The 53,232-nt window shown below is 67.9% G+C and carries 58 protein-coding genes and 2 pseudogenes; 21 read left to right on the top strand and 39 right to left on the bottom strand.

What is annotated here, in order from left to right:
• Positions 1-247 (top strand): annotated as a pseudogene (locus DM816_RS07525) (hypothetical protein); the annotation flags it as partial.
• On the opposite strand, the gene DM816_RS07520 reads toward DM816_RS07525, so the two are convergent.
• From DM816_RS07520 to selD, 7 genes are all read right to left on the bottom strand, one after another.
• Entirely contained in the window at positions 234-1,016 is a 783-nt protein-coding gene (locus tag DM816_RS07520) for a slipin family protein (RefSeq protein WP_117209418.1), read from the bottom strand. The pseudogene DM816_RS07525 and the gene DM816_RS07520 sit on opposite strands and share 14 nt — an antisense overlap.
• Positions 1,009-2,316 (bottom strand): NfeD family protein, encoded by a 1,308-nt coding sequence (locus DM816_RS07515; RefSeq protein WP_117209417.1) that lies wholly within the window; start codon positions 2,314-2,316, stop codon positions 1,009-1,011. Before DM816_RS07515 ends, DM816_RS07520 begins: the two co-directional genes overlap by 8 nt.
• A 55-nt stretch (positions 2,317-2,371) precedes the next feature.
• Complete coding sequence (locus DM816_RS07510; RefSeq protein ID WP_117209416.1) at positions 2,372-2,893, bottom strand: hypothetical protein; 522 nt, start codon at positions 2,891-2,893, stop codon at positions 2,372-2,374.
• 173 nt (positions 2,894-3,066) lie between these two features.
• Positions 3,067-3,630, bottom strand: a complete 564-nt coding sequence (locus DM816_RS07505; protein WP_117209415.1) for a hypothetical protein — start codon at positions 3,628-3,630, stop codon at positions 3,067-3,069.
• Positions 3,627-4,085, bottom strand: coding sequence for a hypothetical protein (locus DM816_RS07500; RefSeq protein ID WP_117209414.1), 459 nt, complete (start codon positions 4,083-4,085; stop codon positions 3,627-3,629). Before DM816_RS07500 ends, DM816_RS07505 begins: the two co-directional genes overlap by 4 nt.
• A gap of 4 nt (positions 4,086-4,089) precedes the next feature.
• A complete protein-coding gene (locus DM816_RS07495) occupies positions 4,090-4,815 on the bottom strand; it encodes a hypothetical protein (protein WP_117209413.1) in 726 nt (241 codons plus the stop codon).
• Positions 4,816-4,903: 88 nt separating this feature from the next.
• A complete protein-coding gene (gene selD, locus DM816_RS07490) occupies positions 4,904-5,869 on the bottom strand; it encodes a selenide, water dikinase SelD (RefSeq protein WP_117209412.1) in 966 nt (321 codons plus the stop codon).
• A 33-nt stretch (positions 5,870-5,902) separates the two neighbouring features.
• Between selD and selA the strand changes: the two genes are divergently transcribed.
• The gene (selA, locus tag DM816_RS07485; protein ID WP_117209411.1) at positions 5,903-7,183 is read left to right on the top strand and encodes an L-seryl-tRNA(Sec) selenium transferase; all 1,281 of its coding nucleotides are present in this window, start codon (positions 5,903-5,905) and stop codon (positions 7,181-7,183) included.
• On the opposite strand, the gene DM816_RS07480 is transcribed toward selA, so the two are convergent.
• Positions 7,158-9,146, bottom strand: coding sequence for a protein meaA (locus DM816_RS07480; RefSeq protein WP_117209425.1), 1,989 nt, complete (start codon positions 9,144-9,146; stop codon positions 7,158-7,160). The two genes, selA and DM816_RS07480, sit on opposite strands and share 26 nt — an antisense overlap.
• Before the next feature lie 123 nt (positions 9,147-9,269).
• Between DM816_RS07480 and DM816_RS07475 the strand changes: the two genes are divergently transcribed.
• The 5 genes from DM816_RS07475 to DM816_RS07455 all read left to right on the top strand — a co-directional run bounded on the left by DM816_RS07475 (position 9,270) and on the right by DM816_RS07455 (position 12,851).
• Positions 9,270-10,100 carry an ABC transporter ATP-binding protein gene (locus tag DM816_RS07475; RefSeq protein WP_117209410.1) on the top strand — a complete coding sequence of 277 codons (831 nt, stop codon included), beginning with the start codon at positions 9,270-9,272 and terminating at the stop codon, positions 10,098-10,100.
• Entirely contained in the window at positions 10,100-10,885 is a 786-nt protein-coding gene (locus tag DM816_RS07470) for an ABC transporter permease (RefSeq protein WP_117209409.1), read from the top strand. The genes DM816_RS07475 and DM816_RS07470 overlap by 1 nt, the downstream gene beginning before the upstream one ends.
• Before the next feature lie 111 nt (positions 10,886-10,996).
• On the top strand, positions 10,997-12,097 hold the full coding sequence (locus tag DM816_RS07465; protein ID WP_117209408.1) for an LCP family protein: 1,101 nt from the start codon (positions 10,997-10,999) through the stop codon (positions 12,095-12,097).
• Between the two features lie 44 nt (positions 12,098-12,141).
• A complete protein-coding gene (locus DM816_RS07460) occupies positions 12,142-12,420 on the top strand; it encodes a F0F1 ATP synthase subunit epsilon (RefSeq protein ID WP_117209407.1) in 279 nt (92 codons plus the stop codon).
• An 11-nt stretch (positions 12,421-12,431) separates the two neighbouring features.
• The gene (locus tag DM816_RS07455; RefSeq protein ID WP_117209406.1) at positions 12,432-12,851 is read left to right on the top strand and encodes a DUF2550 domain-containing protein; all 420 of its coding nucleotides are present in this window, start codon (positions 12,432-12,434) and stop codon (positions 12,849-12,851) included.
• Between the two features lie 11 nt (positions 12,852-12,862).
• Here the strand turns inward: DM816_RS07455 and DM816_RS07450 are convergent, their stop codons facing one another.
• From DM816_RS07450 to DM816_RS07440, 3 genes are all read right to left on the bottom strand, one after another.
• Entirely contained in the window at positions 12,863-13,660 is a 798-nt protein-coding gene (locus DM816_RS07450; protein ID WP_211588581.1) for an ABC transporter permease, read from the bottom strand.
• The gene (locus DM816_RS07445) at positions 13,657-14,580 is read right to left on the bottom strand and encodes an ATP-binding cassette domain-containing protein (RefSeq protein ID WP_246001674.1); all 924 of its coding nucleotides are present in this window, start codon (positions 14,578-14,580) and stop codon (positions 13,657-13,659) included. Before DM816_RS07445 ends, DM816_RS07450 begins: the two co-directional genes overlap by 4 nt.
• Positions 14,581-14,781: 201 nt before the next feature.
• Positions 14,782-15,360 (bottom strand): cob(I)yrinic acid a,c-diamide adenosyltransferase, encoded by a 579-nt coding sequence (locus DM816_RS07440; protein WP_117209404.1) that lies wholly within the window; start codon positions 15,358-15,360, stop codon positions 14,782-14,784.
• Here DM816_RS07440 and murA point away from each other — a divergent pair.
• Entirely contained in the window at positions 15,359-16,690 is a 1,332-nt protein-coding gene (gene murA, locus DM816_RS07435; RefSeq protein ID WP_117209403.1) for a UDP-N-acetylglucosamine 1-carboxyvinyltransferase, read from the top strand. The two genes, DM816_RS07440 and murA, sit on opposite strands and share 2 nt — an antisense overlap.
• Before the next feature lie 26 nt (positions 16,691-16,716).
• On the opposite strand, the gene DM816_RS07430 is transcribed toward murA, so the two are convergent.
• A complete protein-coding gene (locus DM816_RS07430) occupies positions 16,717-17,049 on the bottom strand; it encodes an acylphosphatase (protein ID WP_117209402.1) in 333 nt (110 codons plus the stop codon).
• A gap of 83 nt (positions 17,050-17,132) precedes the next feature.
• Here DM816_RS07430 and DM816_RS07425 point away from each other — a divergent pair, with 83 nt between their 5' ends.
• Positions 17,133-17,984, top strand: a complete 852-nt coding sequence (locus tag DM816_RS07425; RefSeq protein ID WP_117209401.1) for a 3-hydroxyacyl-CoA dehydrogenase family protein — start codon at positions 17,133-17,135, stop codon at positions 17,982-17,984.
• Here the strand turns inward: DM816_RS07425 and DM816_RS45680 are convergent.
• A pseudogene (locus tag DM816_RS45680) lies at positions 17,969-18,873 on the bottom strand (AraC family transcriptional regulator). The gene DM816_RS07425 and the pseudogene DM816_RS45680 overlap by 16 nt on opposite strands.
• A 96-nt stretch (positions 18,874-18,969) precedes the next feature.
• Between DM816_RS45680 and DM816_RS07415 the strand changes: the two are divergent.
• Positions 18,970-19,881 carry an NAD-dependent epimerase/dehydratase family protein gene (locus DM816_RS07415; RefSeq protein WP_117209400.1) on the top strand — a complete coding sequence of 304 codons (912 nt, stop codon included), beginning with the start codon at positions 18,970-18,972 and terminating at the stop codon, positions 19,879-19,881.
• On the opposite strand, the gene DM816_RS07410 is transcribed toward DM816_RS07415, so the two are convergent.
• The gene (locus tag DM816_RS07410; protein WP_117209399.1) at positions 19,871-20,647 is read right to left on the bottom strand and encodes an AraC family transcriptional regulator; all 777 of its coding nucleotides are present in this window, start codon (positions 20,645-20,647) and stop codon (positions 19,871-19,873) included. The genes DM816_RS07415 and DM816_RS07410 overlap by 11 nt on opposite strands.
• Before the next feature lie 56 nt (positions 20,648-20,703).
• Here DM816_RS07410 and DM816_RS07405 point away from each other — a divergent pair, with 56 nt between their 5' ends.
• Together DM816_RS07405 and DM816_RS07400 are read left to right on the top strand one after the other, a co-directional pair.
• Positions 20,704-21,267: a class I SAM-dependent methyltransferase gene (locus tag DM816_RS07405; RefSeq protein ID WP_117209398.1), complete on the top strand. Its 564-nt coding sequence runs from the start codon at positions 20,704-20,706 to the stop codon at positions 21,265-21,267.
• A gap of 35 nt (positions 21,268-21,302) precedes the next feature.
• Positions 21,303-21,602 carry a hypothetical protein gene (locus DM816_RS07400; RefSeq protein ID WP_117209397.1) on the top strand — a complete coding sequence of 100 codons (300 nt, stop codon included), beginning with the start codon at positions 21,303-21,305 and terminating at the stop codon, positions 21,600-21,602.
• A 49-nt stretch (positions 21,603-21,651) separates the two neighbouring features.
• On the opposite strand, the gene atpD is transcribed toward DM816_RS07400, so the two are convergent.
• Genes atpD through DM816_RS07360 form a run of 8 tightly spaced genes read right to left on the bottom strand, consistent with a single transcriptional unit; the run spans position 21,652 to position 28,322 of the window.
• A complete protein-coding gene (gene atpD / locus DM816_RS07395) occupies positions 21,652-23,085 on the bottom strand; it encodes a F0F1 ATP synthase subunit beta (protein WP_117209396.1) in 1,434 nt (477 codons plus the stop codon).
• Between the two features lie 3 nt (positions 23,086-23,088).
• Complete coding sequence (locus DM816_RS07390) at positions 23,089-24,012, bottom strand: F0F1 ATP synthase subunit gamma (protein WP_117209395.1); 924 nt, start codon at positions 24,010-24,012, stop codon at positions 23,089-23,091.
• A gap of 2 nt (positions 24,013-24,014) precedes the next feature.
• Positions 24,015-25,652 (bottom strand): F0F1 ATP synthase subunit alpha, encoded by a 1,638-nt coding sequence (atpA, locus tag DM816_RS07385; RefSeq protein WP_117209423.1) that lies wholly within the window; start codon positions 25,650-25,652, stop codon positions 24,015-24,017.
• Positions 25,653-25,669: 17 nt separating this feature from the next.
• On the bottom strand, positions 25,670-26,473 hold the full coding sequence (locus tag DM816_RS07380; RefSeq protein WP_117209394.1) for a F0F1 ATP synthase subunit delta: 804 nt from the start codon (positions 26,471-26,473) through the stop codon (positions 25,670-25,672).
• Complete coding sequence (locus DM816_RS07375) at positions 26,473-27,012, bottom strand: F0F1 ATP synthase subunit B (protein ID WP_117209393.1); 540 nt, start codon at positions 27,010-27,012, stop codon at positions 26,473-26,475. The genes DM816_RS07380 and DM816_RS07375 overlap by 1 nt, the downstream gene beginning before the upstream one ends.
• Before the next feature lie 33 nt (positions 27,013-27,045).
• The gene (gene atpE, locus DM816_RS07370; protein ID WP_117209392.1) at positions 27,046-27,270 is read right to left on the bottom strand and encodes an ATP synthase F0 subunit C; all 225 of its coding nucleotides are present in this window, start codon (positions 27,268-27,270) and stop codon (positions 27,046-27,048) included.
• Between the two features lie 21 nt (positions 27,271-27,291).
• On the bottom strand, positions 27,292-28,086 hold the full coding sequence (gene atpB / locus DM816_RS07365) for a F0F1 ATP synthase subunit A (RefSeq protein ID WP_246001672.1): 795 nt from the start codon (positions 28,084-28,086) through the stop codon (positions 27,292-27,294).
• 20 nt (positions 28,087-28,106) lie between these two features.
• The gene (locus tag DM816_RS07360) at positions 28,107-28,322 is read right to left on the bottom strand and encodes an AtpZ/AtpI family protein (RefSeq protein ID WP_117209390.1); all 216 of its coding nucleotides are present in this window, start codon (positions 28,320-28,322) and stop codon (positions 28,107-28,109) included.
• 217 nt (positions 28,323-28,539) lie between these two features.
• On the opposite strand from DM816_RS07360, the gene DM816_RS07355 reads away from it, so the two are divergent.
• Entirely contained in the window at positions 28,540-28,884 is a 345-nt protein-coding gene (locus DM816_RS07355) for a hypothetical protein (protein ID WP_162907207.1), read from the top strand.
• A 34-nt stretch (positions 28,885-28,918) separates the two neighbouring features.
• Here DM816_RS07355 and DM816_RS07350 read toward each other — a convergent pair whose 3' ends face one another.
• The 4 genes from DM816_RS07350 to prmC are packed head-to-tail and all read right to left on the bottom strand — an operon-like array spanning position 28,919 to position 31,330.
• A complete protein-coding gene (locus DM816_RS07350; protein ID WP_117209388.1) occupies positions 28,919-29,290 on the bottom strand; it encodes a hypothetical protein in 372 nt (123 codons plus the stop codon).
• 2 nt (positions 29,291-29,292) lie between these two features.
• Positions 29,293-29,865 (bottom strand): arsenate reductase/protein-tyrosine-phosphatase family protein, encoded by a 573-nt coding sequence (locus DM816_RS07345; RefSeq protein ID WP_246001671.1) that lies wholly within the window; start codon positions 29,863-29,865, stop codon positions 29,293-29,295.
• On the bottom strand, positions 29,862-30,518 hold the full coding sequence (locus DM816_RS07340; RefSeq protein WP_117209387.1) for an L-threonylcarbamoyladenylate synthase: 657 nt from the start codon (positions 30,516-30,518) through the stop codon (positions 29,862-29,864). The genes DM816_RS07345 and DM816_RS07340 overlap by 4 nt, the downstream gene beginning before the upstream one ends.
• The gene (gene prmC, locus DM816_RS07335) at positions 30,515-31,330 is read right to left on the bottom strand and encodes a peptide chain release factor N(5)-glutamine methyltransferase (protein WP_117209386.1); all 816 of its coding nucleotides are present in this window, start codon (positions 31,328-31,330) and stop codon (positions 30,515-30,517) included. The genes DM816_RS07340 and prmC overlap by 4 nt, the downstream gene beginning before the upstream one ends.
• 87 nt (positions 31,331-31,417) lie before the next feature.
• On the opposite strand from prmC, the gene DM816_RS07330 reads away from it, so the two are divergent.
• The 5 genes from DM816_RS07330 (at position 31,418) to DM816_RS07310 (ending at position 35,799) form a co-directional block, all read left to right on the top strand.
• Positions 31,418-32,725, top strand: a complete 1,308-nt coding sequence (locus tag DM816_RS07330) for a fibronectin type III domain-containing protein (protein ID WP_117209385.1) — start codon at positions 31,418-31,420, stop codon at positions 32,723-32,725.
• 95 nt (positions 32,726-32,820) lie between these two features.
• Complete coding sequence (locus tag DM816_RS07325) at positions 32,821-33,813, top strand: ABC transporter ATP-binding protein (RefSeq protein WP_117209384.1); 993 nt, start codon at positions 32,821-32,823, stop codon at positions 33,811-33,813.
• The gene (locus DM816_RS07320; RefSeq protein ID WP_117209383.1) at positions 33,810-34,589 is read left to right on the top strand and encodes an ABC transporter permease; all 780 of its coding nucleotides are present in this window, start codon (positions 33,810-33,812) and stop codon (positions 34,587-34,589) included. Before DM816_RS07325 ends, DM816_RS07320 begins: the two co-directional genes overlap by 4 nt.
• Before the next feature lie 3 nt (positions 34,590-34,592).
• Positions 34,593-35,381 carry an ABC transporter permease gene (locus DM816_RS07315; RefSeq protein WP_117209382.1) on the top strand — a complete coding sequence of 263 codons (789 nt, stop codon included), beginning with the start codon at positions 34,593-34,595 and terminating at the stop codon, positions 35,379-35,381.
• A 28-nt stretch (positions 35,382-35,409) separates the two neighbouring features.
• On the top strand, positions 35,410-35,799 hold the full coding sequence (locus tag DM816_RS07310; protein ID WP_117209381.1) for a hypothetical protein: 390 nt from the start codon (positions 35,410-35,412) through the stop codon (positions 35,797-35,799).
• On the opposite strand, the gene DM816_RS07305 is transcribed toward DM816_RS07310, so the two are convergent.
• The 4 genes from DM816_RS07305 to rpmE all read right to left on the bottom strand — a co-directional run bounded on the left by DM816_RS07305 (position 35,776) and on the right by rpmE (position 38,590).
• Positions 35,776-36,543, bottom strand: a complete 768-nt coding sequence (locus DM816_RS07305) for a maleylpyruvate isomerase family mycothiol-dependent enzyme (RefSeq protein ID WP_211588580.1) — start codon at positions 36,541-36,543, stop codon at positions 35,776-35,778. The genes DM816_RS07310 and DM816_RS07305 overlap by 24 nt on opposite strands.
• Complete coding sequence (locus DM816_RS07300; RefSeq protein ID WP_117209380.1) at positions 36,540-37,163, bottom strand: TetR/AcrR family transcriptional regulator; 624 nt, start codon at positions 37,161-37,163, stop codon at positions 36,540-36,542. Before DM816_RS07300 ends, DM816_RS07305 begins: the two co-directional genes overlap by 4 nt.
• Before the next feature lie 43 nt (positions 37,164-37,206).
• On the bottom strand, positions 37,207-38,295 hold the full coding sequence (prfA, locus tag DM816_RS07295) for a peptide chain release factor 1 (RefSeq protein WP_117209379.1): 1,089 nt from the start codon (positions 38,293-38,295) through the stop codon (positions 37,207-37,209).
• Positions 38,296-38,356: 61 nt separating this feature from the next.
• Entirely contained in the window at positions 38,357-38,590 is a 234-nt protein-coding gene (rpmE, locus tag DM816_RS07290; protein ID WP_117209378.1) for a 50S ribosomal protein L31, read from the bottom strand.
• Positions 38,591-38,690: 100 nt separating this feature from the next.
• Between rpmE and DM816_RS07285 the strand changes: the two genes are divergently transcribed.
• Positions 38,691-39,575: a phosphatase domain-containing protein gene (locus DM816_RS07285; protein WP_117209377.1), complete on the top strand. Its 885-nt coding sequence runs from the start codon at positions 38,691-38,693 to the stop codon at positions 39,573-39,575.
• A gap of 190 nt (positions 39,576-39,765) precedes the next feature.
• On the opposite strand, the gene rho is transcribed toward DM816_RS07285, so the two are convergent.
• On the bottom strand, positions 39,766-41,535 hold the full coding sequence (gene rho / locus DM816_RS07280; RefSeq protein WP_117209376.1) for a transcription termination factor Rho: 1,770 nt from the start codon (positions 41,533-41,535) through the stop codon (positions 39,766-39,768).
• Between the two features lie 293 nt (positions 41,536-41,828).
• The gene (gene thrB, locus DM816_RS07275) at positions 41,829-42,716 is read right to left on the bottom strand and encodes a homoserine kinase (protein WP_117209375.1); all 888 of its coding nucleotides are present in this window, start codon (positions 42,714-42,716) and stop codon (positions 41,829-41,831) included.
• A 46-nt stretch (positions 42,717-42,762) separates the two neighbouring features.
• On the opposite strand from thrB, the gene DM816_RS42280 reads away from it, so the two are divergent.
• Entirely contained in the window at positions 42,763-43,086 is a 324-nt protein-coding gene (locus tag DM816_RS42280) for a hypothetical protein (protein WP_162907206.1), read from the top strand.
• A 123-nt stretch (positions 43,087-43,209) separates the two neighbouring features.
• On the opposite strand, the gene DM816_RS07265 is transcribed toward DM816_RS42280, so the two are convergent.
• Positions 43,210-44,064, bottom strand: coding sequence for an SPFH domain-containing protein (locus DM816_RS07265; protein ID WP_117209373.1), 855 nt, complete (start codon positions 44,062-44,064; stop codon positions 43,210-43,212).
• Positions 44,065-44,390: 326 nt separating this feature from the next.
• Between DM816_RS07265 and DM816_RS07260 the strand changes: the two genes are divergently transcribed.
• On the top strand, positions 44,391-44,873 hold the full coding sequence (locus DM816_RS07260) for an anti-sigma factor (RefSeq protein WP_117209372.1): 483 nt from the start codon (positions 44,391-44,393) through the stop codon (positions 44,871-44,873).
• 251 nt (positions 44,874-45,124) lie between these two features.
• On the opposite strand, the gene DM816_RS07255 is transcribed toward DM816_RS07260, so the two are convergent.
• The 6 genes from DM816_RS07255 to argS form a co-directional block, all read right to left on the bottom strand.
• Complete coding sequence (locus tag DM816_RS07255) at positions 45,125-46,336, bottom strand: MFS transporter (protein ID WP_117209371.1); 1,212 nt, start codon at positions 46,334-46,336, stop codon at positions 45,125-45,127.
• 9 nt (positions 46,337-46,345) lie between these two features.
• Positions 46,346-47,779: a hypothetical protein gene (locus tag DM816_RS07250; RefSeq protein WP_117209370.1), complete on the bottom strand. Its 1,434-nt coding sequence runs from the start codon at positions 47,777-47,779 to the stop codon at positions 46,346-46,348.
• Positions 47,779-48,813: a threonine synthase gene (thrC, locus tag DM816_RS07245; protein ID WP_117209369.1), complete on the bottom strand. Its 1,035-nt coding sequence runs from the start codon at positions 48,811-48,813 to the stop codon at positions 47,779-47,781. The genes DM816_RS07250 and thrC overlap by 1 nt, the downstream gene beginning before the upstream one ends.
• Before the next feature lie 143 nt (positions 48,814-48,956).
• On the bottom strand, positions 48,957-50,222 hold the full coding sequence (locus tag DM816_RS07240) for a homoserine dehydrogenase (protein WP_170318792.1): 1,266 nt from the start codon (positions 50,220-50,222) through the stop codon (positions 48,957-48,959).
• A 20-nt stretch (positions 50,223-50,242) separates the two neighbouring features.
• Positions 50,243-51,637, bottom strand: a complete 1,395-nt coding sequence (lysA, locus tag DM816_RS07235; protein ID WP_117209367.1) for a diaminopimelate decarboxylase — start codon at positions 51,635-51,637, stop codon at positions 50,243-50,245.
• A 9-nt stretch (positions 51,638-51,646) separates the two neighbouring features.
• The coding region (gene argS, locus DM816_RS07230) for an arginine--tRNA ligase (protein ID WP_211588579.1) at positions 51,647-53,232 on the bottom strand (1,586 nt) is incomplete at its 5' end.

Here is a 53,232-nt window from a genome sequence, read left to right as displayed (position 1 = left end):
CGGGCCGCTGCCGGGACGCGTGCTGCCACTGCTGTTCGTGCTGGGCGCGGCCACCGCGGCCGCGATAACCGCCGTGGCCGCGCTTGTCGCATGGCCGCTCTTGGGAGCCGCACCGCTGGCGGGCCTGCCGCTGGCCCGCCGCTGGGTGGACCACCGCTACGAGTCCCGCCTGGACCCCGGCGCGATCGGCATCACGATCCTGGGCGCCACCGTAGCCACGGCAGCCACCTGGGTCACTCTGCGGTAGTCCGACCGCGCAATTCAGCGGGCAGGGCGTCGATGAGGCGCATGACCTCGACCGGCAACGGGAAGATGAGCGTCGAGTTCCGCTCGGTGGCGACCTCCGACATGGTGGACAGCACGCGCAGCTGGATGGCCGCGGGATGGGCTTCCAGCACAGCGGCCGCGTCCTTGAGCGCCTCTGCCGCTTGCAGTTCCCCCTGCGCGTGGATGACTTTGGCCCGCCGCTCGCGTTCCGCCTCCGCCTGCTTGGCGATGGCGCGGCGCATGGTTTCGGGCAACTCGACCTCCTTGACCTCCACCAAGGTGACCTTCACGCCCCACGGGCTGGTGACCTCGTCCACGACGTGCTGCAGCCGCTGGTTGATGTCGTCGCGCCGGGTGAGCAGGTCGTCCAGATCGACCTGCCCCACGACACTGCGCAGTGTCGTCTGTGCGATCTGCGAGGTACCGGCATTGAAATCCTCAATGGCCACAACGGACAGCACCGCGTCCACCACATTGAAGTAGGTCACCGCGTTCACGTTGACGGTAACGTTGTCCCGGGTGATGACGTCCTGCTTCGGGATCTCTCGGGTCACGGTCCGAAGCGACACGCGCACCATCCGGTCGACCACCGGGATGAGGAAGAACAGGCCCGGTCCCTTGGCGCCGATCACCCGGCCGAGCCGGAACACCACACCACGCTCGTATTCGCGCAACACCCGCACCGACGCCGCGAACAGCGCCAGCACCACGATGGCCGCGAGGATGAAGCCGATGGCTGTGCTACTCATGGGCCGCCTCCTGAACCGGCTCGACGATCAGGTCGAGCCCTTGCATGTCAACGACTCGCACGGTCTGCCCCACGCTCAGCTCGTGTCCGGGGCTGCGGGTGTTCCACCATGCGCCTTCCAGCAACACGCGACCCAGTTCCCCATCCACCCGCCTGACCACCGCCTCGCGCCCGACGAGCAGACTCTGCCCGGTGATCGGCGGCCGGCCCCGTGCCTTCCACACCAGGCGCCCCGCAAGCACCGACCCCGCTGCCACGACCAGAACCATGGGCAGCAGCATCGCGAGGCTCACCCGCAACGGGCCCTGGAACAGCAGCAGCCCACCGACGAGCACGCATATCGCACCCGTCACGGCGAAGACCGCCGTCCCGGGCGCATACAACTCGGCCACGAAAAGCGCCATGCCCAGCAGGACAAGCGCGATGCCCGCGATGTTGATCGGCAGCACGCTCAGGCTCACGAAGCTCAGCGTCAGCAGGATGACGCCCACGATCCCGCTGACCATGTGGCCCGGATTGGCCAGCTCATAGATGAGCGCCAACGTGCCAAGCGACATGAACAGCAGGGCCAGATTCGGGTCGGCCAGCAACTGCAGCAGCCACCGGAACGGGCCCAGCTCGTGGTCGACGATCGCGGCGTCGCGCGTATGCAGGGTGACCCGCGACCCGTCCGCGAGGGTCACGTCGCGCCCGTCCAGCGCCGCCAGCAGGGCCGCACGATCACCCGCAACGAGGTCGATCGCCTGGAGTTGCAACGCTTCCTCGGCCGTGGCGGCCCGGCCCGAGCGCACGGTCTGCTCGGCGAAGTCCACGTTTCGGCCGCGCTCGCTCGCCACCGACCGCGCGAACGCCGCCGCGTCGTTGATCACCTTGTCGCTGATCTCGCCGCCCTGCAGGTCGACCGGCGTGGCCGCGCCGATCGTCGTGCCCGGCGCCATCGCCGCGACGTGGGCGGACAGGGTGATCAACGCACCCGCGGAGGCGCCCCGCGCGCCGGGCGGGGTTATGTGTACGACGACCGGTACCCGGCTGGCGAGGAACGCCTGAATGATCTTGCGCATGGACGCGTCGAGCCCACCGGGCGTGTCCAGCTCCACGAGGTACGCCCGATAGCCCTGCGCGGCCTGCACGCCCGCCGTGAGGTGGTCGGCGATGACCGGCGTGATGGGCCCGGCGACCCGTGTGACCAGGACGGCGTTGCCGGGCGGCGGCGCAGCACCGAGCGCGGGAAGCCCGGCGGTTGTCACAATCGCCCAGAAGAGAACAAACGCCGCCGCCATCGCGCGGCCTCGCCGGGACATCACCTCTCCCGAGTCGTCGGATGCGCTCCTTCCACCATCATGAACCTCGATCCCGCTAGAACACCAGCGCTACCGCCGTGCTCACCGCGAAACCCGCGACCAGCAGGGCCCGGATCAGGCGCTCGTGCTCGATGAAGGCCAGATCCCAGGTGTTGTCGTCGCTGTAGAGCAGGTTGCCCGTGGTCATCGCCGACCGCCCGAGCCCGAAGCCCACACCCGCCAACACCGCCGCCAGCGGGCCCGCCCACAGCGCGATCATGAGCGCGGCCGCGTGCGGGAGCGCACTCGGGGTGTAGGTGCGCAGGCTGGTCCCCATCTCGAAGCCGAATTGGAGCGGACCGAACACGCGCCCATGCCGGTGCACGTGCTCCGGCACGAGCCGCTTGTTTTGCGGCAGCCAGAACCGCAGCACTCCAAACTCCCGCAGCACCAGCAAAACCATGGCACCCACGAGCACCCACCGCCACACGGCGGGCGGTGCGGCAAGCCGGATCAGCGATCCGGCCAACAACAATCCCATCGCGGTGGTCAACGCGCCGAGCAGCAGCCCGCCGCAGAAGGACCATCGCGCACCCACGCCTCGCCAGACCGGCGAGTTCAGTATGACAGCCGAGTTGCGGCTTCAAACCGAACCGCTGGTGGCGAAACCGGCCGTCGCGCCAAGGAAAAACCATGGCAGCGGTACCAGAAGGGAAAGCGCGGCAAGGCACCCGGCGATCGTCACCGGGTGCCAGACGCGCGTCGCGAGCCTCATACCTTGGCCCGGCAGATGGTCAGATACGGCCCGAAGCACTTGTTGTCCGAAACCCGGAAAACCAGGCTGTTGCCGTCCGAACACCGCCATGTCTTGCCGTCACTGGTCGTCCAGCGCCACGCGTTGCGCGACGGACTGCCGCACACGTCCGAGCGCGGCGTCATGTGCCAGCACCACTTGTTGTCGGCCGACCTGGCCCACGTGCTGCGGTGCCATCCGGCCGAGGAGCACCAGTTCCACCCGCGATAAGACCCGCCGTAGCAAGCGGGCTGCGCCGAGACGTAGATGCCGTGCGTGTCGGACTGTGGCGTGTAGTTGATGCCGCCGCAGCCGTCGTGGCCCTTGAGCCCGCCCGGCCCGGTCTCGGCCCACGCGACCTTCGTCTTGCCCGCGAACGGAAGCGCGAGCGCCGTCGCGCCGAGCGTCAGCCCGGCGTAGCCGACCGCCTTCAAGAACGAGCGCCGGTGCCGCGGCGCCGCGATCTCCGACAGCACGCTTGTCGGTTGTGGATTCGCGGGCGCCCGATCGGCGTCCACGATGTCGTCGAGTCTCAGCTTCATCCCAAACGCTCCAATACAGGCGTGCCCCATGACTGCAGTGCCTTGGCGACGTCACCGGGGTTGGTGGGCAGCGCGATGTCGGTCACCTGCCCATCGGCGTCGACCGCCATCAGCACGGGCGGTGACAGGTGGGCGAGACTGCGCCACGCCTCCGTGTCCACCCGCACGCGCAAATCCGTACCATCCCAAGGCTCGTAAGAAAGCAATGTGGACGATGGCGCCAGCGAGGCGAGCTCCCCCACCGCCACATGGCAAGCGTCGCAGGAAGCGTCCGCCGCGAGCACGACCCCGGAATATCCGGGGAGCCGCAGCCGGACTCCCCCGCGACCGGACGCCCGCAGCGACGCCAGCTCCGCTTGCAACTGGTTGACCCGGCGCAGCGTCGCCGCCAGTCCTAAGTAGACAATGATGAGCGCGACCCACGTGATGATGGTCGTGGCGATCCAGGGCGACATCGGATCACCTTTCCCAGCGCGGGTTGAGCTCATAGAGCCAGTCCAGCAGCTCCTCATCGGTCACGCGCGGGTGCGGGGTCTCGTGATACTCGGACGTGTCCGGGAAGATGACCTCCGCGATCGCCTGCGTCGTGCCGAGGATGTAAACGAACGTGTTGGCGCCCCGGCCCTCGCGGTCGGGCAGCTGCCCTTCGCTGCGCCAGACCTCACCGTACCGCGTAGGCGTCCCCTTGAACGGCGGGCGCATTTCCCACCCGTTCGCGTTGGAGGGCACCGTAACCGTGCCCCGACCGTCCACATAGACCGCCACGCCCTCCGAGGCCAGCGCCAGGTCGCCGCGCGGCAGGATGGTCATGCCCTCGGGCGAGTCCTCGAAGCTGAACTGCTCGAACAGCGAGATGACCTCCTCGCGCCGGGGCGGCGGGCCACCGTAGATGGTCACCACCTCGTGATAGCGATCGATGAGCGCCACGGAGGCGTTGACCCCCTGCTCGCCCGTCGCCACCCTGACCTCGCGCCCGTCCACCACGAACCGGTCGGTGATCCGGGCCGGCATCAGGCTCTCGTTGCCGGCCTGCTGGAATCCGAGCGGGCCGACCTGCAGGCCGCGCGCGAACTCCTTGCTCACAAACCGCGCCACCGTGGTGTAGCTGGACACCCGCGGTTCGTCGGGCAGCCCGAGGGCGAGGACGGTGCCGCTAGAGGCGCGCAGGAACACTTCCTGTGCCATAGCACATCCCCCTTCGTCGATTTGCGCCGAAGCGTAGCGGCGCGAGCCGTCGCCGAAGAAGGGCCGGTGACCGTCGGAAAGGAGTCGTTCAGTGGACCTGGACAGCCACCCCGGTATGTGCTTGCAGGTGTCCAATCACGACGCCACCGGGCACCTCACCTGCGACAAGCAGCCCGCCGGAGGTCTGCGCGTCGGCCAGCAGCAGCGCATCGAGCTCGTCAACCTTGTCGAGCTGCGCGTTGGGCCGGACCCAGTCGAGGTTTCGCCTGGTGCCACCGCTGATGTAGCCCGCCTCGGCCGCCTCCCGCGCACCGTCCACATAGGGCACATCAGCCGAGTTGATGACCACTGTCAATTTACTGGCACGAGCGAGCTTGTAGGCGTGCCCGAGGAGGCCGAACCCGGTGACGTCGGTCGCGCAGCGGATGCCCCGCTGCACCGCCGCCAGCGCCGCGTCGCGGTTGAGCGTCGTCATCACGTCGATCGCCTGCGGAAAGACCTCGCCGGTCGCCTTGTGCCGGCTGTTGAGCACGCCGATGCCCAGCGGCTTGGTCAGCGACAGCGGCGTGCCGGGCTCGCCCGCGTCCAGCGACATGATCTGCGCCGGGTTGACCAGGCCGGTCACGGCCATGCCGTATTTCGGCTCACCGTCGTCGATGCTGTGCCCGCCCGCGACCAGGCAGCCGGCTTCTTTGGCGACGTCGAGCCCGCCGCGCAGCACCTGCGCCGCGACCACCATGTCGATGACGCCGCGCGGCCACGCCAGCAGGTTGAGCGCGACCAGCGGCCGGCCACCCATCGCGTACACATCGGACAGTGCGTTGCACGCGGCGATCCGGCCCCAGTCGTAGGGATCGTCCACCACCGGGGTGAAGAAGTCGGTGGTCGCCACGATCGCGGTCGAATCGTCGAGCCGCACGACCGCCGCGTCGTCGCCGTTGGCCAGGCCCACGAGCAGGTCGGGCGAGTCGGCGCCGAGGCCGACGAGCACTGCCTCCAGCTCACCGGGCGGTAGTTTGCACGCGCATCCGCCACCCCGGGCAAACTGCGTCATTCGGATCGAGTCCACCCACCTAACATAGGCAGAATGGACGATCCCCGGCGAGCCATCCCCCGCGTGAATTCCATTTTGGACGATCCACGCTTCGCTGAGCCGCAGGGACGCCTCGGCCGTGCGCTGGTCCGGGCCCACGTCGGGGCCGTGCTGCAGCGCGTGCGCGGCGGCGAGCTACCTGTGGACAAGGCCCTGGAGACCGCCCTGGACACGCTGCCGAAGACTGCCGCGTCGCTGCGCAGGGTCATCAACGCGACCGGTGTCATCGTGCACACCAACCTCGGCCGGGCCCCGCTGTCGGAGGCCGCCAAGGCCGCGATGGTGGAGGCCGCCGGGCACACCGATGTCGAGTTTGACCTGACGACCGGGCAGCGCGCCGCCCGTGGCACCGCCGCCCTGGCCGCATTGGCCGAGCGGGTCCCCGAAGCCGAGGCCGTGCACGTCGTCAACAACAACGCGGCCGCGCTCGTCCTCGTGGCGCTCGCCCTCGCCCCCGGACGCGAGATCCTCATCTCCCGTGGCGAGTTCATCGAAATCGGCGCGGGCTTTCGCATCCCCGACCTCCTCGCGGCGGCCGGAGCGCGCATCCGCGAGGTCGGCATGACCAACCGCACCCGAACCGAAGACTACGCCGACGCCATCACCCCCGAAACCGCACTGATCCTCAAACTGCACCCCTCCAACTACTTCATCAAAGGCTTTTTCGAGGGTGTACCGGTTGAGCCCCTCGCGAAGCTGAACGTGCCGGTGGTGTACGACATCGGCTCCGGCCTGCTGGAACCGCATCCGCTCCTGCCGGACGAGCCCGACGCCCGCAGCGCACTGCGCGCCGGGGCCGCGCTCGTCACGGCCAGCGGCGACAAGCTGCTCGGCGGCCCGCAGGCGGGGATCGTGCTCGGCCGCGCCGAGCTGGTGGCGAAGCTGCGCAAACACCCGCTGGCAAGGGCGATGCGAGTCGACAAGACCACACTGGCCGCGCTGGAGGCCACGCTGCGCGGGCCACTCCCGCCCGTGCACGCCTGCCTGGAAGCCGACGTGCGAGGGCGCGCTGCTCAACTCGCGAAACGGCTACACGACCACGGCATCGACGCTCACGCGGTGCAAACCCTTGCGGCCGTTGGTGGTGGCGGTGCTCCCGACGTGGAGCTGCCGAGCTGGGCGGTGAGCCTGCCGGCCCGCTACGCCGAGCCGTTGCGCGGCGGCGACCCGCCTGTGGTCGGGCGTGTCGCGGGAGACCGCTGTCTGCTGGACCTGCGCGCGGTACAGTCCAAAGAGGACGACGAAATCTTCACGAGAGTGAGTGAGCTTGCCTGACCACGGTCACGAGCTCGTCCATGATGTCGGTGAGCGCGAAATCCTTGGGCGTGAACACGCGCGCCACGCCGCCTTCGCGCAAGAGCAAAGCGTCCCGCTCGGGAATGATGCCCCCGACGACGACCGGCACGTCCATCAGGCCCGCCTCACGCAGTCCGTTGAGGACGGCGGGCACGGCCCGCAGATGGGCGCCCGAGAGCACCGAAAGCCCGACGATGTCCACGTCCTCCTGCACGGCCGCCGCCACGATCTGCGCGGGTGTGAGCCGGATCCCTTGGTACACCACCTCGAAGCCCGCGTCGCGGGCCCGCACGGCGATCTGCTCGGCCCCGTTGGAGTGCCCGTCAAGGCCCGGCTTGCCCACGAGCAGGCGCAGGGCAGGCCGGCCCAGCTGATTCGCCGTGTCCCGCAAGCGCTCCCGCACATGCGAAAGCCCGCTGTCCGCGGCCACGGCCGCCGACGCGAGGCCAGTCGGCGCACGATATTCGCCGAACACCTCGCGCAGCGCGCCCGCCCACTCGCCCGTCGTCACTCCAACCTGGACACAGCGCAACGTGTGCGGCATCAGGTTTTCGTCCGTCCCGGCAGCGGCCTTCAACGCGGCGAGCGCCTCGGCAACGGAGCCAGGGTCGCGAGAAGCCCGCCACTCACGCACAGCCTCCGCAGCCGCGCGCTCCACGTTTGGGTCAATCTGCTCGATGGCGTCCGCACCGGCGCTCGTCAGCGGCGACGGCTCGGTCTCGGTGAACCGGTTGACGCCGACGACCACGTCGTCGCCCGCCTCCATCCGTCGGCGGCGCTTGGCCAGCGACGCGACAAGGGCACTCTTCAGATAGCCGGACTCGACCGCGGCCACCGCGCCGCCCATCTCCAGCACCTGATCGAGCTCTTTTCGTGCCCCCGCAACGATTTCGGACACCAGTCCCTCGACGACGACGGAACCCTCGAACAGGTCCGGGTACTCTAAAAGATCACTTTCGAAGGCGAGCACCTGCTGCAGCCGCAGCGACCACTGCTGATCCCACGGGCGGGGCAGGCCGAGCGCCTCATTCCACGCGGGCAGCTGCACGGCCCGCGCACGGGCGTCGCGGGAGAGCGTCACGCCCAGCATTTCGAGCACGATGCGCTGCACATTGTTCTCCGGTTGCGCCTCGGTCAGCCCCAGCGAGTTGACCTGCACGCCGTAGCGCAATCTCCGGTGGCGCGGATCCGCCACTCCGTATCGATCGCGGGTAATCTCGTCCCACAGCCGCCCGAACGCGCGCATCTTCGCCATCTCCTCGACGAAGCGCACACCCGCGTTGACAAAGAACGAGATGCGCTGCACGACATCGCCCATTTTGGACTGTGGCACCTGCCCGGAGTCGCGCACCCGGTCGAGCACGGCCACGGCGGTGGCGAGCGCGAACCCCACCTCCTGCACGGGCGTGGCCCCGGCCTCCTGCAGGTGGTAGGAACAGATGTTCACCGGGTTCCACTGTGGACAGTTCTGCACGGTCCAGGCGATGACATCGGTCGTCAACCTCAACGACGGCCCCGGCGGGAAAATGTAGGTCCCACGCGAGAGATATTCTTTGACAACATCATTTTGTGTGGTACCGGCCAAGCTCTCCAGCCGCGCGCCGTGCTCCTGCGCAACCGTGGCATAGAGCGCGAGCAACCACATCGCGGTCGCGTTGATGGTCATGCTCGTGTTGGCGCGCGCGAGATCGATACCGTCAAATAGAGCGCGCATGTCACCGGCATGCGCGACCGGCACGCCCACCCGGCCCACCTCGCCCGCGGCGAGCTCGTCATCGGGATCATAGCCGGTCTGCGTCGGCAGATCGAACGCCACCGACAGCCCGGTCTGGCCCTTGGCCAGGTTGCGCCGGAACAACGCATTGGTCGCCGCCGCGCTCGAATGCCCGGCGTATGTCCGCATGACCCACGGCCGGTCCCGCTCCGTAAGGCGAGGCTCCATGCCCCCGAGCATAAGTTACCGATCGTTAACTTGAGGCGTGAAAAACCCCATAATTTCAGCAGCGGGTGGGCCTGAGCGGAGCCAAACCCACAGGGCTAGCCGTGCGTTCCTATACTTCGGCCCGTGGCAGCAGCAGCGATCAGCATCCGCGGCTTGAAGAAGTCGTATGGAGACAACCAGGCCGTGGCCGGGGTCGATCTCACGGTCGAGTCGGGCGAGGTGTTCGCGTTGCTCGGCCCCAACGGCGCGGGCAAGACGACCACCGTCGAGATCCTCGAAGGATTCCGCAGGCGCGACAGCGGCGAGGTGAGCGTGCTCGGCGCCGACCCCGCCCACGCGAGCGCGGCCTGGAAGCAGCGCATCGGCATCGTGCTGCAGGGCACGGGCGAGTTCGACGAGCTGACGGTCGGCGAGGTGGTCCGGCACTTCGCCCGGTTCTACCGCAACGCGGCCGACCCGGAGCACATCATCGAGCGCGTGGGCTTGAGCGAGAAGGCCAACGCGCGCACGCACACCCTGTCGGGTGGGCAGAAGCGCCGGCTCGACGTGGCCCTCGGCATTGTGAACCAGCCCGAGCTGCTGTTCCTGGACGAGCCGACCACCGGGTTCGACCCGGCCGCCCGCCGCGAGTTCTGGGGCCTCATCCGCGACCTGTCGCACACGGGCACGACCATCCTGCTCACGACGCACTACCTGGACGAGGCCGAGGCACTGGCCGACCGGGTCGGGGTCATCTCGCGCGGCGAGCTCATCGAGGTCTCCACACCGTCCACATTGGGCGGTCGCAACCAGGCGACGGCCACCGTCTCATGGCTGGGCGGCTCCGAGGACACCGATCAGCCGACCGCGGTCGTGCAACGGCTCGCGCAGGAGTTCGGCGGCGAGGTGCCCGAGCTCACGGTGAAACGCCCCACGCTGGAAGACGTCTACCTGAAGATGATTGGTCAACGGTGATGCGACTCGCGCTCGCACAGGGCAACATCGAGCTCAAGCAGTTCTTCCGGACCAAGGAAGCGCTCGTGTTCACCCTGCTCTTCCCGGTCATGCTGATGATCGTCTTCGGTGCCATCTTCAGCGGCATCGAGCTCGACGGCGGCATCACGTTGGCCCAGTACTTCGTCAACGGCATGATCGCCTCCGGCTTCCTGGCCACCGGCTTCCAAAACCTCGCCATCTCGATCCCGATCGAGCGGGATCGCGGCGTGCTCAAGCGCTACCGCAGCACGCCCATGCCCAAGTGGATTTACTTCGCCGGCAAGTCGGTTTCGGTCACCGTGCTGGCCGTCATCGCCACGATCCTGCTGCTGGCCGTCGCGGTCACGGTCTACGGGCTCGACCTGCCGACCAGCGCGGCGAAATGGGGCACGTTCGCGTGGGTGTCGGTGCTCGGCCTGATCGCCTGCACACTGGTCGGCATCGCGTTCTCGGGCTTGGCCAAATCCGGCCGCGCGGCCCCCGCCGTGGTCACCCCGATCGCGCTGCTGCTGCAATTCACTTCCGGTGTCTTCTTCGAGTACGGCGCACTGCCACAGTGGATGCAACAATTCGCGGCGCTGTTCCCGCTCAAGTGGATGTGCCAGGGGCTACGCTCGGTCTTCCTGCCGGAATCCTTTGCCGTGCAAGAGGTCGCGGGCTCATGGGAGTTGGGCAGGACGGCACTCGTGCTCGGTGCCTGGTGCGTCGGCGGCCTCATCCTGTGCGCTCTCACCTTCCGCTGGACCTCCAAGCGCGACGGGTAACGTCGACCCCATCCCGCTGCGGCGGCTCGCCGCCCGCCACCCCGACACGGTGGACGCGTCTTCCGCATCGTGCTCGGCAAACCCGCGTGCCGCGAACATGGACTTAAGTTCATGATCGACCGAAAAAGGGTGCAACGGAGTTTGGTTTGGGGAGTTGGGCATGGTGTGCGGTGGGTTGCGGCGGTCGGCGGGGTCTTGATGATATTGAGCGGGGCGGCTCTGGCCGCGGTGGATCTGGTGATAGCGCGATACAACGTCGCCACCGCCGACCTGTTCGGTGAGCCGAGCGAGAAGCCCGTGCCGCTGCAGGGGCCGCTGAACGTGCTGCTGGTCGGGATCGATCCGCGTACCGAGGAAGAGGTACCGCGAGCCGACTCGGTCATGGTCGTGCATGTCGGGCCGGAGCTCGACAAGGCATACGTGTTCTCCCTGCCGCGAGACCTGCTCGTGAGCATCCCGCCCTTTCCCAAGTCCGGCTTCGGTGGTGCCGCACGGGACCGGCTCGCGCACGCCATGTTCCACGGCGCGCAGGTCGAATCCGGCCCACCCGACGTGGCCAAGGGCTTCGAGCTGCTGGCACAGACCGTGAGCGGCGTGACCGGAATCGGCCGGTTCGACGCGGGCGCGATCGTGGACTTCGGGGGGTTCGAGCGGGTGATCGACGCCCTTGGAGGCGTGGAGATGGTCGTGGATCAGGAGGTCCGCTCGCTTCACCTGCGCCCCGACGGGACCGAACGCGACCCGGCGCCCGTGGGCTACACCGGCCCGCAGAAGGTGTACGAGGTGGGCACGCACCACTTCCAAGGCTGGGAGGCGCTCGACTTCGCCCGCCAGCGATACATCGAGGGTGGCGACTATGCGCGCCAACGGCATCAACAGCAACTCGTGCGCGCGATGCTGAGCAAGGCCTTCAGCGCCGAGGTCGTGACCAAGCCCGCCCAGGTCGACCGGGTGCTGCGTGCTGCCGGCAAGTCACTGCTGTTCAGCGGGCGCGGCCTGAGCCTGGCCGACTGGGCGCTCGCACTGCGCCATGTGAAGCCCGAAAGTTTGCTCCTGATCCATCTCGCCGGCGGGGGCGTCACCGACTCCGCGGGCGAATACCTGGGCGAGGCACTGGACGCGACCGCGCTCGGGTTCGTGGAGGCGGTGGTCGACGGGCGCGTGGGCGGATATGTCGTACAACACCCTGAACTGATCAGCCAATGGCACTGAGCTAGACTCACGTGCACCGACTCGGGTTTTCATCAGGAGTTTCCGTGGCCAAGACACTGCAAGTCGACCTTGTTGCGGTTGAAGAGAAGGTTTGGTCCGGCGAGGCCGAGATGCTGGTCGCCCGGACGACCGAGGGCGAGCTCGGTGTGCTCCCCGGCCACGCGCCGCTGCTCGGCCAGCTGGCCGAGCCCGGTCAGGTGCGGGTCAAACTGCCCGGCGGCGGCGAGCTGGCCTATGACGTTGCGGGCGGTTTCCTGTCCGTGACGGGCGAGGGCGTGACGGTGCTGGCCGAGAGCGCGACCCCGGTTACCTCGGGGCACTGATCGCAGCGACGATGAGGCTCCTGGAAGTAGTCGCGATCGGCCTCGTCGTCCTGCTTGCCCTCATGGCGGGCGTGTTCTCCCGCCGCGAGTTGTTCGCCCGCACCAAGGGCACGGTCGAGTTCTATGTGCGGCTTTATCAGCGTCCGGATGGGCGCGGCTGGGCTCCTGGCTTCGGGCAGTTCCGCGGCGATGAGCTGCGCTGGTTTCGCCTGTTCAGTTTGGCGTTGCGCCCCCGGCGGCGGTTGTCGCGGCGGGGGCTGATCGTCGAGAGCCGCCGGGCGCCCACCGAGCAGGAGGCCCCGCTGATCCCGGCGGAGTGGGTGATCCTGCGATGTCAGAGCGGTGACTCGTTCGTCGAGGTGGCGATGCCGCGCAAGACGATGACCGGCTTTCTGTCTTGGCTCGAATCGGTGACACCCTATTCAACGTGAGGCCGCTTCATTCAACGTGAGGCCGCTTCGCGGTACCGGCTGATGGCTAAAGGCACGAAGATGACAAGGATCAGGGCGATCCAGCCGCAGGCGAGCAGATACGGATGTTCGGCGGGCAAGCCGGTGCCGCGTTCCTGGCCGGCGTTGCCCCACAGGTCGCGCAGCGACAGCACCATCGACGAGATCGGATTCCATTCCGCGACCGTGCGCAGGAACGTGGGCATGTTGCCGGTGGGCACGAACGCGTTGGACAGGAACGTCAGCGGAAACATCCAGATGAAGCCCGCGCTCTGGGCCACCTCCACCGATTTGACGGAAAGGCCGATGTAGGCCGAAATCCACGACATCGCATAGGCGAACGTCAACAGAAGCACATAGCCCAGGAGCGCCCTGCCGATGTCGGTGTGGATGCGCCAGCCCACGATCAGGCCGGTCAGCGACATGACGGTGACGACAAAGACATTGTTCAAAAGATCTGATGTGGTACGGCCGATGAGCACCGCCGCGCGCGACATGGGCAGTGAGCGGAACCTGTCGACCATGCCCTTTTGCAGGTCTTCAGCCAGCCCGATGGCCGTGATGCCGGCTCCAAACGCGACGGTCTGCACGAAGATGCCGGGCATCAGATATTCGCGATAGTTGACGCCCTGCGTGGGGATCGCATAGCCGAAAACATAGGCGAACAGCAGGACGAACATGATGGGCTGGATCGTCGAGAAGATCAGCAGATCGGGGATGCGCTTGATCTTCGTGAGGTTGCGCTTGGCGACAACCCACCCATCCTGCAGAGCCATCGCCACCGCGCTCACGCGGCCACCTCTTGCTCGGTCGAGGGCTCGGCCGGGGCCTGGCCGGTGAGCTTCATGAACACGTCGTCCAGGCTCGCGCGGTGGATGCCGATGTCGACCGGTTCGATCCCGGCCGCGTCGAACTGGCGCACGGCCTCGATGAGCGCCCACGATCCGCGCGTCACCGGGGCGTGCACGCGGTGCGCCGCCTCGTCGATGATCGCCTCGCTGGCGCACACCTTCGTCAGGATCTCCTGCGCGGACTGGGCCTCGGCGCGGCTGCCGAGCGTGACCTCCAGGCGTTCACCGCCGACCTCGCGCTTGAGTTCGTCCGGCGTGCCCTGGGCGATCGCGCGGCCGTGGTCGATGACGACGATGTTGTCGGCCAGCTGGTCGGCCTCCTCCAGGTACTGCGTGGTGAGCAGGAGCGTGGCGCCGGCGCGGACCCGTTCGCTGATGACGTCCCACATGCCGAGCCGGCTGCGCGGGTCAAGGCCCGTGGTCGGCTCGTCGAGCACGATGACGGGCGGCGAGATGACCAGTGCGCCGGCCAGGTCGAGCCGGCGGCGCATGCCTCCGGAGTACGTCTTGACCGTGCGCTTGGCCGCGTCGGTGAGGTTGAACCGCTCCAGCAGCTCTTCCGCGCGGGCGCGCGCCTTGCGCTTGCCGAGGTGGTACAGCCGGCCGATCATCTCAAGGTTTTCGTGGCCCGTCAGGTATTCGTCGACGGCGGCATACTGCCCGCTGACCCCGATGATCCTGCGCACCTGGTCGGGGTGCCGCAGCACATCGATCCCGTTGACCTCGATGTGCCCGCTGTCGGGCTTGAGCAGGGTGGTGATGATGCGCACCGAGGTGGTCTTGCCCGCGCCGTTGGGGCCGAGCAGGCCGAGCACCGTGCCCTCGGGGACGGTCAGGTCGAGCCCGTCCAGCGCTCGCACCTCGCCATAATGTTTGACCAGCCCTTCCGCCCTGATCGCATTCAACGGGTCTGACTCCGTTCAGGCGCTGCCGCTGCTGAAAACCGGGTTTGACTCCGTTCAGGCGAAGCCGTGCTCTTGCGCGGCTGCGTGCGGCCGCGAAGCGGTCCGGGCGCTGCCGCTGCTGAAAAATCGCCCACGAGCCCCACGCTAACCCAGCTGTCAGCGGTTCGCGCCCGGAATCCATTTCACGTCAGCGGCGCCGTTCGAGTTCGCGACGCGTGCCAGGATAAAGAGCAAATCCGACAGCCGGTTGAGATATTGTGCTCCCAGCTTGCTCGTGCGCTCCGGATCGTCCTGCAGGAGAACAAACGCGGAGCGCTCGGCGCGGCGCGCGACTGTCCGCGCCACGTGCAGCAGTGCCGCTCCAGGCGAGCCCCCCGGCAGGATAAATGAATCCAGTTTGGACAATCGAGCATTGAACTCGTCGCAGTGCCCCTCAAGGCGCGTGATGTAGTCGTCGGTGACCCGCAAAGGCGGGTACTTGGGGTCGGGGGTGATGGGGTTGCACAGATCGGCGCCCACGTCAAACAGGTCGTTCTGGACCTCTGTGAGGACAGCTCGCACATCGTCTGCTAGGTTGCCTAAGGCAAGCGCGCAACCGATCGCGGCATTGCATTCGTCAACATCGGCATACGCGGCGATTCTGGGGTCGGTTTTGGGTACACGGTCCCCGTTGCCCAACGCGGTTGTACCGGCGTCGCCGGTCCGGGTGTAGATGCGAGTGAGGTGAACGGCCATGACGAGCAGCGTACTTCTCCCGCTGGAGCCGACTCTTACTATGTCGGACGTGGACGTCATTAGGGTCACCGGCGGCGTGAAGCTGGCCGGCGAGGTGCGCGTGGTCGGCGCGAAGAACTCCGCGCTCAAGCTGATGGCCGCGGCGCTGCTCGCGCCCGGCACGAGCGTCATCGACAACATCCCGCGCATCACCGACATGGGAATCATGGGCGAGGTGCTGCGGCGCCTGGGCGCGGGCGTCCAGTTCGCCGGAGACCGCGTGACGGTGGAGGTCCCCGACCGGTTGCACCCCGAGGCCGATTACGACCTCGTGCGCCGGCTCAGGGCGTCCATATGCGTGCTCGGGCCGCTGCTGGCCCGGTGCGGATCGGTGCGCGTGGCCCACCCGGGTGGCGACGCAATCGGCTCCCGTGGGCTCGACATGCACGTCGCCGGGCTGGAGAAGATGGGCGCCGAGGTGTCCGGCGAGCACGGATTCGTGGTGGCCTCCGCGCCCGACGGGCTGCACGGGGCGAAGATCGCGCTGGACTTCCCGAGCGTGGGCGCGACCGAAAACCTCGTCATGGCGGCTGTGCTCGCGCGCGGTACCACGGTGATCGACAACGTGGCGCGTGAGCCGGAGATCGTCGACCTGTGCCAGATGCTCAACCAGATGGGCGCGCTGATCGAGGGCGCGGGCACGTCCGAGATCGTCGTGCACGGGGTCGACGCGCTCAACCCGGTCACGCACACCACCATCGGCGACCGGATCGTGGCGGGCACGTGGGCCTTTGGCGCGGCCATGACCCGCGGCGACGTGACCGTGACGGGCGTGGAGCCGCGCTGGCTCGAAATCGCGCTCGACAAGATCGCCAATGCGGGCGGGGACGTGGACCACGGTGTGGATTCGTTTCGGGTGCGCATGTTCGACCGGCCGCGAGCCGTCGACATCAGGACGCTTCCGTTCCCCGGCTTCGCCACCGACCTGCTGCCCATGGCGATCGGGCTGGCCGCCGTGGCCGACGGGCAGTCGCTGATCACGGAGAACATCTTCGACGGGCGCTTCATGTTCGCCGAGGAGCTCAAGCGGCTGGGCGCCGACATCCACATCGAGGGGCACCACGCGATGGTGCGCGGGCGGGAACACCTGTCCTACGCGGAGGTGACCGCCTCCGACATCCGGGCGGGCGCCGGCCTGGTGATCGCCGGGCTGTGCGGCGACGGGGTCACGACCGTACGCGCCGTGCATCACATCGACCGCGGTTATCCCAACTTCGTGGGCGATCTGCGCTCACTGGGCGTGGAGGTGTTCCGCGCGGAGGTGCCAGCCGACCCGGAGTACGGTTTCTGACGGCTGTTGAGCCCGGCGTGTGGCCGCTATTGGGGTTTGGGTCCGGTCCATCCCACGAGCCGGCGTGCCCGGACCACCTGGTCGCCGAACACGAGCACCTGCACCTGGCCATCGGGGGTGTTGGCCACGGTCGAGCGGATGCCCGCCTCGCGCAGTTGCTGCCTGACCTGGAGGGCCTCGGCGTGGGTACGGGTCACGGCGGCCGGCGCGAGCAGGCCGTAGTCGTCCGGCATGGAACCGGTGTCGCGGAGTTCCTCCACGGGCGCGGGCTCTGGTTCAGCAGTGCGCAAACTGCGGTGCAGCAGAGCGGCCATAACTGCGATCATCACTATCGCGATCAAGGGGCCGACGAGTGCCATGGCCACAGTTTTGCACTTCGAAGCGGTTTCGCGAATGGGGTCGCCTGAACTACTTACCTCCGGGAGTCGTTAGATTGAGCGCTATGGCGAAGAGTGTTGCGGTAATCGGGGCGGGCCTGATGGGCTCGGGCATAGCACAGGTGGCGGCGCAGGCGGGGTGGCAGGTCACGCTACGCGATCTTGATGACGCGGCGACGGCCCGTGGCGTGGACGGCATCCGCAAGTCGCTGGACAGGTTCGCGGCCAAGGGCACGATCAGCGCCGACGACGCGGAGGCCGCGCTCTCGCGCATCACGCCGACCACCGAGCTGGAGGCCGCGGCCGAGGCCGATGTCGTGATCGAGGCCGTGTTCGAGCGCCTCGACGTCAAGCAGGGTGTGTTCCGCGAGCTGGACCGCATCTGCAAACCCGAGGCCGTGCTTGGCACGAACACCAGCGCCATCCCGATCACCCAGATCGCCGCCGTGACCGAACGGCCCGAGTGCGTGGTGGGCACTCACTTCTTTTCGCCGGTACCCATGATGAAGCTCTGTGAACTGGTGCGAGGGCACCGGACGAGCGACGAGACCCTCGCCGTGGCACGCTCCTTCGCCGAGGAGATCGGCAAGACCTGCATCGTGGTCAACCGCGACATCGCCGGGTTCGTGACGACCCGGCTGATCTCGGCGCTTGTCGTCGAGGCGGTCAAGCTCGTCGAGTCGGGTGTCGTGAGCCCCGAAGACCTCGACACGGCGTGCAAGCTCGGCTTCGGCCACGCGATGGGCCCGCTGGCCACCACGGATCTCACGGGCGTCGACATCCTGATGCACGCCACGAAAAACATCTACACCGACACCGGCGACCCCAAGTTCTTCCCGCCAGAGTTGTTGCAACGCATGGTTTCGGCCGGTGAGCTGGGCCGCAAGTCGGGCAAGGGCTTTTACGAGTACCGGTAGCGGCCGGGTGCCGTGCCGTATTCGCGCTTGAACGCCTTGGCAAACGCGAACTCCGAGGCGTAACCCGCCTTTGCGGCGACCGCACGCAGCGAGGTGTCCGACGAGCGCAGCAGCCGGGCCGCCGTCGTCATGCGCCACCATGTGAGGTAGGCCAGCGGCGGGCGGCCGACCAGCGCGGTGAAGCGCTTGGCGAACGCCGAGCGGGACAGCCCGGCCAGGCGGGCCAGCTCCTCGACCGTCCACGCGCGGGCGGGCTCGCGATGGATGCCCTCCAGCGCGGCCACGATCGCCGGATCACGCAGCACGGCGGCCCATCCGCCGCGGGCGTCGGGCTGTTCGTCGAACCAGGCGCGCAGCACGAACAGCAGCAGCATGTCCACGAGCGCGGGCAGGGCGGCGGCCGTGCCGGCGGACGGCTGCCCGAGCTCGTTGCCGAGCAGTTCGACCGCCATGCGCAGGGCCTGGTGCCGGCCGAGCCGGGCGGGCAGGTGGATGACCTCCGGCAGGTCGCCGAGCAGCGGGTGGGTCCGGGTGCGGTGAAGTAGTAGGCGGCGCACAGCATCACGGTCTCGGGCCCGTACCCCTCGATGTCGACGCTGTCCAGCGGGTCCGACCGGCTAGGGGTGAAGTCGGTCAGATGGCTGCCCGGCGCATCGAGGAGCCCATATCCGGCCCGGGGCACCCGCGTTACGAAGACCGCATCGCCCACGCCGAGCGGCGCGGGCTCGCGGTCGGCATACGACAGCCACGCCGAACCCTGAAGCACCACGTGGCATCCGGCGGCCTCGTTGTGCGGGAAGCGCACGCCCCATGGCGCCCGCGTCCGGGTGCGGGCGGCATGCGGCCGGCCCGTGCGCATGGCGGTGATGACGTCGCTCAGCATGTCCACTGCGCGAGCCTAACGCGTACCAAAAAAAGACGCCTGAACATAAAAGCGGGACTCTGAGCCATTCGCCGTCCTCGGGCATGGCCATACGGTCGCCTCATGTCACTTCAACTCATCGTGGGAGCGGGGTCCACGGGATCGGCCACCGCCACACAACTCGCCGAGGCGGGTGACCAGGTTCGCATCGTGAGCAGACGCGGCGGCGGGCCTGATCATCCGAACATCGAGCGCGTCGCCGCCGACGCCACGGACACCGAAACCCTTGCCACACTTGCGAAGGGAGCGGCCACCCTGTTCAACACGGCCATGCCCGGCTATGATCGCTGGCCGCAAGACTGGCCACCGCTGGCGGCATCGATGCTCGCCGCGGCCGAACGGACCGGGGCCTCGTATGTGATGCTGGGCAACACCTATGGCTATGGCCGCGTGGTGGGGCAGCTCACCGAAGACCTGCCGATGGCGCCGATCAGCGTCAAGGGCCGGGTGCGGGCGCGGATGTGGCACGACGCGCTCGAGGCGCACCAAGCGGGCCGGGTGCGGGTGACAGAGGTCCGCGGCAACCACTTCGTCGGCCCTGCAACGGTTTCACTGTTCACACTCTCGGTTGCGCCCGAGATCCTGGCGGGCCGGGCGGGATGGTGGCCGGGCGATCTGGATGCGCCATACAGCTGGACCTACACCGGCGATGCGGCAGCGACGCTGGTCGCGGCGAGCCGCAGCGAAGCCGCGTGGGGGCAGGCATGGCATGTGCCGTCCTTTTCGGAACTTTCTGTGCGTGAGCTGACCGGCGTGTTCGCCGAGCTGGCGGGAGTGCGCGAGCACGTGCTGCGAGAACTGTCCAATGAGGAGCTCTGGGCGCTGGCACGGAAGGACGCGATCGCCGCGGAGTTCCGCGAGATGCGCTATCTGCTCGACCTGCCCGAGCTGCTCGACTCCACCAAGACGCAGGAGGTGCTCGGCGTCAAACCGTCCACTATCGACAGTGTGCTTTTGGAAATGATCAGTGGGTGAAATAGGCGCCCGGTGTGGTGCCGGTGAGTCTGCGGAACATGGCCACGAACGCGCTCGGGTTGGCGTAGCCCACGCGGTGCGCGACGGTCGACACGGGTAGCCCACGGGCGAGGAGTTCCAGCGCGGCACGCAGCCGCGTCTGCTCACGCCAGCGGGCAAACGTCAGCCCGGTCTCTGCCAGGAAGAGTCTGGCGAGGGTGCGCCCGCTGGCGCCCACGCCCCGGCCCAAGACGTCTAGCGAGCGGGAGTCGGCCGGGTCCTCGCTGAGCAGTTTCGCTACGGCGAGGGCCCGGTCATCGCGCGGCATGCGCGCCGCAACGGTGGTCACGGAAACCGGGCGGACCAGATCGAACAGCACGGCCTCGGCACGGGCACGCTCGGCCGGGGCCGGGCCGTCGCCCGCCAGATGCACAATCAGCGCGCCGAGCAGACCATCGACCGCCACGACGGTCGGCTCCGTCCATGGGATCGGGCACGAGGCGGGGCTGAGGTAGAGGCCGTACATGACGCTGCGCGCGTGGGCGTCCACGGCGTGCGGGAGGCCGGCCGGCATCCAGAGCGCGAGCGTGGGCGGGAGCACCCACACCCGCTCATCGACCCGCATGCTCAGTGCGCCCGACTGAGCCCAGGTGAGCTGGTGCTCGGCGTGTGTGTGCGGGGTGAAGCCGGTGCCCGAAGGCAGGTTGAGCGTGGCTACGGCGAGGGCGCGGCTTCGCGCGAGGCGGGTGGCGCTGAAGCCCGGTGGCACGTGTCCGTCTTGAGACATCGTTTGGCAGGCTAGCTCATTTCGGCCACGATGGTGGGCCGGTTGACTCTGCAGGCATGAACCGGATCCACAACAGGCTGTGCCGCTCCGACTCGTGGTTCGACAAGATCGAGCACGAGGTGCTCCCGTGGGCGCTGCGCGGGATCGAGCTGGGCGACGATGTCCTCGAAATCGGCCCGGGCTTCGGGGCCACGACCAAAGTGCTGGCACCCATGGTCCCGCGGCTCACCGCGCTGGAAATCGACCCGGCCCTCGCTGGCGGCCTCCGCCACGCCTACGGCGACACGGTGGATGTCATCCACGGCGACGGCACGGCGATCCCCTTGCCCGACAGCCGTTTCAGCGCGGTCGTCTGCTTCACCATGCTGCACCACGTGCCGTCGCCCGCTCTGCAGGACCGCATCTTCGCCGAGGCATGCCGAGTGCTGCGGCCCCGCGGCGTGTTCGCAGGCTCGGACAGCGTGCCCACCCTGCGCTGGCGCATCATCCATATTGGAGACACGCGCGTGGTCGTCGACCCCGCGACCCTGCCCGACCGCCTCGCGGCCGCAGGCTTCACCGACATCCACGTCGATGTCGCCCCGCGCAAGGCCGTCAAATTCCGCGCCCGGAAACCCTAGTCCATGTTGTTGCGGATCGCCCCTACCCTGGCCGTATGCCCGCCGACCACCAACCCGCGCTGGCGATCATCCTGGGCCTCGCGTTACTGGCCGCGGGGCTCATGCTCGGCCGCTACGCGCTAAGGCAGCGCGCCAAGTTCCGGGCCGAGCAGGACCGGGAAGTCGGGACGCTCGATGGCCTGTTCGCCGGCGAATACCGGGGCGAGCCGAAAATCCCCTGGGGCAGCGACGATTTGCTGCGCAAGCCCAACGCCTGGTTGATCGTGCTGCTGGGCGCGCTCCTCCTGCTCGCCACGGGACTCGTGACCATCGTGACCGCTGTCGCGCAAAAGTGAGGCGGCACCGGGAAATCCCGGTGCCGCCTGCGCCTGCTTGAGGTCCGACCTACTTGGTCAGCTCCCGGTAGTTGCGCTCCAGGTCGTCCAGCCCACCGCACATGAAGAACGCCTGCTCCGGCACGTGGTCGTAGTCGCCCTGCGCGATCCGCTTGAACGCCTCCACCGTCTCCTTGATCGGCACGGTGGAGCCATCGACGCCGGTGAACTGCTTGGCGGCGTAGGTGTTCTGCGACAGGAACCGCTCGATCCGCCGCGCCCGCGCCACCGTGAGCTTGTCCTCTTCGGACAGTTCGTCCATGCCGAGGATCGCGATGATATCCTGCAGGTCGTTGTACTTCTGCAGGATCCGCTTGACCTCCGAGGCCACGTAGTAGTGCTCGGGCCCGACGATCTCGGGCGTCAGGATCCGCGAGCTCGACGCCAGCGGGTCCACCGCCGGGTAGATGCCCTTGTCCGAAACCTTCCGCTCCAGGTTCGTCGTGGCGTCCAGGTGGGCGAACGTGGTCGCCGGCGCCGGGTCGGTGTAGTCGTCGGCTGGCACATAAATCGCCTGCAGCGACGTAATAGCACGGCCACGCACCGAGGTGATCCGCTCCTGCAGCTCACCCATCTCGTCGGCCAGGTTGGGCTGATATCCCACCGCGCTCGGCATGCGGCCCAGCAGCGTCGAGACCTCCGAACCCGCCTGCGTGAAACGGAAGATGTTGTCGATGAACAACAGCACCTCCTGCCCCTGCACGTCACGGAAGTACTCCGCCATGGTCAGGGCCGAAAGCGCGACCCGCAGACGCGTGCCGGGCGGCTCGTCCATCTGGCCATACACGAGTGCCGTGTCGCCGATAACCCCGGCATCCGTCATCTCGTGAATAAGGTCATTTCCTTCGCGGGTACGCTCGCCGACGCCCGCGAACACGGACGTGCCACCGAAGTTCCGCGCCACCCGGATGATCATCTCCTGGATGAGCACGGTCTTGCCCACGCCGGCACCGCCGAACAGACCGATCTTGCCACCCTTCACGTACGGGGCCAGCAGATCGATGACCTTCACGCCCGTTTCGAGCATCTCGGTCTTGGGCTCCAGGTCGGCGAAGCCCGGGGGCTTGCGGTGGATGCCCCACCGCTCGTTGACCTCGAGCCGCTCGCCCTCCTTGAGGTTGAGGCACTCGCCGATCACGTTGAACACGTGGCCCTTGGTGGCGTCGCCCACCGGCACGGTGATCGACTCGCCGGTGTCGCGCACCTCCGCGCCGCGAACCATGCCGTCCGTCGGCTGCATCGAGATCGCGCGCACCACGTTGTCGCCCAGGTGCTGCGAGACCTCCAGCGTGAGCGTCTTGGTGCCTTCGGCCAGGGTCACGTCCACCTTGAGCGCGTTGAAGATTTCGGGCATCGCGTCGCGCGGGAACTCCACGTCAACGACCGGGCCGATGACCCGGACGACCCGCCCTACTCCGGTCTTGGTTTCAGCCGTAGCAGTCATCGTTTATTCACTCCCCGCCGCCGCGAGCGCGTTCACGCCGCCGACGATCTCACTGATTTCCTGGGTGATCGCGGCCTGCCGGGACGAGTTCATCTCCCGGGTCAACCGCTTGATCATGTCTTCGGCGTTGTCGGTGGCGCTCTTCATCGCCTTGCGGCGCGCCGCCGACTCGCTCGCGGCCGCGTCGAGCAGGGCCGCGTAGATCCTGGTGTTGATGTATTTGGGCAGCAGCGCGTCGAGCAGCTCGCCCGCGTCGGGCTCGAACTCGTATGCCGGCAGGATGACTCCCGCCTCCTCCGCCGTGCGCTCCTCGATCTGCATGGGCGCGAAGATCTTGGCGTCGGGCCGCTGTGTCATCAGCGATTTGAATTCCGTATACACGATGTGCAGCTCATCGACGCCCTCGACCTCGCCGTCCTCGGGGGCCTCGTCGGCCGGCCGCAGGAACGCCTCGATCAGCGTCTCGCCCACCTTCTGCGCGTCGGTGAACCGCGGCTGCTCGGAGAACCCGCTCCACGTGCCGGCGAGCTCACGCCCCCGGAACCGGTAGTACGTGGTCCCCTTGCGGCCGATCACGAACAGCGAGATCTGCTTGCCCTCGGCGCGCAGCTTCGCGATGAGTTCCTCGGCCGTGCGGATGGCATTGACGTTGTATCCACCGCAGAGCCCACGGTCGCTCGTGATCAGCAGCACGCCCGCCCGGGTCACCGACTCCTTCGGCGCCAGCAGCGGGTGCTCGCCGCGGGTGTTGGTGGCCAGCGCGGTGAGCACACCGGTGATGGCGTTGGCGTAGGGCAGCGACGCCGCCACCCGCTCCTGCGCCTTGCCGATGCGGCTGGTGGCAACGAGCTCCATCGCCTTGGTGATCTTCTTCATCGAGCGGGTCGCGCGGATCCGCCTCCGAAGAACACGTACCTGACCGGCCATTGCTAGGCCTTCTTCTTCGGCACGATGCGGGTCACCTTCTCGGCGGACTCGGCCTCCTCGCGCGCCTTGGCCTCCTCGTCGCGCACGTGCAGGTCGTCCTCGGCGGCCAGGAACATCTGCTTGAACTTGGTGACGGCCTCGTCGAGCGACGCGATGATGTCGTCGTTCCACGTGCCGGAGGCGATCCCGTCCAGCGTGCCCTTGTGGGAGTGGCGCATGTAGCCGAGGAACTCCGACTCGAACCGGCGGATCTCGCCCACCGGCACGTCGTCGAGCTTGCCCTCGGTGCCGGCCCAGATCGCCGCGGCCTGCTCGGCCATCGGCACGGGCGCGTTGTTCTGCTGCTTGAGCAGCTCGACGATGCGCGCACCCCGCTCCAGCTGGGCCCGGGACGCCTTGTCCAGGTCGGACGCGAACGCCGCGAACGCCTCCAGCTCACGGAACTGGGCCAGGTCGAGCCGCAGCCGGCCGGAGACCTTGCGCATCGGCGTGGGCTGCGCGGCACCACCGACCCGGGAGACGGACGTGCCCACGTTGATCGCGGGACGTACACCCGAGTTGAAGAGACCCTCCTCAAGGAAGATCTGGCCGTCGGTGATCGAGATGACGTTGGTCGGGATGAACGCCGCGATGTCACCGGCCTTGGTTTCGATGATCGGCAGACCCGTCATCGAACCCGCGCCGAGCTCGTCGGACAGCTTCGCGCAGCGCTCCAGCAGGCGCGAGTGCAGGTAGAAAACGTCGCCCGGGTAGGCCTCGCGGCCCGGCGGGCGGCGCAGCAGCAGCGACACGGCCCGGTAGGCCTCGGCCTGCTTGCTCAGGTCGTCGAACACGATCAGCACGTGCTTGCCCGCATACATCCAGTGCTGGCCGATGGCCGAACCCGCATAGGGCGCAAGGTATTTGAAGCCCGCAGGGTCGGAGGCGGGCGAGTTGACGATGGTGGTGTATTCCATCGCGCCCGCGGCCTCGAGCGAGCCCTTCACCGCCGCGACGGTCGAGGCCTTCTGCCCGATCGCCACGTAGATGCAGCGCACCTGCCGCTGCGGGTCGCCGGACTTCCAGTTGTCGCGCTGGTTGATGATCGCGTCAAGTGCCACCGAGGTCTTGCCGGTCTTGCGGTCACCGATGATCAGCTGACGCTGGCCCCGGCCGATCGGGGTCATCGAGTCGATGGCCTTGATGCCGGTCTCGAGCGGCTCGTGCACGCTCTTGCGCACCATGACGTTGGGCGCCTGCAGCTCCAGCTCGCGGAAACCCTCGTCGGCGATCTCGCCCAGCCCGTCGATCGGCTGGCCGAGCGGGTTGACCACCCGGCCGAGGAACGCGTCGCCCACGGGCACGGAGAGCACCCGGCCGGTGCGCTTGACGGTCTGGCCCTCCGCGATGTCCTCAAACGAGCCCAGGACGACGACACCGATCTCGCGGATGTCGAGGTTCAGCGCCACGCCGAGCGTGCCGTCCTCGAACTCCAGCAGCTCGTTGGCCATGGTCGAGGGCAGGCCCTCCACCTTGGCGATGCCATCGCCGGCCTCGGTGACGACGCCGACCTCCTCGCGGGAGATATCGGGCGTGTAGGAGGAGATGAAGCGCTCCAGCGCTCCCCGGATCTCCTCGGAGGAGATGGTCAGCTCGGCCATCTTCACTTCCTTATCTGCTATTGCGCCGCGAGGGCGTTGCGAACTGTCGAAAGTCGTCGTGCGACGGTTCCGTCGTACAGGTCGGAGCCGACGCGCACGCTCACACCGCCGAGGACCTGCGGGTCCACCGTGATCTTGAGTGAAACCTGCCGACCGTACTTGGCCGCAAGGCTAGCCGATAGACGCTGCTCCTCGGCCTCGCTCAGCGGCTCGGCGACCGTGACGTAGGCGATCTCGGCCTCGCGCCGCTCGGCCGCGAGCTCCACCAGACGGGTCAGCGCGGTGGCGAAGGCCCGCCCGCCGAAGCCGCCGACGGCGATCTCGGCCAGCTTGATCGTCACGGACTGTGCCTTGCCGTCGAGCAGCTGGTGCACCAGCTCCACGCGCCGCGACACCGCCACCGACGAGTCGCCGACGGTCGCCGCGAGCCGCGTGTCGCCCGACACGATCTGTCCGAACCGGAACAGCTCGTCCTCGACCTCGGCCAGGTCGCCCGCGCGCTCCGCGCTGATAAGCAACGCGTCGACGCCGAGCCGCTCGGTCGCGTCGAGCAACTCCGTGGCGGTGGACCACCGCCCGCTCGCGAGCTCCGCGAGCAGGCGGGCCGCGTCATCGCTCACCTTGCCGGCGACCAGGTTGCGCACCAATTCGGCGCGCTCCTGCCCGCCACGCGAGGGATCGGAAAGCGCCCGGCGCAGCCGCGGCTCGCGCTCGAGCAGCCTGGCGAAAGACAGGATCTCGTCGGCCACGCCGATGCTGATCTCGCCCTCCGACAACGCGTCGAGCGCCTTCGTGTAGGACTCCCGGCTTGCCGCCTGCATCAGCTGGCCCTTGCCGTCTCAAGCTCGGAGAGGAACCGCTCGACCGTGCCCTTGCGGCGCGCCTCGTCGGCGAGCGACTCGCCAACGATCTTGCTGGCCAGGTCGACCGCGAGCGTGCCCATCTCGGCGCGCAGCTCCCGGACGATGGCCTGGCGCTCACCGGCCAGGGCCTCGCGGCCGGCCGCGATGATCCGGTCGGACTCCTCACGCGCCCGTGCCAGGACGTCCTGCCGGATGCCCTCGGCGTCGGCGCGCGCCTCGTCACGGATGCGCGCGGCCTCGGTCCTCGCCTCGGCCAGCTGCGCCTTGTACTGGTTCAGCAGCTGGTTTGCCTCGGCCTGCGCCTTCTCGGCGCGCTCGATGCCACCCTCGATCGCGTCAACCCGCGCCTTGAACGTCTCCTCCATCTTGGGGAAGACGAACTTCATCAGGATGAAGCACAGGATCGCGAACGCGATCGAGCCGACAACCAGCTCTTCCCAGTGCGGCAGGATCGGGTTGGGCGTCGCCTCGGGTTCGGGTTGGGCTAGAAAGCGCATTGGTTCCTCCCGGTTTCTCGGAGCGTGAACCGGCTAGTTGGCCGGGCCCTGCCAGATGAAGCCGAACGCGATGCCCAGCAGCGCGAGCGCCTCGACCACGGCGAAGCCCAGGAACAGGTTGGGACGGTTGAGACCGGCGGTCTCCGGCTGGCGCGCGGTGGCCTGGATGTAGGACGCGAAGATGATCCCCACGCCGATGCCGGGGCCGATGGCGGCGAGTCCGTAACCGATGGCGGCGAGGCTACCGGTGATCTCCATTTGGTTCTCCTCTAATCGTGGTTAGTGCTCGTGCGCGAGCGAACTTTGCAGGTAACTCGTTGTCAGCAGGACGAAAACGTAGGCCTGCAACATGCAGATCAACGCCTCGAAGATTGTCAACGCGACGGCCATCAGCCACGAAAGGATCGAGACCGGCGCGAGCAGGCCGCCCGCGTTGAGCAGCACGAACCCGCCCAGCGTGAACACCAGCAGCATCATGTGGCCGGCGAACATGTTGGCGAACAACCGCAGCGACAGCGTGAACGGCCGCAGGATGATGATCGTGGCGAACTCGATCGGCGTGAGGATCAGGTACATCGGCCAGGGCACGTTGGGCGGGAAGAGGTTCATCTTCAGGTAGCCCCACACGCCGTGCGCCTTGAAACCCCAGTACCAATACAGCACGTAGGTGATCGCGGCCAGCATCACCGGGAACGCGAAGTGCGAATTCGGTGAGATCTGCAACAACGGGACGATGGCGAAGATGTTGGTCAGCGCGATGAAGCAGAACAGCGTCGCTAGGTAGGGCGCGAACTTCACGCCCTCGTGCCCGAGCATGTCCTTGGCGATGCCATCGCGGTTGAACCCGTAGATGCTCTCGGCGATCCACTGCATCTTGGTCGGCACGATCTTCGGGTTGCGGTAGGCGACCAGGAAGAAGACGATCAGGATCGCGACCGCGAGCCAGACCATCAGGGTGAACTTGGTAAGCCAGACGCCGTGGCCACCGAGGAGGTCGGGGAGATAGAAATCGTCCACACCGGGCGGGAAGGGCACCTCTTCCGCGCTAAGGACGAGAGCCGCTTTGCTGCTCACCGCTCCCCCTTCTCATCAGCTCAAGGACTAAACCGGCGCAGGACCAGGAAGATCCCGCCAATTGCGCCGATGATCGAGCCGATCCCCGTCGCGATCCCCCCTGTGTCCAGCCACCGGTCCACCAACCAACCGATGCCGCCCCAGACGAGGATCCCTGCGAGCAGGTAACCGACCGCGGTCCAGCCATCATTGGCTCCCGAGCGATTCGGGGGCTGAGAAGGCTGGTCACCGGCCATGACGCGCGAACAATATCAGCCTCATGAACGATCGGGAGAAGCGCCCCCCGCCAATCATGAGATCCACATTGATTTACCGCCATCAACCCGCTGTGATTAGTACGTGACCCTCACGCACAACTGGACTGTACTGACAGCGTTGACTCTGCTCACCATCACCAGCGCGGGATGTGAGCCACATAGCACCGAGGCGAAGGGGCCCGTGCACTGTCACGTCATGGCCGACGCACCCGCGCGGGTGTCCGATGGCGACAAAATCGTCGGCACGGTGCGCTTCCGCTGCGAAAATCCGGGCGCCGAGGTGCTCACGCTCAAGGTCAAGCTGGAGAAGCGCGATGGCACGAACTGGCGCAGTGCCGTGTCGGAGACCTTCACCCTGCGCGGCAAGGACACCTATGCCGCGCCGCTGAAGTATCAGTCGCGCCAGCTTGAGGTGGGCTGCGCCACGGGCACCTTCCGCACCGTGGTCGACTGGTCCCGTACCTCCAAAAACAACACCAAGAGCGACAACCTCGTCAGCGGCACCATGCGGGACCCTTGCAAACCCCTACTTCCGCTGTGATCTCCGCAGCGGGTGGCCCGAACAAACCCAAGACCTACGGGTCCACGTAGAGGATTTTGGCCTTGGCCAGCCATCTCGCCTGCGCGATGATCCACACCAGGGTGGCCGCCGCGACGCCGAAGACCATCGGCTTCATGCCCGCCCACGGACGCAGCGCGCCGAGCAGCATGGCCAGGGCCACGATCTTGGCGAAGTAGGTGAACAGGGCGACGGGCAGCATCATGGGCCGGTTGACCCGCTCGATCCATTCGAGCAGCAGGGTCGACAGCCCGTAGGCTAGCGCGACAAAGATCACACCGGCGGCGGCCCCGAGCGCGCCCGCTCCACCCCCGAACACGAACCCGCCGATGGCGGCGACCACGGCCAGGACTGCGGAGACCGCGAGCATGTGCGGCAGAAAGCGCATGGTCAGTTGCCCATCAGTATCTTGGCCAGCGGCTGCACCGTGGCCTGGATCTCGTCGGCGACGCGGGCGAAGACCTGCTCACCGCGCCCCCACGGGTCGTCGAGATCGTCGCCGCGCTCGGGTGGCCGCCCGTCGCGCAGCGCGTCGACGGCCCGGACCAGGGCGACCGCCCGTTCATAGCCCGACGGCGGCAGCGCCAGCGGATCGACGTTTTTCAAAAGCCTGCCAAACTCACCTAGTACGAACGCACGCCCGGCCGAGTCGGGCCGAAGCGCGGTGACGTAGTCGAGCTGGTCCGCGGTCGCCGTGAGGATCAGATCGGCGGAGTCGATGTGCTCGGCGCGCAGCTTGCGGGCGGCGAACCCGTCGACGCTGCCGCCCCGCGCCATGACCTGCCGGGCAGCGGGCGGGTTCATCTCCTCGCCCTCGTGCCAGCCGCCCGTGCCCGCACTGTGCGACAGCACGTCGTCATTGCCCATGAGCTCCATCGCGAGCAGCCGCTCGGCCATCGGCGAGCGGCAGATGTTGCCCATGCAAACGTGCAGCACGATGAACGGCCCGAACGCTCTGCTCATTGATCAACCTCGCCGACCACTTCGCTGATCTGCTCCACCGAGATCGCGCCGGCGCGCACCAACCGCGGCCGATCCGCCGTCAGATCCACGATTGTCGATGGTATCGGATTCGGGCACGGCCCCGCCTCCAGGTACACGCTGACCTTGTAGCTCAGCTGCTCGCGCGCCTCCTCGGCGGTGGTGGCGGGCGGCTGGCCGGTGAGGTTGGCCGACGAGACCGCCATGGGCCCGGTCGCGCGCAGCACCTCCAGCGCCACGGGATGCAGCGGCATGCGCACCGCGACCGTCCCGCCCGTGTCGCCCAGGTCCCACTGCAGGGTCGGCGCCTGCTCGACGATGATCGTGAGGGCGCCCGGCCAGAACGCCTCGACCAGGTCGCGCGCCTGCGGCGGCATCCGCGTCACCAGGCCGTCGAGGGTGTGCCGCGACCCGACCAGCACGGGCGGCGGCATCTGCCGGTCGCGCCCCTTGGCGCTGAGCAGGTTGGTCACCGACCAGGACTTGAAGGCATCCGCGCCGATGCCGTAGACCGTGTCCGTCGGCAGCACGACCAGGTCACCGCTGCCGACCGCGTCGATGGCGGCCTTGATGCCCCGGTCACGCTCGTCGATGTTGCGACAATCAAAGAGCCTCACAGCGCACCATCCTGTCATGCCTTCCTGATGGCGGTGCTGAAGCGGGGCCTCCCCGCAAGATCGGGGTGCCGCTCGACCGCCGTGAAGTCTGGCACAAGCAGCGGCGCCAGATCGTGCGTTTCGTCGTGCTCGATGCCCAGCCGCCCGCCGGGCCGCAAGATCTGCGCGGCCCGCTCGATCACGGACGGGATGAGCCCGAGCCCGTCGTCACCGGCGAACACGGCCTCGGGCGGGTCCGCCGCGACCTCCTCCGGCACGGCCTGCCCGCCGGGCACGTATGGCGGGTTGCACACCACCAGGTCGACACCCACGGGCAGGCCAGCCTCGCGGATGTCACCCTCGACCACCATGACGCCCGTGCCGGACGCGTTGCGATGCAACCACTTCAGCGCATCGGGGCTGCGCTCCACCGCATAGACCGTCGCATCCGGACGGTCGTGCGCGATCGCCAGCGCCAACGCGCCCGAACCGCTGCACAGATCGACCACCACGGGCTTGTCGAGCCCCGCCAACGCGTCGAGACCCCACTGGGCGAGCAGCTCCGTCTCCGGGCGCGGGATGAAAACGCCCGGACCCACCGCGAGTTCGAGCCCGAGGAACGGGGCCGTGCCCGTCAGGTGCTGCAGTGGCACCCGCTCGGCCCGCGCGGCGACGAGCTCGCGGATCCGGGTCGCCTGCGCATCGGTGATCAGGTCAACCAGCAGCAGTTTCCCGCGGGCCACGCCGAGCACGTGCGCCGCGATCAATTCGGCGTCGGCGCGGGGCGACGGCACCCCCGCCAGGGCCAGTGAGCTGGCGTGATGCCGAAGTTGATCGGATAGGTGACGCATTCTGCAACGTTAACGCTGTCCACCCTCCACTGGCGCGCCGCGTTGGCCTCTCCTAACATCCACGAAGAAACGTGAAGGAGGCGCACGTTGGCCGAGTCGGCGCGCGATTTGGTGCGGAAGTTGGGCACGTTCCTCGCCGACCTGACCCATGACCGCCCGGCCGACCGCATTCACGCCGACATCCTCGATCGGCTACGCGATCCCGACCTGCCGCTAGACCACCGCCTCGCCGGGGTCTACCTGCAGGACAGGGACTTCGTGCCGATCTGGACGGCCATCCGCAACGGCGCGTCGCTGCCCGCCTCGTCGTGGGAGACCGTGGTGCTGCCGACGGTCGTGCACTTCAGCACCGCGCAGGCACTCAAGGCCAACATTGAGACGGCCATCGGGCTGTGGCGGGTCGCCCGCGATGCCGTGTCCGCGCCGCTGCCGATCGAGCCGGCGGCCGCCACAACCACGACCACGACCACGACCCTGACACCGGCGGTGCCACTGCTGGTTGAGGTGCCCGAGCCCGAGCCCGAGATCATCCCGTGGGGCGCACCGGGCGGGGAGCCCGATCCCCCGCGCCGGCGGATGCGCCTGTGGGTTCCCTCGGCCGCCGGGCTCACGCTCGTCGCCGTGGCCGCGATCGCGTTGGTGAACTACCCGGAGCCCGCGGCAATCCCCGGCCCGCTGCCGTCAACGCACGTCTTCCCCGATCCGCCGGCGCCCTCGCCCGTACCATCCGAAGAGCCAAGCCCTTCGCCGTCGGCCGAGCCCACCGGTCTCGCTCCGGCGGCACCCACAAACTCTTCGATGCGCACGCTCGCGCCTTCCGCGCCGCGCTCGCTCGCCCACACCGCCAAGACCCGCACATCCGTCACGCTCAGTTGGCGCGCCCCGGCCGAGCTGGGCACGGGCGGCCTCGACCGCTATCGCATCTACGCCAACGGCCAAGAGGTCGCGTCCACGACAGGCACCACCGACACCGTCATCAACCTCACGCCCGGCACGTCATACACGTTCAGTGTCAAGGCTTTCAGCCGGATGGGCCGGGAGTCGCCGGAGAGCAACACGATCACGGTCCGCACCGACGACCCTGCCTTGAACGCGCCACCCACCGTCCCCTATGCACAGTCTTTCGACATCAGCGGCGCCGGCTGGCCCTGCCAGACCGTCGACGTCTACCTCGGCCCGCATCTGGTCGTCAGGCCCAAGACCGAGGCCAACTCATTCAGTGACACCATCTACGTCGACCCGGACGGCCTGGTGAAGGACGTCAATGGCGCGTCGTTCCACCTCTATTCCGGCAGCTGGCAGATGAGGGCCACCTGCTCCGGGCTGACCCAGACCAGGACCATCGCGGTCGGCCCAAAATCTGTTGACCCGTCCCCACCGGAGACGCAAAGCTAGCCCACAGGGCCTTTCCGCAGCGGCGCAAGCTCGGACCGCTCCTTGGCGATCCCCGCCGTGCAAGAGCATGGCCTCGCCGGAAGGGAGTGGTGTGCATGGGATTGGTCAAGGCTCAGAGCCTGACGAAGGTGTTCCGCCGGCCGCAGAAGGGTCCGGGCCTTCGCGGCTCGGTGAAGCATCTGTTTCAACGCAGGTTCAAAGATGTGCCCGCGGTCAACGGGATCGACGTGTCCATCGAGGCGGGCGAGGCCGTGGCCTACGTCGGGCCCAACGGGGCGGGCAAGTCCACGACCATCAAGCTGCTGTGCGGCATCCTCGTGCCCACCTCCGGCAGCGTCGAGGTCGCGGGCGTCACGCCGCACGTTGACCGCATCGCCAACGCGCGCAACATCGGTGTCCTATTTGGACAGCGCAGCCAGCTCTGGTGGGATTTGCCGGTCCGGGAGTCCCTCGGGCTGCTGCGCGACATGTATGACCTGCCCAAAGGCTTTTACCAGCAACGCATCGAGCGACTCGACGAGGTGCTCGGCATCGGCGAGCTGATGCCGGTGCTGGCCCGCAAGCTCTCCCTGGGCCAGCGGATGCGGGCCGACCTGGCCGCCGCGCTTCTCCATCAACCCAGGATTGTGTACCTGGACGAGCCCACCATCGGGCTCGACATCGCGGTGAAGGACAAGGTGCGCAAGTTCCTGCGCGAGCTGCGAGCCGACGGCACGACACTGATGCTCACCACGCACGATCTCGGCGACATCGAGGACGTGTGCGAGCGGATCATCATCATCGACGAGGGTCGCAAAATCTTCGACGGCCCGCTCGCGCAGATGAAGGACAGCTTCGCCCGCACCCGCCGGATGCACCTGCACATCACCGACGGCACGCCGATGGACGTGATAGCCAAGCACCTGTCCACTGCCGATGTGTCGGGGGAGGGCAGCGAGGTCACCATCGCGTTCGACCGCTTCGCGCACACGGCGGGCCAGATCATCGCGGCCGTGCTGCAGGTCGCAGAGGTGGGCGAGTTCCACCTCGACGAGCCGGCGATCGAAGACGTGGTGCGCAAGGTGTATGCGGGGGAACTGTTGGTATGAAGCCCTATCTCAGCATGTTCCTGATGTCGGCCAGGCGCACGTTCGCCTACCGGCTCAGCGCGCTGATCGGGTGGCTGGGCGGTGGCGCGATCCTGATCAGCTCGCTGTCGGTGTGGCACGCGCTGCTCGGCGAGGGCGCGATCGCCGGATACGACTGGCCCATGATGAAGGCCTATCTCGTGGTGGCCTGGGCCGCGGGCTCGATCGGCGCGTCCCAGGGCGACTGGCGGATGGCCGACCGGATCAGGGAGGGGCACGTCGCCACCGACCTCACCAAGCCGGTGGACTACCAGGGGTCGCGGTTCGCCGAGCACGCGGGCGGGCTGGCCACCGAGATCCCGGCCATCCTCATCGCGGCGAGCGCGGTCATCGCGTTCACCGGCAGCATCCCGGGTCCGGCCAATGTGTTTCTGTTCCTGCTGTCGTTCGCCTGTGTGGTACCGCTGAAATTTTGTTTCACCTATCTCACGGCGATGCTTTGCTTCTGGACGCACAACTTCATGGGCATCTCGTGGGCCAAGGACGCGATCATCTGGCTGTTTTCCGGTGGCCTGATCCCGCTTTCGATGCTGCCGGTCTGGCTGAGCGTGCCCGCGTCGCTGCTGCCGTTCGCGGGGATCACCGCCACCCCGGCCGCGTTGTATCTGGGCCAGGCCACGGGCGCGGAGGCGGCCAGACTGCTTGGGCTGCAGGTGTTTTGGGTGCTCGCGCTGTGGTTCGGGGCGAGGCTGCTGTGGCGCGGTGCGCTGCGGGCGCTGACGGTGCACGGGGGTTGAGCGATGTTTCGCACGATGCGGATCTACCGGCGAAGTCTGGGCGCACACTTCCGGTCGCTTTTGGAATATGAGGCCGACTTCTGGGTGCTGATCGTCGCGGGCGCGATGTTCAACGCGCTCAACCTGCTGTTCCTGAGCGCGGTGTTCGCCCACGTGCCCGCGCTCAACGGGTGGTCCTATGCGGAGGCCGTGCTGCTGATGGGCGTGTGGAGCGTCATCGGCGGGCTTTCACCGCTGTTCTTCGAGGGTGTGTGGCGGCTGTCGTGGATGGTCAACCAGGGCACGCTCGACTATCCGCTGGTGCGCCCGGCGCCCGTGACGGTGCAGGTGTTCAGCAGCGGCATCGGCCTGCACGGGGTCGGCGACATCGTCACCGGCGGCGCGATGCTGGGCTGGGCGCTGTTTCACGTCGACGTGGACTGGACGCCGCTGACCGTCGTGATCGGACTCGTGTTGCTCGCCAGCGCGGCCACCATCCACCTGTCCATCATCGCGATCACCAACGCGGCCACGTTCTGGATCTCGGGCCCGCACCCATTCCTGGCCATCGCGGTCCACACCTTCGAAGACATGATTAAGTACCCGTTGACGATCTACGGAGCCGGGATACGCGCGGTGTATACGTTCGTCGTGCCGTTCGCATTCGTGACGTTCTTTCCCGTCTCGTGGCTGCTCGACAGATCGGCCGGATGGGTGGGATTGCTCGGCCCATTGGTCGCCGCCTACTGCGTGTGGCTGGCCCGCACGGTGTTCCGCCGGGGACTGCGGAGATACGACAGTTCGGGACACTGATTTTCCCGTATAACTACGCACATGATGCGTGCCGCTCTCGGAGTGTTACTGCTTCTGGCCGGCTGCGCCGCTGTTCGTCGTGGAGTTCACCGGGCACCTGCTGGCCGCCGGCTGCGGGCAGTGGGCGGCTGCCGTCCGGCCCTACACCGTGCCCCGAGAGGTGGCCTGCACCTACAGCGCCAACCATTCCTACGCCGTGGGCCTTCCAGACTTAGCCGGTACCGGGTGGCTGCACAGGCTTGCCACCGGCGCAGCTGCCGCCGCCTCATCCGACGACCTCGTGCTGCAGGCCATGGGACGCGAGGCGATGCGCGCCCTGGTCACCGCCGAGCCGGGACGCAACCAACGGGCCAACCGCGCCATCTCCAACTACTGCGTGATCGTGCGGGCGGCGCTAGAACACCACCCGAGCGGCTAGCAGTTGCGCCCCGACGACTGGATCCCCGCCGACCACCGGCTCTCGCGAAGGCCTGCCGGACACGTGGCGGCAGAACTCGACCGCGTCGGCGTGCAGCTCGGCGACCGGAATCCCTTGGCCCGCAAGCCACTTGCCGCCCGCCGGGCCGTCGAGCCGGAGCGTGGCCGCCGGGCCGGTCCATGCCTGCACGAAGTCGCGCACAACCTGCTCCACGATGGCACCGTCATGCGGCTGCGGCTCAATGGGCCTGCCCACTGCCACGGCCACGTCGATGCGGTGCATCCACGGGTCGCGTGGTCCGATGACGCGGATCAGGTAGTCCATCGAATCCTCGACCATCTCGCGCGCCTCCGGGAACATCCGGCTCAACCGCATGCGGCGCAAGGGCGCAGGCATCCGGCCCAACGCACGGATGCCGCGCGGCCCCCAATAGGCAAGCTGGTCAACGAGTTCGGCCGAGGGCACACCCGCCCGCTCGGCCACCTGCAGCCGGTTGTGCCCATCGAGCACACCAACGCCGGGCATGCGCTTGGCCGCCCTGATCCGGCGCAGCATGCGGTCCGGCCGTGCGGCACCCTCGAACTGCCCGACCACGTGCGCGACCACATCGTGCACCGTCCAACCCGTGCAGTCGGTCGGCCGCGCCCAGTCGTCCTTCTCCAGCGAGCGCAGCAACCTCAGCTCCGCACCCAGCTCGGCCAGGCCGAGCTCCACGGCCTCCACCATGGACGTTCGCGCGATCACAGCTTGCCTCCATGCGCCGCGACGAACATGTCAATCAGCCGTGGCAGCAGGCTCGTGAATCGCCCATCCTCAAAGGCCGCGTCGGGCTCGTTGGCCATCTGCTGGGTCATCGCCCCTGCGATGAGCGTGGAAAGCAGCGCCTGCGCCGGCTCCTCCGCCGCCTCGGGGCGCAGTTGGCGCGACGACACAGCCGCCCGCAACACCTCACCGATCTCGTCCACGAACTCCACGGCGGGCGCGAACGACTTCTGCGATGGCACAAACCTTGGCACCGGACGCCAGAACAGCAGCTGCGCCAACGCCTGGTTGGCCAGGCCCCAACGGCCGACGGCGGCGACTGCCGCCCGCAACGCGGGCACGCCCGGCTCGGCCTCCCGCACGGCCCCACGGAACTCCGCCAGCACCTGTCGCGCGCCCTCCGCGAACAGCGCGTCATAGAGCGCGAGCTTGGACGGGAAATACTTGAACAGCGACGGCGGCTGGATGCCGAGCCGCCGCGCGACATCCGAAAGGCTAAGCGCCGCAACGCCTTCTGCCGACATGAGCTCCACGGCGAGCGCCAGAATCTGCGCGATGGTCTCTTCGCGTCGCAACTGGCGGCGCGTTTGGCTATTGGCCATAACTAAAGCTACGACCTATAGCCAAACGCGGTCAACCCTCTACCTACTGCCGGGACAGTTCCGTTTCGCCCGCGAGCCGGGCAGCGCGGTCGGCGGTGCTCAGCGCGTCGAGAGCCGCGTCGAGCTCGCCGCCCATCACCAGATCGAGGTTGTACGCCGTGAACCCGATGCGGTGATCGGTGATCCGGTTTTGCGGGAAGTTGTAGGTGCGGATCCGCTCCGACCGGTCCACCGTGCGCACCTGGGCCTTGCGCGCATCCGACGCGGCCGCCGCCGCCTGCTCCTCAGCCAACTGGGCCAGCTTGGCGCGCAGCAGGCGCAGCGCCGACGCCTTGTTTTGCAGCTGCGACTTCTCGTTCTGGCAGCTGACCACGATCCCGGTGGGCAGGTGCGTGATGCGCACCGCCGAGTCGGTCGTGTTCACCGACTGCCCACCCGGCCCGCTCGACCGGAACACGTCGACGCGCAGTTCGTTGGGATCGATCTCGATCTCCGTCTCCTCCGCCTCGGGCGCGACCAGCACACCGGCTGCGGAGGTGTGGATGCGGCCCTGCGACTCGGTGGCCGGAACGCGCTGCACGCGATGCACGCCGCCCTCCCACTTGAGCCTCGACCAGACGCCGTTGCCGCCGTCCGGCACACCCTTGGTCTTGATCGCGACCGCGACGTCCTTGATGCCACCCAGGTCGGACTCCTGCGAGTCCAGGATCTCGGTCACCCAGCCGTGCCGCTCGGCGTAGCGCAGGTACATGCGCAGCAGGTCGCCTGCGAACAGCGCCGACTCCTCGCCGCCCTCCCCGGACTTGATCTCCAGGATGACGTCCTTGCTGTCGTTGGGGTCCCGCGGCGCGAGCAGCTCGGCGAGCTTCTCCTCGACCTGCGGGATGCGGGCCTCCAAGGTGGACGCCTCGGCCGCGAACTCGGGGTCGGCCGCCGCCAGCTCGCGGGCCGCCGCCAGGTCGTCGCGCAGCGCCGCCAGCTCGCCCGCCGTCTTGTGGATCGGGGTCAGCTCGGCGAAGCGCCGGCCGACCCGGCGGGCTTCTGCCTGGTTGGCGTGGATGGCCGGATCGGCGAGCCGCTTCTCCAGCTCCCCATACTCGGCCAGCAGCGCCGACAAGCGATCAGTGGTCATGGTCTCCCCCAGATACGGCTCGACGCCCGCCCCCGAATAAGGGCGGGCGTCGGCGGGACAGCTACTTGGAGTCCTTCGAGTCCTTCTTCTGGACCTTGGCGTACTTGGCCTGGAACTTGGCCACCCGGCCGGCGGTGTCGAGGATGCGCTGCTTGCCCGTGTAGAACGGGTGGCAGACGTTGCACGACTCGGTGTGGATCGCCCCGCCCTTGGCGGTGCTGCGGGTCTGGAAGGTGTTGCCGCACGAACAGGTGACCGTGGTCACGTTGTACTGCGGGTGGATGCCGGGTTTCATCGCCGATAGTCCTTTCAAACGCGGTCGCTGGGTCGCCGTGCAAATCACGACGTGAACCAGTACCTGGAGACGACCGATAACTATAGCTCAAGATGGGGACGTGGCGACGTTGACCATCACCCGCGGTCTGCCCGGCTCCGGCAAGACGACCTGGGCCAAGGCGCAGCGCAACGCGGTGCGCGTCAACCGGGACGAGCTGCGGCGCATGCTTCACGGCGGCTACTCGGGCAACGATCGGCACGAGCGACACGTGACCCTCGCGCAGCACGCCGCCATCACCGCGCTGCTCGCCCGGGGCGTCAACGTGATCTGCGACGACACCAACCTGCGCGGCCGGACCGTTCGCGAGCTCGCCGACCTGGCCCTGCGGGCGGGCGCGTCGGCGGTCATCGAGGACTTCACCTCCGTACCCCCGGAAATCTGCGCGGACCGGGATGCGCTGCGACCGGAAGCCGAGCAGGTCGGCCGGGACGTGATTTTCGACATGTATCGCCGCTACCTGGCCGGCGGCCGCTCGAAGATCGAGCTGCCGACGGCCGTGAAGGTGGAGAAATACGAGCCCAGCCTCGACCTGCCGCCCGCGATCCTGGTCGACCTCGACGGCACGGTGGCCATCATGGGCGAGCGCAGCCCATACGACAGCAGTCTGGTGCATTTGGACAGTCCAAACGCACCGGTGATCGAGGCCGTGCGCGCCATGCACGCGGCCGGACACACGATCATCTACTGCACGGGCCGCACCGACGACTACCGCCATCTCACCGAGGAGTGGCTGGCCAAGCACGTCGGTGTGCCCTATGCCGCGCTGTACATGCGCACGACCGGCGACGCCCGCAAGGACGCCGTCGTCAAGCGCGAGATCTTCGAGGACCGCATCCGGCACGCCTGGCGGGTCATCGCGGTGTTCGATGACCGCAACCAGGTCGTACAGATGTGGCGTCAGCTCGGGCTGACGGTCTTCCAGGTCGCCGAAGGAAACTTCTAGCGGACCGCCGGCGGCGCCATCCTGACGATCTTTTACGCAAGTGAGGAATCGCGGCGGACTGCTGACACGGCAGGTCCGCCAAGCGATACCTCACCAGCGCCACGAGGTGGTCAAGATCGGCTTGGATGGCGTCGCCCTCAAGGGGCGGTCCGCCCGCGACTTGCTTTAGCAGGAGCAAAGCAATACAGCACTACTCCCCGGGTGTCGACTTCGCGATCTGCATCAGGAACTCGATGTTGGTCCGGGTCTGCTTGAGCCGGTCGAGCAGCAGATCGATCGCGGCCTGCGACTCCAGCGAGTGCAGCACCTTGCGCAGCTTGTGAATGATCACAAGCTCCTCCGGCGCGAGCAGGATCTCCTCCTTGCGCGTGCCGGACGGGTCGATGTCGATGGCCGGGAAGACCCGCTTCTCCGCGATCTTGCGGTCGAGCTTGAGCTCGGCGTTGCCCGTGCCCTTGAACTCCTCGAAGATCACCGAATCCATCGCCGAACCGGTCTCCACCAGCGCGTTGGCGATGATGGTTAGCGATCCGCCGTTTTCGATGTTGCGCGCGGCGCCCAGGAAGCGCTTCGGCGGGTACAGCGCCGTCGAGTCGATACCACCCGACAGGATGCGGCCCGACGCGGGCGCGGCCAGGTTGTAGGCCCGGCCCAGGCGGGTGATCGAGTCGAGCAGCACGACCACATCGTGGCCGAGCTCGACCAGGCGCTTGGCCCGCTCGATCGCGAGCTCGGCGACCGTGGTGTGGTCCTGCGGCGGGCGGTCGAAGGTCGAGGCGATGACCTCGCCCTTGACCGAGCGCTGCATGTCGGTGACCTCTTCGGGCCGCTCGTCGACGAGCACGACCATCAGGTGGCACTCGGGGTTGTTCTTCGTGATCGCGTTGGCGATGGCCTGCTGGATCATCGTCTTGCCCGCCTTGGGCGGGGAAACGATGAGCGCGCGCTGGCCCTTGCCGATCGGCATCACGAGGTCGATGACCCGGGTGGTCAGGATGTGCGGCTCGGTCTCCAGGCGCAGGCGGTCCTGCGGATACAGCGGCGTGAGCTTGTAGAACTCGGGCCGCTTGCGCGCCTCCTCCGGATCCATGCCGTTGATCGTGTCGAGCCGGACCAGCGGGTTGTATTTGTCGCGGCGCTGCTCGCCCTCGCGCGCCGAGCGCACGGCACCCGTGATCGCGTCACCGCGGCGCAGACCGTACTTCTTGATCTGGGACATCGACACGTAAACGTCGTTGGGACCCGACAGGTAGCCCGTCGTCCGCACGAAGGCATAGTTTTCGAGCACGTCGACGATGCCCGCGACCGGCACCAGCACGTCGTCCTCGGCGACCTGCGGCTCGCTCCCGGCAGCACCAGCACTGTCGGCGTGAGTTCGATCACGTCCACGACGGCGGTCGCGGAAGCGGCTGCGCCGGCTGCGCCGGCCGTCACCGTCGTCGTCGCCGTCACGTCCGTCGCGGCTTTCCCGGCTCTCGCGGTTGTCCCGGCCCTCACGGCCTTCCCGGCTCTCGCGGTTGTCGCGCTCGAACCGTCGCTGGCCGCGCTCCTCCTTCTGCGCAGGGGCCGCTTCGCCCTCTGGCGCGGCGTCCAGCAAAGAGGCCTGCTCGGGCGGACCCGAGGTGCGGCTGACCCGCCGGCTCGGCCGACGCACGGCCTCCGGCTCGGCTACTGGTTCGGCAGCGGAGTCGCGCACCTCGGCGCGGACCTCCTCGCGTGCCGGCGCGGACGCTGCCCGCGCCCTCGGCGATCCCCCGGTCTGAGCAGCGGTGATGGCGGCAATGAGCTCGCCCTTGCGCATCCGCCCCGTGCCCGTGATGCCCATCCCCGCAGCCATGGCCTGCAGTTCCGGCAGCAGCTTGGCGGACAGCCCGCTTCCACTGCTACGGCGGCGCCGGCCGGTGGAGGCGTCGTCAGCGACCTGGGAAACAGCCGACATCGTGTCGGTGGTGTCGCTCAATGGATTCCTTCCCTCGATTGGCCGGGGCTGCCCGGATCTGGCGAAACGCCTGGAGAAGTGGCCGGGCGGCCTCGGATACCCGCAGAGCACACCGGTCTGGGAGTGCTCGCGGGAGGTTGTTGCTCAGACGCGCATGAGGCGATCTGTGGCTGCGGGTGGACGCCTGAGAAGAACTGAGGGTTTGCGCCGCCCCGCAGATGGATCGGGCGCTTCGCGGCTGTGCTGCCCTAGAGCGTAGTCAACCGGTGCCACCAGCGGCAACACCGGGCCCGTTCGGCGTGTCCGAACGTACGCTAAATGTTACCCGGCTGGATCGCCGCGCCAGCCGTTTCCGCAGCCAGGCTATGGGTCAACCACCGCCTCCCTGGCTCAAATCCGACAGGAAGCGCAGTGAGCGCCAACACACTCGGCCCAGCGCCGCTGATCACCGCGGCGACGCCCAGCGCCCGCAGCTGCCGGACCATCTCCGCGCTCGCGGGCATCGATCCCGCGCGGTAATCCTGGTGCAGCCGGTCCTCCGTGGCCTCGAACAGCAGGCTCGGATCCGCCGTCATCGCGTGCACGAGCAGCGCCGACCGCGCGGCGTTGAACGCGGCGTCCGCGTGTGGGACGGTCTTGGGCAGCGCCGCACGCGCCTCTTTGGTAAAACCCTGATTTGCCGGTACCAGCAGAGTCGGCCGGATGTCGGGCCGCGGCGCCAGCGACACGGCCTTGGCCGTGCCGCCCGCGGTCCACGCGATGGTGAACCCGCCGAGCAGGCATGGGGCCACGTTGTCCGGGTGCCCCTCGATCCGCCCGGCGATGCGCAGCTCCCCCGCACGGTCCAGTGGGCTTCCCGCCAGCGCGTTGGCCAGCGTCACCCCGGCCACGATCGCCCCGCTGGACGATCCGAGCCCGCGTGCCTGCGGGATGCGGTTGACGCAGCGCAGCACGACGCCTGCGGGTTGCGGCCGCGCAATCTCGGCGAACGTCTCGCGCATCGCGTAGACGATCAGGTGGCGGTCGTCGGTGAGCAGCTCCCCGGCACCCTCGCCCTCGATCTCCACCTTGGTCGGGCCATCGGTGAACGTCGCGGTGACCTCGTCGTGCAGAGTCAGGGCAAGGCCGAGGCTGTCGAAGCCCGGGCCAAGGTTGGCGCTGGTCGCGGGCACCCGCACGGTGTAGGAGATCGCCACCGCCACATCCTAAGCGGGGCTCCTATAGCGGTGTTCCTATACGGTGGTTCGCGTGTCCTTGAAGGTCTTGAATGCGCTCCTCAGCATCGAATCGATCGCGATCATGCTTCTGCTGATCGCCGCGGCGATCGTGCTGCTCGTAAAGCGCCACCCGCTAGCGGCCGCCGGCGTGGGCGTCCTCGTGCTCGAGCGGGTTGCGGCCATCGCATGGCCCTGGATCCTCTCGGCGGTGGACGACCTGAGGGGAGAAAGCATCGCGCTCTCCATGTTGGTCTTCAACACGGTCTCCAACCTGCTCTTTTTGGTCGGCCTAGGACTGATCCTCGCGCAGATCTTTGTCAAGCGCCCGGCCCGCGGATTTGAGGGCCATCCGTAGCGCGTATTCGATCTGGGCGTTGACGCTGCGCAGGTCGTCGGCCGCCCACTTCGCCATGGCGTCGTGGACGGCCGGATCCAGCCGTAGCAACAGTTTCTTGCGCTCAGGCATGTGCGACTGTCCTCAGTAGAGCGTCCCCGCGTTGACGATGGGTTGCGCCGGGCGGTCACCGCACAGCACGACCAGCAGATTGGACACCATCTGCGCCTTGCGCTCCTCGTCGAGGTCTACGATGCCATGCTCGCGCAGGCCGCCGAGCGCGTCGGAGACCATGCCGACGGCACCCTCGACAATTTTGAAGCGCGCGGCCACGATGGCCTCGGCCTGCTGGCGGGCGAGCATGGCGTGGGCGATCTCTGGCGCGTAGGCCAGGTGCGTGATGCGCGACTCGATGACCTCGACCCCGGCCGACGTCGCCCGCTCGGCGAGCTCGGCCGTGAGCTCCTCGCTCACGGCGGAGCTGTCGCGCAGGCTCGTGCGGCCGCTGTGATGTGCCTCATAGGGGTAGCTCGTGGCCAGGTGCCGCACGGCCGTCTCGGCCTGCACCTCCACGAAGTTGACGAAGTCGTCGACCGCGAACTTGGCCGCGTATGTGTCGACCACCCGCCAGACCACGACGGCCGCGATCTCCACCGGGTTGCCGTCGGCGTCGGACACCTTGAGCCGGTCGGTCTCGAAGTTGCGGATGCGCTTGGACACCTTGCGCTTCTCGGTCAGCGGCCACGTCCAGTGCAGGCCGGGCCGGTCGATCGTGCCGACGTAATGGCCGAAGAACTGGACGACGCGGGCGTCGTTGGGGCTGATGATGATCAGCCCGGTGGCGAGCAGCCCGGCAATCACCACTGCCGCAAGGAGCGTCACCGCGATGCCCCACTCCGGCAGCGCCACGTTAACCGCGATGAGCGCCGCGACGGCCATGATCGCCAGCATGACCGCGATCACCAGGAACCCGGACACCCAGAACGCCCGTTTCTGCATTGACATCACCCTTCTATCAATGTGATATCACTATGCTACCGCAGGCACGCAAGCCCGTGACAACCGGCCGCGACGTCGGTCATGGTCCGGTTCGGTCGCCGGCTTCGCCGCCGGCGCCGGGCACGCGCCCTGATCGTCGGGCTCGCCATCGCCGCCGCGTTGGTCGCCGACAGGCTCATCCTTCTCCGTGCAATGTGAGCGGTGCTCGTCGTCCACATTGGACGATCCGACGATTGGGCACGCCACGGCCGCGACAAAACGCCATCTTGATAACAAGTCGCGTCCGGCGCGCCCGATCGCGGTACCGGCAGAAGTAAGATCTTTCAATGTTCCTGGTGTCGTGGTTGCGGCAGAATGCGCGAAAAGCAGCCGCCCCCGCGGTTGCGGCGATTGTGGCGGCCTCAGCGATGTATGTGGTGCAGGAGCTGCGCCTGCGGGAGCAGCGGATCACGTTCCACCACCACGAGACCGAACTGCGCGCGGTGCTCGCCGCGCCCGACGCGACGCTGAAGTCGGCGCAGCTGCGCGACGGCGGCACGGTCACACTGATCATCTCGTGGCAGCGCGACACCGCGATCGTGGTGTTGAAGGAGGCCAAGCCCACCGGGCAGGACCGGGCCTACCAGATCTGGCTCATGGAGGGCACCGATTCGCGTTCGATCGGCCTGCTGCAGCCCAATCAGACCGACACCACACTGGTGTTCCGCGTGGTGCGGGACAAGCGAGCGCTCGGCGTGACGATCGAGCGGGCGGCCGGTCAGGTCAGCCCGACACTCCCGCTGGTCGCGGAGATCGTGCTGTCGCCCTGAATCATTCTCACAGGGCTGTCACGCCAGCCTTTGCACAGGGCTGTCACGTCAGCCTCTCATACGGCTGTCACGTCAGCCTTCACCCACGGCTGAAATCTCAGCCGTCTCACACGGCTGAAACCCGGGCCTCACACCCGGCTGAAACTCAGCCCTCTCACACGGCTGTCACGCCGGCCTTCACACACCGCTAAACCTGAGCCTTCACACACCGCTAAACCTGAGCCTTCTCACACGGCTAAACCTGAGCCTTCTCACACGGCTGAAACCTCAGCCTGATTGAGCCGCCGGGTCACGAGGCGCCAGCCGATGGCGTAGCTCAGCGTCGTCGCCGCGCAGCAGGCGATCAGGATCTGCGGCGGGATGGAGTCCACGAACAGCCCGACGATCAGCTGTGACACGGTTATGGAGAGCATGGCCACCATCGTGTCGGTCGCGCTCACCCGCCCGCGCAACTCGTCCGGCACGATCTGCTGGATGGCGAATCCCGACATGACCCAGTTGCCGCCGCCCGCGAGGTGAGCGAAGAAGATGAACACCAGCACCAGGCCGAACCACGGCGAAACCGACACTCCAATGTAGAACAACCCGTAGGCGCTCATGGACAGCGCCAGGCCGGGCAGCAACCAGTTGGGCCGGTTGAGCACGCGCCGGAACACCAGCGGGCCGACCAGTGCGCCCAACCCCCGCACGGCGAACATGATGCCGAGGCCGCGCGCGCCGACCCCATAGACCGCGGCCGCCAGGATCGGAAACGTCGTGAGCACCCCGTTGCCCAGGCCCACCGCGGACTTGACGGTCACCAGCGCCAGGAGTTTCGGCGTGCGCCGCACGTATCCGAGGGCTTCACGGATCGCGGAGAACGGCGGCGGCGCCACCTTCGGCACGGCCTCCTGCATCGGCCGCCGGATCCGCCACGTGAGCAGCGCCGCGACGGCCAGTCCAAAAGCGACGATCCCGAAACACACGTACGCCGAGAACCACGCGGTGAGCAGGCCACCCACCGACGAGCCGATGATCGTCATCGTGCCCCACGTCGTGCCCGCGACCGCCATGGCGCTGGCCAGATCGTCCCGATCGACCAGGTTGGGAATGGCCGAGCTGGCCGCCGGCGAATAGAACGCCTTGGCCACCGCCATGCCCGCCAGGGCGATCAGCGCGATCGGCCCGGCCAGAGGCCCGCGCACGAAGAACAGCCCGCCCACGGCCGCGAGCGAGGCCAGGTTGCCAACGATCATGATGTGCTTGCGGTCGAACCGGTCGGCGATGGTCCCCGTGAACGGCAGGAGCAGCGCCACCACACCGGTCTCGACGGCCAGCGCGAGCCCACCCCAGATCCCCTTACCGGTCAACTGGTTGAGCAGCACCAGCAGCGGCACCATGACGAACCAGTCGGCGCCGAAAACGATGAGCTCCGCGAAGTACAGCCGACGGAAGTCCCGGTTACGGGTAAGGACCGAAAGCACATACGTACGCTACACCACGAACGCCGAGTGCCCGATGCTCGCGATCTCGCGTCCGATCGGGGCCTGACCCGGCACCCGCTTCACCCGGATGACCCGGAACCCTTGCACCACATCGGCATCCGTGCATATGAACTGGGAAGTCGTGATGAACTGCCAGTGCGGGTCGAGCACGCACATCCGGATGCCCTCCCGCTGCGCCCACTTGGCCAGTCCAGGCAACTCGGGCCCGATGTCGCTGCCGCCGATCTCGACCACGATCGGCCGCCCGGCGGCCCGGCTTTCGAGCGCCGCAAGGGTCGCCGGCACGGCCGGGTCGTTGTCGTTGGTGATGGTACGAAACCCCGGCACGACCGCCATCACCACCGCGACAAGCACGAGCGGCGCCCACTGCACCGCCCACCCCGGCCCGCGAAACCGGTCCACCGCGCCGATCGTCACGGCAGCGGCGAAGAACAGCGGCACCGCCCAGTAGAAGAAGCCCATGTATGGGTCGCCGAGGTAGTCGATGCCCGCATACGCGTAGAACACGAACAACCCCGTGACCACGGCGGACAGCCACAGCCCTCTGCGCACGAACGGGTCTTTCACCCGCGTGGCCCCGTAGATGAGCGCGGCCACGGGCAGCACACCCATCAGCGCCACCGGCACCGACTTCGTCGGCCACCAATACCAGGCGACATATCCGACCGCGTGCAGGATCGGGTTGCCGCCCGCCCTCGACGAGCTGCCGTAGCCCACATACTTGCCGAACTCGCCCGGCCAGTGCAGCACGGTGTTGAGCACCATCGGGAACAGGAACACGGCGACGATCCCCAACGCGGGCAGCCACTCCCGCCACCTGAACCCGCGCCCGCGGATGAACAGGAACGCCGCTACGCCCGCCACCACGGGCACGAACATCAGGAACACGGCGTGCCCGTGCGCCAGAAACCCGCCCGCCAGCGCCACCGCCCACAGATAGGTGGGCCGGCCCGACGCCACCGACGCGCACGCGACGAGAAACAGCATAAAGGTTGGCACGTAAAGGAACGGCATCCATGCGTTGTTGATGATCTGCGGCTGGAGCGCGATCAGCGCGATGAGCGCCAGCAGCACCCACGGCCCGCGCCGCCCACCGATGATCGTCACGACGGTGGCGAACATGAACGCGTTGAGCGCGTAGAGCGTGAACAGCTGCCCGTTCCACGGCGTCGGGACGATCTTCAAGGTGTCGTGGAACAGCCATTCGCCGAACGCCTGCAGGTAGAAGTACGCCGGGCCCGGGTGGTTGAACCCCTGCCGGGAATAGTTGCCCACCAACAGGTCGAAGTGCTTGGCCTGGCCCACGATGATGGAGTTGGCCCCGGTGTCGCCGAGCTCATACAGCGGCGCGCTGAACAGGAACCAGTTGCGGATCACCAGCATGCCGAGCAGCACCGCGAAGGCGGCCAACCATTTTTTCACTAGGCTAGGTTAAGGGCTCTCGCCGCGGCCAACGGATCCAGGTTGATCGTCGTCGGCGCGGGCGCGGTGGAGATCGCCCATTCCGGGTCTTTCAGCCCATGCCCGGTGACCGTGCACACCACCCGCTTGCCCCGCGGTAGCTTGCCGTTGGCGCTGCTCTGCAGCAGCCCCGCGACGCTGGCCGCCGAGCCGAGCTCCACGAACACGCCCACCTCGCGGGCCAGAAGCCGATATGCGGCAAGAATTTCCCGATCGGTCACGGATTCGATGAGCCCGCCCGACTCGTCCCGCGCGTCGATCGCCTTCGTCCACGACGCGGGATTGCCGATGCGGATCGCGGTCGCGATCGTCGACGGCTCGGCGACCACCTGCCCGGTCACGATCGGCGCGGCGCCCGCCGCCTGGAAGCCGAACATCCGCGGCGCCTTGCCATCTTCTTTATATCCCATCCAGTACGCCGTGATGTTGCCCGCGTTGCCAACCGGCAGGCAGTGGATGTCGGGCGCATCGCCAAGCGCCGCAACGATTTCAAACGACGCGGTCTTCTGCCCGTGCAGCCGGTCCACGTTGACGGAATTGACCAGCGCCACCGGATAGTCCTGCGACAGCTTGCCGGCGAGGTTGAGGCAGTCGTCGAAATTTCCGCTCACCTGCAACAGTTTTGCCCCGTGGACCAGGGCCTGGGCGAGCTTGCCGAGCGCGATTTTGCCCCGCGGCACAAGGACCGCGCAGGTGATCCCGGCCCGCGCCGCATAGGCCGCCGCGCTGGCCGACGTGTTGCCGGTCGACGCGCAGATGATCGCCTTGGCGCCCTGCTCGACCGCCTTGGACACCGCCACCGTCATGCCGCGGTCCTTGAACGAACCGGTGGGGTTGGCGCCCTCCACCTTCAGCCAGACCTCGCACCCGGTGCGTTCTTCCAATGCCTTTGCCGGTACCAGAGGTGTGTTGCCCTCGTGCAAAGTGATCACTGGCGTCGTCGCGGTGACCGGCAGCCGATCGCGGAACTCCTCAATCAATCCTCGCCATGTCATGGCTTACTCTCCTTCGGCTGGGAGAACACTTGCCATCGACCGCGCCACGGCTCGCTCTCCCTCGACCCGCAGCACACCCGCCCGACCACACCACGGCTCACTCCCGCTCGACCCGCAGCACACCCGCCCGACCACACCACGGCTCACTCCCGCTCGACCCGCAGCACGCTGGCGATCGAGCGCACCACGTCGAGCGTGCGCAGCTCTGCGACGGTCGCCGACAGGTCCTTGTCCGTCGCCGCGTGCGTGACGATGACGAGCACGGCATCGTCGCCGCGCCCCGACTGGTTCACCGTCGCGATCGACACCCCGTGCTTGGCGAACACGCCGGCCACCCCCGCCAGCACACCGGCCTTGTCGGCCACATCCAAGCTGATGTGATAGCGCGTCGACACATCGCCCATCGGCCGCACCGGAAGGTCGGCGTAGACCGACTCGCTCGCCGAGCGGACCCCGGCAAGGCGGTTGCGCGCCACCGCGACCAGATCGCCCAGCACCGCGCTTGCCGTCGGCGCGCCGCCCGCACCCGGTCCGTAGAACATGAGCTGCCCGGCCGCCTCCGCCCGCACGAAAACGGCGTTGAAGGCGTCGCCAACGCTGGCAAGCGGGTGCGTGCGCGGAATCATCGCCGGGTGCACGCGCACCGAAACGCCGCCATCGGTGCGGCTGGCGATGCACAGCAGCTTGATGACGCAGCCCATCGCCTTGGCGCTGGCCACGTCGGCGGCCGTGACCTCGGTGATGCCCTCGCGGTAGACGTCTTCGGCCCGGACGCGCGTGTGGAACGCGAGGCTGGCCAGGATCGCCGCCTTCGCCGCCGCGTCGAAACCCTCGACATCGGCGGTCGGGTCGGCCTCCGCGTAACCGAGCGCGGTCGCCTCCTCCAGCGCCTCGCTGAAGCCCGCGCCCGTGGCGTCCATGGCGGACAGAATGAAGTTGGTGGTGCCGTTGACAATCCCGGTCACCTGCGTGATGCGGTCGCCGTGCAGCGACTCGCGCAGCGGGCGCAGCAGCGGGATCGCGCCCGCGACGGACGCCTCGTAGTACAGGTCTGCCCCGCCCTCGTTGGCCGCGTCATGCAGCGCGCCACCATCCTCGGCGAGCAGGGCCTTGTTGCCGGTGATCACGCTCTTGCCCGCGCGGAGGGCCTCGACCAGCCACGTGCGCGCCGGCTCGATCCCGCCCACCAGCTCGATGACCACGTCGACGTCGTCCCGCTTGATCAGGCTGAGCGCGTCGGTCGTGAACAGCGACGGGTCGAAGCCGCGGTCCCGGTTGGGCCGGCGCACCGCGATGCCGACCAGCTCGACCGGGGCCCCGATGCGCGCCGCCAGATCGTCGGCCTGCTCATGCAGCAGGCGCACCACCTCGGAGCCCACCGCGCCACACCCAAGCAGCGCCACCTTCACGCTCTGGCTCATATCCGCACCTACCCCACATCCAGCGCAAGGAGGTCCGCTTCGGTCTCCCTGCGCACGATCACTCGTGCCTGCCCGTCTCGCACCGCGACCACGGGCGGCCTCGGCACGTGGTTGTAGTTGCTCGCCATGCTCCGGCAGTAGGCGCCGGTGCCGGGCACCGCAAGAAGATCTCCTGGCCGGATGTCCGATGGCAGGAATTCATCCTTCACTACCACGTCCCCCGCTTCACAATGTTTTCCCACCACGCGGGCGAGCGTAGGCTCGGCGTGTGAGCTACGCGACGCGAGGGTGGCCGAATAGGCCGCGTCGTAGAGGGCCGTGCGGATGTTGTCGCTCATGCCGCCGTCGACGCTGACGTAGGTGCGCAGCCCGTCGAGCGGCTTGACCGTGCCCACCTCATAGAGGGTGAACATGGACGGGCCGACAATCGCCCGGCCCGGCTCGACACTCAACTTCGGCTCTCTGATCTGGAGCACCGCGCACTCGTCCTTGACGATCTTGAACATGCGCTCGGCCAGATCGTCGGGCGTGGACGGGTCGTCCTGACTGGTGTAGGCGATGCCGAAACCGCCGCCGAGGTCCAGCTCGGGCAGCTGGACGCCGAGCTCGTCGAGGATCCGCTTGTGCAGGCCCAGGACGCGGCGCGCGCTGACCTCGAACCCGGACGCGTCGAAGATCTGTGAGCCGATGTGCGAGTGCAGGCCCAGCAGGTCGAGCACGCCATCGCGCAGGATGCGCTCGGCGGCGGCGAACGCGGCCCCGCTGGCCAGGCCGAAGCCGAACTTCTGGTCCTCATGGGCGGTCGCGATGAACTCGTGCGTGTGGGCCTCCACGCCGACCGTGACACGGATCATGACTCGGGCCGGCTTGCCCAGGCGCTCGGCGAGGCTGGTCAGGCGGTCGATCTCGTCGAACGAGTCCACGATGATGCGGCCCACGCCGGCGTCGAGCGCCCGCTCCAGCTCGCGTGGTGATTTGTTGTTGCCGTGGAAGCCGATCCGGGCCGGAGCCATGCCGGCGCTCAGCGCGGTCGCGAGCTCGCCGCCGGTACACACATCAAGGCTTAAATCTTCGCCCATAAGCATGCGGACGACCGCTTTGCAGAGGAACGCCTTGCCCGCGTAATACACATCGGCGCGGTCGAACGCCTTCTTGAAGGCGCCACAGCGGGCCCGGAAATCGGCCTCGTCGAGAAAGTAGGCGGGCGTGCCGAACTCACGCGCCAGCTCGGTGACCGGAATGCCGCCGACCCGCAGCACCCCGTCGTCGTCGCCCTTGCGCGCGGTCTGCGGCCACAGCGAGGTCATCAGGGCGTTGACATCGGGGGGTACCCGAAGCCACGCCGGACCCCGATAGCCGAAATCGCCGTGAATCGCACCCGCCTCGTGCGCTCTGCCACTCATGCTTGTCGATTACATCCGTTCTGGTGCGGTGACGCCCAGCAGGCCAAGTCCATTGACCAGCACCGTCCTGGTGGCGTCGTTGAGCCAGAGTCGAGCCACGTGCAGCGGGGAGATCTCCTCGTCGCCGCGCGGCAGGATCCGGCACTCCTCATAAAAGCGGTGGTATTCACCGGCGAGCGATTCGAGGTAGCGCGCGACCCGGTGGGGCTCGCGCAGCTCCGCGGCGCTGGCCACGACGGACGGGTAGTCCCCCAGGGCCTTGAGCAGCTCCAGCTCTTTGGGATGGGCGAGCAGGGCGGGATCGAAGCCGTGCGTGTCGCGGGTCAGCCCCGCGTCGGCGGCTTGGCGCCCCACACCGGCGGTGCGCGCGGCCACATATTGCACGTAGTAGACGGGATTGTCGCGGCTGGCCCGCGTCCACAGATCGATGTCGATATCGATCGGCGAGTCGCTGCTGTAGCGGGCCAACGCGTAGCGGGAGGCGTCCACGCCGATCGCCTCGACCAGGTCTTCCATGGTGACGACCGTGCCGGCGCGCTTGCTCATCCGCACCGGCTCCCCCTCGCGCACGAGGTTGACCATCTGCCCGATCAGGATTTCGAGGTTGCGGTCGGGATCGTCGCCGAAGCACGCCACGAGCGCCCGCATCCGCCCGACGTAACCGTGGTGGTCGGCGCCGAGCATGATGATCACCTTGTCGAAGCCGCGGTTGCGCTTGTCGAGGTAGTAGGCACAGTCGGCCGCGAAGTAGGTGAAGTCGCCGTTGCTGCGGACGATCACCCGGTCTTTGTCGTCACCGAAATCGGTGGTGCGCAGCCAGGCTGCGCCGTCGGAGTCGTAAACGTTGCCCTGCTCGCGCAGCCGGCGCAGCGCCAGCTCGAGCTCGCCCCTGGTGTGCAGGTCCTTTTCATTGAAAAAGACATCGAAGTGGGTACCGAATTCGGCCAGCGAGGATTTGATCTGCTGGAACATCAGCTCGACACCCTCGACCCGGAAGGTTTCGGGATCGTCAGCGTCCGGGTGCTTCGCCTTGATCGCGTTTGCGATCTCCGTGATGTAGGCGCCGGCATAGCCATCCTCGGGGGTCGGCAGGCCCCGGGCGCTGGCGAGGAGCGAGTTGGCGAAACGGTCGATCTGCGCGCCCGCGTCGTTGAAGTAATACTCCGTGGTCACGTCGGCGCCCTCGGCCTTGAGCAGGCGCGCCAGCGCGTCGCCGACGGCGGCCCAGCGCACCCCGCCCAGATGGATCGGCCCGGTCGGGTTGGCCGACACGAATTCGAGGTTGAGCCGAAGGCCCTTCATCGCCTCGCCGCGACCATAGGCCGGACCCTGGATGACCACCGTGCGGGCCAGCTCGCCCGCGGCGGCCGCGTCGACCCGCACGTTGAGGAAACCCGGCCCGGCGATCTCGACCGAGGCCACGCCGCGGTGCTCGCGCAGCCGGTCGGCGAGCGCGCCGGCCAGCTCGCGCGGATTGACGCCCACCTTCTTGGCGACCTGCAGGGCCAGGTTGGTGGCGTAGTCGCCGTGCTCCGGATTGCGCGGACGCTCGACGGTGACCGTGACGGGCAGCACGGACACGTCAAGATCACGCG

This window comes from Allorhizocola rhizosphaerae (assembly GCF_003426775.1).
Classification (GTDB): domain Bacteria; phylum Actinomycetota; class Actinomycetes; order Mycobacteriales; family Micromonosporaceae; genus Allorhizocola; species Allorhizocola rhizosphaerae.
Note: the sequence above shows the minus strand (reverse complement) of the source record. Positions and strands in the feature narration are given on the sequence as shown.

What these genes read in the sequence shown, in the direction of transcription:
- lysA (WP_117209367.1), bottom strand. Translation starts at nt 51,637, where the DNA reads ATGAGTGGCAGAGCGCACGAGGCGGGTGCGATTCACGGCGATTTCGGC.
- DM816_RS07300 (WP_117209380.1), bottom strand. Translation starts at nt 37,163, where the DNA reads ATGGCCAATAGCCAAACGCGCCGCCAGTTGCGACGCGAAGAGACCATC.
- DM816_RS07440 (WP_117209404.1), bottom strand. Translation starts at nt 15,360, where the DNA reads ATGGCCGTTCACCTCACTCGCATCTACACCCGGACCGGCGACGCCGGT.
- prfA (WP_117209379.1), bottom strand. Translation starts at nt 38,295, where the DNA reads ATGACCACTGATCGCTTGTCGGCGCTGCTGGCCGAGTATGGGGAGCTG.
- DM816_RS07390 (WP_117209395.1), bottom strand. Translation starts at nt 24,012, where the DNA reads ATGGCCGGTCAGGTACGTGTTCTTCGGAGGCGGATCCGCGCGACCCGC.
- thrC (WP_117209369.1), bottom strand. Translation starts at nt 48,813, where the DNA reads ATGACATGGCGAGGATTGATTGAGGAGTTCCGCGATCGGCTGCCGGTC.
- selD (WP_117209412.1), bottom strand. Translation starts at nt 5,869, where the DNA reads ATGACGCAGTTTGCCCGGGGTGGCGGATGCGCGTGCAAACTACCGCCC.
- murA (WP_117209403.1), top strand. Translation starts at nt 15,359, where the DNA reads ATGACGAGCAGCGTACTTCTCCCGCTGGAGCCGACTCTTACTATGTCG.
- DM816_RS07360 (WP_117209390.1), bottom strand. Translation starts at nt 28,322, where the DNA reads ATGGCCGGTGACCAGCCTTCTCAGCCCCCGAATCGCTCGGGAGCCAAT.
- DM816_RS07315 (WP_117209382.1), top strand. Translation starts at nt 34,593, where the DNA reads ATGTTTCGCACGATGCGGATCTACCGGCGAAGTCTGGGCGCACACTTC.
- DM816_RS07380 (WP_117209394.1), bottom strand. Translation starts at nt 26,473, where the DNA reads ATGCAGGCGGCAAGCCGGGAGTCCTACACGAAGGCGCTCGACGCGTTG.
- DM816_RS07505 (WP_117209415.1), bottom strand. Translation starts at nt 3,630, where the DNA reads ATGAAGCTGAGACTCGACGACATCGTGGACGCCGATCGGGCGCCCGCG.
- DM816_RS07480 (WP_117209425.1), bottom strand. Translation starts at nt 9,146, where the DNA reads ATGGAGCCTCGCCTTACGGAGCGGGACCGGCCGTGGGTCATGCGGACA.
- DM816_RS07375 (WP_117209393.1), bottom strand. Translation starts at nt 27,012, where the DNA reads ATGCGCTTTCTAGCCCAACCCGAACCCGAGGCGACGCCCAACCCGATC.
- DM816_RS07515 (WP_117209417.1), bottom strand. Translation starts at nt 2,316, where the DNA reads ATGTCCCGGCGAGGCCGCGCGATGGCGGCGGCGTTTGTTCTCTTCTGG.
- DM816_RS07470 (WP_117209409.1), top strand. Translation starts at nt 10,100, where the DNA reads ATGCGACTCGCGCTCGCACAGGGCAACATCGAGCTCAAGCAGTTCTTC.
- DM816_RS07405 (WP_117209398.1), top strand. Translation starts at nt 20,704, where the DNA reads ATGAACCGGATCCACAACAGGCTGTGCCGCTCCGACTCGTGGTTCGAC.
- DM816_RS07410 (WP_117209399.1), bottom strand. Translation starts at nt 20,647, where the DNA reads ATGTCTCAAGACGGACACGTGCCACCGGGCTTCAGCGCCACCCGCCTC.
- DM816_RS07260 (WP_117209372.1), top strand. Translation starts at nt 44,391, where the DNA reads ATGTTCCTGGTGTCGTGGTTGCGGCAGAATGCGCGAAAAGCAGCCGCC.
- DM816_RS07340 (WP_117209387.1), bottom strand. Translation starts at nt 30,518, where the DNA reads ATGACAGGATGGTGCGCTGTGAGGCTCTTTGATTGTCGCAACATCGAC.
- DM816_RS07425 (WP_117209401.1), top strand. Translation starts at nt 17,133, where the DNA reads ATGGCGAAGAGTGTTGCGGTAATCGGGGCGGGCCTGATGGGCTCGGGC.
- prmC (WP_117209386.1), bottom strand. Translation starts at nt 31,330, where the DNA reads ATGCGTCACCTATCCGATCAACTTCGGCATCACGCCAGCTCACTGGCC.
- DM816_RS07430 (WP_117209402.1), bottom strand. Translation starts at nt 17,049, where the DNA reads ATGGCACTCGTCGGCCCCTTGATCGCGATAGTGATGATCGCAGTTATG.
- DM816_RS07350 (WP_117209388.1), bottom strand. Translation starts at nt 29,290, where the DNA reads ATGCGCTTTCTGCCGCACATGCTCGCGGTCTCCGCAGTCCTGGCCGTG.
- DM816_RS07320 (WP_117209383.1), top strand. Translation starts at nt 33,810, where the DNA reads ATGAAGCCCTATCTCAGCATGTTCCTGATGTCGGCCAGGCGCACGTTC.
- DM816_RS07355 (WP_162907207.1), top strand. Translation starts at nt 28,540, where the DNA reads ATGGCCGACGCACCCGCGCGGGTGTCCGATGGCGACAAAATCGTCGGC.
- DM816_RS07415 (WP_117209400.1), top strand. Translation starts at nt 18,970, where the DNA reads ATGTCACTTCAACTCATCGTGGGAGCGGGGTCCACGGGATCGGCCACC.
- DM816_RS07455 (WP_117209406.1), top strand. Translation starts at nt 12,432, where the DNA reads ATGAGGCTCCTGGAAGTAGTCGCGATCGGCCTCGTCGTCCTGCTTGCC.
- DM816_RS07400 (WP_117209397.1), top strand. Translation starts at nt 21,303, where the DNA reads ATGCCCGCCGACCACCAACCCGCGCTGGCGATCATCCTGGGCCTCGCG.
- rpmE (WP_117209378.1), bottom strand. Translation starts at nt 38,590, where the DNA reads ATGAAACCCGGCATCCACCCGCAGTACAACGTGACCACGGTCACCTGT.
- DM816_RS07345 (WP_246001671.1), bottom strand. Translation starts at nt 29,865, where the DNA reads ATGAGCAGAGCGTTCGGGCCGTTCATCGTGCTGCACGTTTGCATGGGC.
- DM816_RS07500 (WP_117209414.1), bottom strand. Translation starts at nt 4,085, where the DNA reads ATGTCGCCCTGGATCGCCACGACCATCATCACGTGGGTCGCGCTCATC.
- DM816_RS07495 (WP_117209413.1), bottom strand. Translation starts at nt 4,815, where the DNA reads ATGGCACAGGAAGTGTTCCTGCGCGCCTCTAGCGGCACCGTCCTCGCC.
- atpE (WP_117209392.1), bottom strand. Translation starts at nt 27,270, where the DNA reads ATGGAGATCACCGGTAGCCTCGCCGCCATCGGTTACGGACTCGCCGCC.
- DM816_RS07520 (WP_117209418.1), bottom strand. Translation starts at nt 1,016, where the DNA reads ATGAGTAGCACAGCCATCGGCTTCATCCTCGCGGCCATCGTGGTGCTG.
- atpA (WP_117209423.1), bottom strand. Translation starts at nt 25,652, where the DNA reads ATGGCCGAGCTGACCATCTCCTCCGAGGAGATCCGGGGAGCGCTGGAG.
- selA (WP_117209411.1), top strand. Translation starts at nt 5,903, where the DNA reads ATGGACGATCCCCGGCGAGCCATCCCCCGCGTGAATTCCATTTTGGAC.
- DM816_RS07325 (WP_117209384.1), top strand. Translation starts at nt 32,821, where the DNA reads ATGGGATTGGTCAAGGCTCAGAGCCTGACGAAGGTGTTCCGCCGGCCG.
- DM816_RS07265 (WP_117209373.1), bottom strand. Translation starts at nt 44,064, where the DNA reads ATGCAGAAACGGGCGTTCTGGGTGTCCGGGTTCCTGGTGATCGCGGTC.
- DM816_RS07465 (WP_117209408.1), top strand. Translation starts at nt 10,997, where the DNA reads ATGATCGACCGAAAAAGGGTGCAACGGAGTTTGGTTTGGGGAGTTGGG.
- atpD (WP_117209396.1), bottom strand. Translation starts at nt 23,085, where the DNA reads ATGACTGCTACGGCTGAAACCAAGACCGGAGTAGGGCGGGTCGTCCGG.